This is a genomic window from Virgibacillus sp. JSM 102003, assembly GCF_041949995.1.
Taxonomy (GTDB): Bacteria; Bacillota; Bacilli; order Bacillales; family Amphibacillaceae; genus Lentibacillus.
Map to the genome: position 1 here is coordinate 115,343 of NZ_JBHFQH010000005.1, position 57,671 is coordinate 173,013.

58 protein-coding genes and 1 riboswitch (2 of these 59 running past the window's edge) are annotated in these 57,671 nt (G+C 38.1%); of the genes, 45 read left to right on the forward strand and 13 right to left on the reverse strand.

Translation table 11 applies throughout. The features are described from left to right. Positions 1 to 1,530, reverse strand: the 5' portion of a protein-coding gene (locus tag ACE1TG_RS07270) for a serine hydrolase domain-containing protein (RefSeq protein ID WP_375051704.1). Its footprint begins 162 nt before the window's first position; only the first 1,530 of its 1,692 coding nucleotides appear in the window; the start codon lies at positions 1,528 to 1,530; its stop codon lies off the left edge, out of view. 219 nt (positions 1,531 to 1,749) lie between these two features. On the opposite strand from ACE1TG_RS07270, the gene ACE1TG_RS07275 reads away from it, so the two are divergent. Beyond that, positions 1,750 to 2,640 (forward strand): DMT family transporter, encoded by an 891-nt coding sequence (locus ACE1TG_RS07275; protein ID WP_375051705.1) that lies wholly within the window; start codon positions 1,750 to 1,752, stop codon positions 2,638 to 2,640. 41 nt (positions 2,641 to 2,681) lie between these two features. Here ACE1TG_RS07275 and ACE1TG_RS07280 read toward each other — a convergent pair whose 3' ends face one another. Further along, the gene (locus ACE1TG_RS07280; RefSeq protein ID WP_375051706.1) at positions 2,682 to 3,695 is read right to left on the reverse strand and encodes a potassium channel family protein; all 1,014 of its coding nucleotides are present in this window, start codon (positions 3,693 to 3,695) and stop codon (positions 2,682 to 2,684) included. Positions 3,696 to 3,855: 160 nt separating this feature from the next. On the opposite strand from ACE1TG_RS07280, the gene ACE1TG_RS07285 reads away from it, so the two are divergent. Both ACE1TG_RS07285 and ACE1TG_RS07290 read left to right on the forward strand, forming a co-directional pair. Continuing rightward, positions 3,856 to 4,758 (forward strand): PAS domain-containing protein, encoded by a 903-nt coding sequence (locus tag ACE1TG_RS07285; protein ID WP_375051707.1) that lies wholly within the window; start codon positions 3,856 to 3,858, stop codon positions 4,756 to 4,758. 21 nt (positions 4,759 to 4,779) lie between these two features. Continuing rightward, positions 4,780 to 5,505: a diguanylate cyclase domain-containing protein gene (locus ACE1TG_RS07290; RefSeq protein WP_375051708.1), complete on the forward strand. Its 726-nt coding sequence runs from the start codon at positions 4,780 to 4,782 to the stop codon at positions 5,503 to 5,505. A 359-nt stretch (positions 5,506 to 5,864) separates the two neighbouring features. Here the strand turns inward: ACE1TG_RS07290 and ACE1TG_RS07295 are convergent, their stop codons facing one another. Beyond that, the gene (locus ACE1TG_RS07295; RefSeq protein WP_375051709.1) at positions 5,865 to 7,193 is read right to left on the reverse strand and encodes a short-chain fatty acid transporter; all 1,329 of its coding nucleotides are present in this window, start codon (positions 7,191 to 7,193) and stop codon (positions 5,865 to 5,867) included. A 293-nt stretch (positions 7,194 to 7,486) separates the two neighbouring features. On the opposite strand from ACE1TG_RS07295, the gene hag reads away from it, so the two are divergent. From hag to pseG, 4 genes are all read left to right on the forward strand, one after another. Beyond that, complete coding sequence (gene hag / locus ACE1TG_RS07300) at positions 7,487 to 8,389, forward strand: flagellin Hag (RefSeq protein ID WP_375051711.1); 903 nt, start codon at positions 7,487 to 7,489, stop codon at positions 8,387 to 8,389. A gap of 157 nt (positions 8,390 to 8,546) precedes the next feature. Beyond that, positions 8,547 to 9,155 carry a hypothetical protein gene (locus ACE1TG_RS07305; RefSeq protein ID WP_375051712.1) on the forward strand — a complete coding sequence of 203 codons (609 nt, stop codon included), beginning with the start codon at positions 8,547 to 8,549 and terminating at the stop codon, positions 9,153 to 9,155. Then, positions 9,145 to 10,992 carry a motility associated factor glycosyltransferase family protein gene (locus ACE1TG_RS07310; protein ID WP_375051713.1) on the forward strand — a complete coding sequence of 616 codons (1,848 nt, stop codon included), beginning with the start codon at positions 9,145 to 9,147 and terminating at the stop codon, positions 10,990 to 10,992. The genes ACE1TG_RS07305 and ACE1TG_RS07310 overlap by 11 nt, the downstream gene beginning before the upstream one ends. Before the next feature lies 1 nt (position 10,993). Next, positions 10,994 to 12,082, forward strand: a complete 1,089-nt coding sequence (gene pseG, locus ACE1TG_RS07315) for a UDP-2,4-diacetamido-2,4,6-trideoxy-beta-L-altropyranose hydrolase (protein ID WP_375051714.1) — start codon at positions 10,994 to 10,996, stop codon at positions 12,080 to 12,082. A 50-nt stretch (positions 12,083 to 12,132) separates the two neighbouring features. Here the strand turns inward: pseG and pseI are convergent, their stop codons facing one another. From pseI to pseB, 5 genes are read right to left on the reverse strand one after another with little or no spacing between them, the layout of a single operon-like run. Beyond that, entirely contained in the window at positions 12,133 to 13,173 is a 1,041-nt protein-coding gene (gene pseI / locus ACE1TG_RS07320) for a pseudaminic acid synthase (RefSeq protein ID WP_375051715.1), read from the reverse strand. Next, positions 13,160 to 13,780: a formyl transferase gene (locus ACE1TG_RS07325; protein WP_375051716.1), complete on the reverse strand. Its 621-nt coding sequence runs from the start codon at positions 13,778 to 13,780 to the stop codon at positions 13,160 to 13,162. The genes pseI and ACE1TG_RS07325 overlap by 14 nt, the downstream gene beginning before the upstream one ends. Positions 13,781 to 13,794: 14 nt before the next feature. Next, positions 13,795 to 14,526, reverse strand: coding sequence for a cytidylyltransferase domain-containing protein (locus tag ACE1TG_RS07330; RefSeq protein ID WP_375051718.1), 732 nt, complete (start codon positions 14,524 to 14,526; stop codon positions 13,795 to 13,797). Positions 14,527 to 14,534: 8 nt separating this feature from the next. Continuing rightward, on the reverse strand, positions 14,535 to 15,701 hold the full coding sequence (gene pseC / locus ACE1TG_RS07335; protein WP_375051719.1) for a UDP-4-amino-4,6-dideoxy-N-acetyl-beta-L-altrosamine transaminase: 1,167 nt from the start codon (positions 15,699 to 15,701) through the stop codon (positions 14,535 to 14,537). A gap of 4 nt (positions 15,702 to 15,705) precedes the next feature. Then, positions 15,706 to 16,689, reverse strand: coding sequence for a UDP-N-acetylglucosamine 4,6-dehydratase (inverting) (pseB, locus tag ACE1TG_RS07340; RefSeq protein WP_375051720.1), 984 nt, complete (start codon positions 16,687 to 16,689; stop codon positions 15,706 to 15,708). Between the two features lie 247 nt (positions 16,690 to 16,936). Between pseB and ACE1TG_RS07345 the strand changes: the two genes are divergently transcribed. From ACE1TG_RS07345 to ACE1TG_RS07380, 8 genes are all read left to right on the forward strand, one after another. Continuing rightward, complete coding sequence (locus ACE1TG_RS07345) at positions 16,937 to 17,614, forward strand: hypothetical protein (protein ID WP_375051721.1); 678 nt, start codon at positions 16,937 to 16,939, stop codon at positions 17,612 to 17,614. A gap of 290 nt (positions 17,615 to 17,904) precedes the next feature. Further along, complete coding sequence (locus ACE1TG_RS07350) at positions 17,905 to 18,990, forward strand: DUF2920 family protein (protein ID WP_375051722.1); 1,086 nt, start codon at positions 17,905 to 17,907, stop codon at positions 18,988 to 18,990. A gap of 331 nt (positions 18,991 to 19,321) precedes the next feature. Then, positions 19,322 to 19,477 (forward strand): hypothetical protein, encoded by a 156-nt coding sequence (locus tag ACE1TG_RS07355; RefSeq protein WP_375051723.1) that lies wholly within the window; start codon positions 19,322 to 19,324, stop codon positions 19,475 to 19,477. Between the two features lie 670 nt (positions 19,478 to 20,147). Continuing rightward, complete coding sequence (locus ACE1TG_RS07360) at positions 20,148 to 22,424, forward strand: TOTE conflict system archaeo-eukaryotic primase domain-containing protein (RefSeq protein WP_375051724.1); 2,277 nt, start codon at positions 20,148 to 20,150, stop codon at positions 22,422 to 22,424. 109 nt (positions 22,425 to 22,533) lie between these two features. Further along, positions 22,534 to 22,707 (forward strand): hypothetical protein, encoded by a 174-nt coding sequence (locus ACE1TG_RS07365; RefSeq protein WP_375051725.1) that lies wholly within the window; start codon positions 22,534 to 22,536, stop codon positions 22,705 to 22,707. Positions 22,708 to 22,754: 47 nt separating this feature from the next. Beyond that, a complete protein-coding gene (locus tag ACE1TG_RS07370; protein WP_375051851.1) occupies positions 22,755 to 23,027 on the forward strand; it encodes a type II toxin-antitoxin system PemK/MazF family toxin in 273 nt (90 codons plus the stop codon). Between the two features lie 139 nt (positions 23,028 to 23,166). Next, on the forward strand, positions 23,167 to 23,946 hold the full coding sequence (fabI, locus tag ACE1TG_RS07375) for an enoyl-ACP reductase FabI (protein ID WP_375051726.1): 780 nt from the start codon (positions 23,167 to 23,169) through the stop codon (positions 23,944 to 23,946). 290 nt (positions 23,947 to 24,236) lie between these two features. Beyond that, positions 24,237 to 24,332, forward strand: a complete 96-nt coding sequence (locus tag ACE1TG_RS07380) for a putative holin-like toxin (RefSeq protein WP_209479611.1) — start codon at positions 24,237 to 24,239, stop codon at positions 24,330 to 24,332. 321 nt (positions 24,333 to 24,653) lie between these two features. Here the strand turns inward: ACE1TG_RS07380 and ACE1TG_RS07385 are convergent, their stop codons facing one another. Next, on the reverse strand, positions 24,654 to 26,705 hold the full coding sequence (locus ACE1TG_RS07385) for a methyl-accepting chemotaxis protein (RefSeq protein WP_375051727.1): 2,052 nt from the start codon (positions 26,703 to 26,705) through the stop codon (positions 24,654 to 24,656). 248 nt (positions 26,706 to 26,953) lie between these two features. Here ACE1TG_RS07385 and ACE1TG_RS07390 point away from each other — a divergent pair, with 248 nt between their 5' ends. The 6 genes from ACE1TG_RS07390 to ACE1TG_RS07415 all read left to right on the forward strand — a co-directional run bounded on the left by ACE1TG_RS07390 (position 26,954) and on the right by ACE1TG_RS07415 (position 32,112). Beyond that, positions 26,954 to 28,153, forward strand: a complete 1,200-nt coding sequence (locus tag ACE1TG_RS07390) for a CynX/NimT family MFS transporter (RefSeq protein ID WP_375051728.1) — start codon at positions 26,954 to 26,956, stop codon at positions 28,151 to 28,153. A 50-nt stretch (positions 28,154 to 28,203) separates the two neighbouring features. Further along, entirely contained in the window at positions 28,204 to 28,926 is a 723-nt protein-coding gene (gene pxpB / locus ACE1TG_RS07395) for a 5-oxoprolinase subunit PxpB (protein WP_375051729.1), read from the forward strand. After that, complete coding sequence (locus ACE1TG_RS07400) at positions 28,910 to 29,671, forward strand: LamB/YcsF family protein (RefSeq protein WP_375051730.1); 762 nt, start codon at positions 28,910 to 28,912, stop codon at positions 29,669 to 29,671. The genes pxpB and ACE1TG_RS07400 overlap by 17 nt, the downstream gene beginning before the upstream one ends. Before the next feature lie 208 nt (positions 29,672 to 29,879). After that, the gene (locus ACE1TG_RS07405; protein ID WP_375051731.1) at positions 29,880 to 30,818 is read left to right on the forward strand and encodes a 5-oxoprolinase subunit C family protein; all 939 of its coding nucleotides are present in this window, start codon (positions 29,880 to 29,882) and stop codon (positions 30,816 to 30,818) included. A 19-nt stretch (positions 30,819 to 30,837) separates the two neighbouring features. Then, a complete protein-coding gene (locus ACE1TG_RS07410) occupies positions 30,838 to 31,332 on the forward strand; it encodes a DUF1648 domain-containing protein (protein WP_375051732.1) in 495 nt (164 codons plus the stop codon). 48 nt (positions 31,333 to 31,380) lie between these two features. Then, a complete protein-coding gene (locus tag ACE1TG_RS07415; RefSeq protein WP_375051733.1) occupies positions 31,381 to 32,112 on the forward strand; it encodes a Cof-type HAD-IIB family hydrolase in 732 nt (243 codons plus the stop codon). A 28-nt stretch (positions 32,113 to 32,140) separates the two neighbouring features. Here the strand turns inward: ACE1TG_RS07415 and ACE1TG_RS07420 are convergent, their stop codons facing one another. Continuing rightward, entirely contained in the window at positions 32,141 to 33,142 is a 1,002-nt protein-coding gene (locus tag ACE1TG_RS07420) for a YeiH family protein (protein ID WP_375051734.1), read from the reverse strand. 185 nt (positions 33,143 to 33,327) lie between these two features. Here ACE1TG_RS07420 and ACE1TG_RS07425 point away from each other — a divergent pair, with 185 nt between their 5' ends. From ACE1TG_RS07425 to ACE1TG_RS07495, 15 genes are all read left to right on the forward strand, one after another. Next, positions 33,328 to 33,510: a cold-shock protein gene (locus ACE1TG_RS07425; protein ID WP_375051735.1), complete on the forward strand. Its 183-nt coding sequence runs from the start codon at positions 33,328 to 33,330 to the stop codon at positions 33,508 to 33,510. A 575-nt stretch (positions 33,511 to 34,085) separates the two neighbouring features. Beyond that, positions 34,086 to 35,606 (forward strand): aldehyde dehydrogenase, encoded by a 1,521-nt coding sequence (adh, locus tag ACE1TG_RS07430; protein ID WP_375051736.1) that lies wholly within the window; start codon positions 34,086 to 34,088, stop codon positions 35,604 to 35,606. 224 nt (positions 35,607 to 35,830) lie between these two features. Then, the gene (locus ACE1TG_RS07435; RefSeq protein ID WP_375051737.1) at positions 35,831 to 36,181 is read left to right on the forward strand and encodes a DUF779 domain-containing protein; all 351 of its coding nucleotides are present in this window, start codon (positions 35,831 to 35,833) and stop codon (positions 36,179 to 36,181) included. A 215-nt stretch (positions 36,182 to 36,396) separates the two neighbouring features. Further along, complete coding sequence (locus ACE1TG_RS07440; protein WP_375051738.1) at positions 36,397 to 37,350, forward strand: ABC transporter ATP-binding protein; 954 nt, start codon at positions 36,397 to 36,399, stop codon at positions 37,348 to 37,350. Next, positions 37,347 to 38,123, forward strand: coding sequence for an ABC transporter permease (locus ACE1TG_RS07445; RefSeq protein WP_375051739.1), 777 nt, complete (start codon positions 37,347 to 37,349; stop codon positions 38,121 to 38,123). Before ACE1TG_RS07440 ends, ACE1TG_RS07445 begins: the two co-directional genes overlap by 4 nt. Before the next feature lie 66 nt (positions 38,124 to 38,189). Further along, complete coding sequence (locus ACE1TG_RS07450) at positions 38,190 to 38,972, forward strand: carbon-nitrogen family hydrolase (protein WP_375051740.1); 783 nt, start codon at positions 38,190 to 38,192, stop codon at positions 38,970 to 38,972. Positions 38,973 to 39,061: 89 nt separating this feature from the next. Then, positions 39,062 to 40,069: a hypothetical protein gene (locus ACE1TG_RS07455; protein ID WP_375051741.1), complete on the forward strand. Its 1,008-nt coding sequence runs from the start codon at positions 39,062 to 39,064 to the stop codon at positions 40,067 to 40,069. 158 nt (positions 40,070 to 40,227) lie between these two features. Beyond that, positions 40,228 to 40,665, forward strand: coding sequence for an IDEAL domain-containing protein (locus tag ACE1TG_RS07460; protein WP_375051742.1), 438 nt, complete (start codon positions 40,228 to 40,230; stop codon positions 40,663 to 40,665). A gap of 336 nt (positions 40,666 to 41,001) precedes the next feature. Beyond that, positions 41,002 to 42,876 (forward strand): OPT family oligopeptide transporter, encoded by a 1,875-nt coding sequence (locus tag ACE1TG_RS07465; RefSeq protein WP_375051743.1) that lies wholly within the window; start codon positions 41,002 to 41,004, stop codon positions 42,874 to 42,876. 164 nt (positions 42,877 to 43,040) lie between these two features. Beyond that, positions 43,041 to 43,604 (forward strand): chromate transporter, encoded by a 564-nt coding sequence (locus ACE1TG_RS07470; RefSeq protein ID WP_375051744.1) that lies wholly within the window; start codon positions 43,041 to 43,043, stop codon positions 43,602 to 43,604. Next, a complete protein-coding gene (locus ACE1TG_RS07475) occupies positions 43,601 to 44,128 on the forward strand; it encodes a chromate transporter (RefSeq protein WP_375051745.1) in 528 nt (175 codons plus the stop codon). The genes ACE1TG_RS07470 and ACE1TG_RS07475 overlap by 4 nt, the downstream gene beginning before the upstream one ends. Positions 44,129 to 44,328: 200 nt before the next feature. Next, complete coding sequence (locus ACE1TG_RS07480; RefSeq protein ID WP_375051746.1) at positions 44,329 to 44,460, forward strand: hypothetical protein; 132 nt, start codon at positions 44,329 to 44,331, stop codon at positions 44,458 to 44,460. Next, complete coding sequence (locus ACE1TG_RS07485) at positions 44,460 to 44,801, forward strand: hypothetical protein (protein ID WP_375051747.1); 342 nt, start codon at positions 44,460 to 44,462, stop codon at positions 44,799 to 44,801. Before ACE1TG_RS07480 ends, ACE1TG_RS07485 begins: the two co-directional genes overlap by 1 nt. 373 nt (positions 44,802 to 45,174) lie before the next feature. Next, the gene (locus ACE1TG_RS07490) at positions 45,175 to 46,608 is read left to right on the forward strand and encodes a hypothetical protein (RefSeq protein WP_375051748.1); all 1,434 of its coding nucleotides are present in this window, start codon (positions 45,175 to 45,177) and stop codon (positions 46,606 to 46,608) included. A gap of 12 nt (positions 46,609 to 46,620) precedes the next feature. After that, positions 46,621 to 47,007, forward strand: a complete 387-nt coding sequence (locus ACE1TG_RS07495) for a zinc ribbon domain-containing protein (RefSeq protein WP_375051749.1) — start codon at positions 46,621 to 46,623, stop codon at positions 47,005 to 47,007. Positions 47,008 to 47,048: 41 nt separating this feature from the next. On the opposite strand, the gene ACE1TG_RS07500 is transcribed toward ACE1TG_RS07495, so the two are convergent. Both ACE1TG_RS07500 and ACE1TG_RS07505 read right to left on the reverse strand, forming a co-directional pair. Next, on the reverse strand, positions 47,049 to 49,070 hold the full coding sequence (locus ACE1TG_RS07500; protein ID WP_375051750.1) for a penicillin-binding transpeptidase domain-containing protein: 2,022 nt from the start codon (positions 49,068 to 49,070) through the stop codon (positions 47,049 to 47,051). Between the two features lie 96 nt (positions 49,071 to 49,166). Further along, positions 49,167 to 50,111 (reverse strand): LCP family glycopolymer transferase, encoded by a 945-nt coding sequence (locus ACE1TG_RS07505; protein ID WP_375051751.1) that lies wholly within the window; start codon positions 50,109 to 50,111, stop codon positions 49,167 to 49,169. 910 nt (positions 50,112 to 51,021) lie between these two features. Then, positions 51,022 to 51,106: riboswitch (cyclic di-GMP riboswitch) on the forward strand. A 24-nt stretch (positions 51,107 to 51,130) separates the two neighbouring features. Here ACE1TG_RS07505 and sinI point away from each other — a divergent pair. From sinI to nagB, 8 genes are all read left to right on the forward strand, one after another. Further along, positions 51,131 to 51,253 carry a DNA-binding anti-repressor SinI gene (gene sinI / locus ACE1TG_RS07510; RefSeq protein WP_375051752.1) on the forward strand — a complete coding sequence of 41 codons (123 nt, stop codon included), beginning with the start codon at positions 51,131 to 51,133 and terminating at the stop codon, positions 51,251 to 51,253. Between the two features lie 175 nt (positions 51,254 to 51,428). Beyond that, entirely contained in the window at positions 51,429 to 51,761 is a 333-nt protein-coding gene (locus ACE1TG_RS07515) for a helix-turn-helix domain-containing protein (RefSeq protein WP_375051753.1), read from the forward strand. A gap of 122 nt (positions 51,762 to 51,883) precedes the next feature. Beyond that, positions 51,884 to 52,408, forward strand: coding sequence for an RNA polymerase sigma factor (locus tag ACE1TG_RS07520; RefSeq protein WP_375051754.1), 525 nt, complete (start codon positions 51,884 to 51,886; stop codon positions 52,406 to 52,408). Then, positions 52,398 to 53,438 carry an anti sigma factor C-terminal domain-containing protein gene (locus ACE1TG_RS07525; RefSeq protein ID WP_375051755.1) on the forward strand — a complete coding sequence of 347 codons (1,041 nt, stop codon included), beginning with the start codon at positions 52,398 to 52,400 and terminating at the stop codon, positions 53,436 to 53,438. The genes ACE1TG_RS07520 and ACE1TG_RS07525 overlap by 11 nt, the downstream gene beginning before the upstream one ends. Positions 53,439 to 53,450: 12 nt before the next feature. Continuing rightward, positions 53,451 to 53,936, forward strand: coding sequence for a VanZ family protein (locus ACE1TG_RS07530; RefSeq protein ID WP_375051756.1), 486 nt, complete (start codon positions 53,451 to 53,453; stop codon positions 53,934 to 53,936). A 111-nt stretch (positions 53,937 to 54,047) separates the two neighbouring features. Beyond that, the gene (locus ACE1TG_RS07535; protein ID WP_375051757.1) at positions 54,048 to 54,197 is read left to right on the forward strand and encodes a hypothetical protein; all 150 of its coding nucleotides are present in this window, start codon (positions 54,048 to 54,050) and stop codon (positions 54,195 to 54,197) included. A gap of 121 nt (positions 54,198 to 54,318) precedes the next feature. Further along, positions 54,319 to 55,485, forward strand: coding sequence for an N-acetylglucosamine-6-phosphate deacetylase (gene nagA / locus ACE1TG_RS07540; RefSeq protein WP_375051758.1), 1,167 nt, complete (start codon positions 54,319 to 54,321; stop codon positions 55,483 to 55,485). Positions 55,486 to 55,491: 6 nt separating this feature from the next. Then, the gene (gene nagB, locus ACE1TG_RS07545; protein WP_375051759.1) at positions 55,492 to 56,217 is read left to right on the forward strand and encodes a glucosamine-6-phosphate deaminase; all 726 of its coding nucleotides are present in this window, start codon (positions 55,492 to 55,494) and stop codon (positions 56,215 to 56,217) included. Between the two features lie 129 nt (positions 56,218 to 56,346). On the opposite strand, the gene ACE1TG_RS07550 is transcribed toward nagB, so the two are convergent. After that, positions 56,347 to 56,988, reverse strand: coding sequence for a YigZ family protein (locus ACE1TG_RS07550; protein ID WP_375051760.1), 642 nt, complete (start codon positions 56,986 to 56,988; stop codon positions 56,347 to 56,349). A 152-nt stretch (positions 56,989 to 57,140) separates the two neighbouring features. Here ACE1TG_RS07550 and ACE1TG_RS07555 point away from each other — a divergent pair, with 152 nt between their 5' ends. Beyond that, a protein-coding gene (locus tag ACE1TG_RS07555) for a sensor histidine kinase (protein WP_375051761.1) crosses the window boundary here: on the forward strand, positions 57,141 to 57,671 show its 5' end (the start). Its footprint extends 609 nt past the window's final position; the window shows 531 of its 1,140 coding nt (coding positions 1-531); the start codon lies at positions 57,141 to 57,143; its stop codon lies off the right edge, out of view.

Genomic DNA, 57,671 nt, shown 5'->3' on the forward strand with positions numbered 1-57,671 from the left:
CTGCCAATTGATACTACTGCCAGTGAAGGGTTCCCCTATACTTGTCCAGTTTTGGCCATCTTCTGAGATTCCCACAACTCCAAAGTCATAACCTTGTTCGATTCTGTACCAAGTATCAAATGAAAGTGACGTGTCATTTTCCACATCCACTTCAGCGGTTAGTGTATGGTCAGCTTTGTCACCATAACCAGAAAACCATGTATCTTTTTTGCTTGGTGTTGTAACAGGAATTGCATCCGCAACTTTACGGGCAAATTGACGTCTGGCTGGGTTAGTAGATACTGTTTCACGTGTTGGATGTACACGGTTTGTTAACAAAATAGCAATCGTATCGTTGTTCTGATTTACGACAAATGACGTTCCTGTATATCCAGTATGTCCAATAGTTGATGATTCAGATAAGGCATCCATGTACCAGCCTTGTGCAAGTTCAAATCCTAAACCATGTTCATCTCCTGGAAATTGTGGGATTTGATTTTCGACAAGCAGTTCGACGGTTTCAGGCTGAAGAATTTGTTTACCTCCATAACGTCCTTCATTGATCATCATATGGCCTAACTTTGCTAAATCATTTGCTGTTGAAAATACTCCGGCATGTCCTGCAACTCCGCCAAGTGACCATGCGTTTTCATCGTGTACCTCGCCCCAGACAAGACCCCTATCTGTCCACGGCTGGTATTCAGTGGCCGCAATTTGATCCTTTAATTTTTCAGGTGGATTATACATGGTGTCAGTCATATTGAGGGGTTCCGTGATGTTTTCTTTTACAAATTGATCCAAACCCTTCCCAGATATCCGTTCAACAATAACGGCCAACGTAATCATGTTTAAATCACTATACGTATATGTCGTTCCAGGTTGATTGTCCAATGGGTATTCGAAAACATATTGCAGGCGATCCTGTTTATTTTCGCCAATGCTATAAAGGGGAACCCACGGCTTAAATCCTGATGTGTGTGTCATTAGCTGACGGATTGTAACGTTTTCCTTACCATTCTGAGCAAACTCGGGAATGTAATCCGCTACAGGATCATCCAGGTTAAAATGCCCTTGTTCATGTAATTTCATTGCTGCAATAGTCGTGAATATTTTACTAAGAGAAGCAACGTCAAAAATAGTATCCTTGCTCATTGCAACAGGGTCTTCAAGCTGATTTCCGCTATCATCCTTATATATCGCTGCATCGCCATATGCTTCATGCTGAACAATGTGGCCACGTCGGGCAACAAATGTAACAGCGCCTGGCATCACGTTATCATCAATCATTGATTTCATGACAGAATCAATCTCATTTAACGGTTCTGCAACCATACCAGCACCTTTTATTGAGCCAGGATGCAAAATAGGTGATGTTGGACCCGGGGTGCTCCATCCAAATTTGGGATGAGCCTTTTCTTGAACATTCTTCTTATCCTTCTTTTCAATAGTCGGATTAGGTGCCTTGTCAGCACTTATGGGCAATCCAGTTGTCGCAAAAAATGATGTCGAAACAATTACGGATAATGTAATATACGACAATTTTCTCCTCATCTCTCTCCTCCTTATGACAATTAATGTAAGGGCTTACATTAAGCTTAAAACTTAATATGACTAACGTCCATGCGACGTTGGTATTAATAAACTTGGGAAAGTTACTAAACGTGAGATTAATGGAATAGGCGGAAAGTTTCATGAAGGCTAGTTGATTGCTAGACTTATGGGAAATTACTATACTGGTTCTATTATGGTTTAAAAAGAGGTTTGTCGAATATGGGGTATTCTATACTAAGAAATAAATGGATTGTTTGGGCATTGATTTTGCTCATTACAGTTATCTGGGGTTATGCATGGGTCTTTATGAAGGCATCACTTGGGTTTATGGGGCCATTTACATTCTCAGCATTTCGATTTGGAACAGGGGCGGTCACACTGCTTCTTGTCGTATGGCTGTGGAAAGCCGGTAAGACACCTCGAAATATGTGGAAGCATCTGATTATTGTTGGGATACTACAAACATCGATTGTGTTTCTGCTTGTGATGTATGGGATGCAATTTGTCGATGCAGGAAAATCATCGGTATTATTGTATTCCATGCCACTTTGGAGCAGTATTTTTGCTGTAAAGCTATTGGGTGAAAAAATATCTGCCGGAAAAGTTATAGGACTTGGGATTGGTATGGTGGGACTGCTAACGATTCTGGGCTGGGATATCTTCATGGTGCAGGATCCTGAGGTGATTTTTGGTGAGGTTCTTATAATTGTTGCCGCGATAGCCTGGGCTTCATCCAATGTCTACTATCGGATAAATTTACAAGGGATGAATAAAATTCAGGTCACAGCGTATCAAATGCTGTTTGGGACAATCGGAATTATCATAGCAAGCTTATTTGCAGAATGGGGCGACCCTGTTCAGCTAACAGAGGAGAGCATATTTTACATATTGTTTACTGGTGTATTGGCATCAGCACTGTGCTTTTCCGTTTGGTTCCTGCTGCTGAGTACGATTGATATGGTCACTGCAACCCTATCAACATTGCTCGTGCCGGTGTTCGGTTTGTTCTTCGGCTGGCTGATATTAGGAGAGACATTGACAAGTGGGATTATTGTCGGGTCTGTGCTTATATTAGTTGGGATTGTGGTTGCGCAAACTTCACGAAAATAAATACGAGAGGATGCCTCGATTGGAGGCATCCTCTCGTTAGTTTAAACAATCTTTTCATATGTTTCATTATCACAAATTACATACAGTTCCGCGTCATCTGGTATTTTTTCATCCAGTCGTCTGTTAATATCCAGGTCTTCGCGGTCTGCGATGAGTGTTGCGCCTTGCTTTAATAAATCCTTGAAAGCGTCATGATAGGTTGTCCAATTGTCCTTCTTGGTAATCTTAAAGAGGTCTTCACCATGCTGTCTGCTGATTAACTGTGAATATACTTTACTCACACCCTTATACATTGCAGAACGGACAGCTAAGCTTGAGATGGTCTCCTGGGATAAAATAAATTCGTCTACCTTAACATGTGAGAAGTTCGCGGTGTGTTTTTCCGTTAGGATTTCGACGGTTGTATGTACAGCAGGTGCTAATCGTTCCACGACAATCGCAACAGTTAACGTCTTTGCATCACGTAAGGATGGATCATGGATTTTGTCATCCGAAAATATAATGACTGACTTGGCTTTGGAAATGCTGGCTTTATTAAATGTTTCTTCTTCTGTTGTGTCCCCTTGAATATAGTGAACTCTGTCCTGTGTTACATCAAATGGTGATTTTGGCAATGTATCAATGATCACGACTTCAGCAGTTTCATTTGAATTTAATATTTCATGTACAGCAGATTCCGTTTTCTTTCCCCATCCGATAATAATGATGTGATTTTCCTGTGTATATTCCACTTTACCTTCCTCCCTTTTCTTTCTAAAGATTGAAAATACATCAACAACTTTTCCAATAACGACCCCTAACAGGCCAATTCCTACCATATACATAAGTACGGCGAACAATTTTCCAGCTGCGGTAATCGGCGAGTAATCACCATAACCAACTGTGGAGAAGGTTGTCATGACATAATAGAAAGTATTTAACAAACTCTCAAAGTTATCAGGCTCCAGGAAGTACATTACAAAGGTGCACAGAACAATAAAAATAACGGTGGAGAGCAACAACGTCAGGTTTCTCATCTTTATTAAGTTTAATCCGAGTTTTACAAAAAAATGCAATGACTTGTCCTCCTTGTCTTACTCAGTAAATATATTTACCATTTTATCACAAAAAATTTTAAACTTCCTTAACGGATTGTACTTGTCATTGCAGGCTTAAGTCTGTTATATAAGTTGTGTAGGGTATTTTTGAAAATATTTAAATAATAAAGGGGGCAATGTGCATATTTTTGATAAGGTATTAATGGAAGGATTAAGTGACATGGTTTTTGTGATGAAAGCAGAAGCTGGATTTGAATTTAGATATGATTTTGTGAATCGTGCAGCAATGGAAGGAACGGAAATCACTCAGGCTGCATTAGGCAAAACAATTCGGGAAGTATGTGAGCGGGAGCATTCAGATTTTTTATACGTGCAATATAAAAGGGCAGTTGTCAGTCAAGAAAAAGTAATCTTTGAGGATTCATACATATATCATACAGGAAAAAAATATTACTCGAAAACTGTATTAACTCCTTTATTTAATGAAATGAAGCAATGTGACCATATTGTTGGAGTAGTCAAGGATATCACCAATGAAAAAGTAGCTGAGACTGAAAGAAAAGAAGCATGGGATAAGCTTCATGAAAATAAAGAAAGGTATCATTCTTTATTCCACCATAATTCAGATGCGATTATTTCTCTGGATTTAAATGGTTATATTACAAATGGAAATGTTGCTGTTGAGGCAATTTCTGGATATTCACCTTCCGAATATATTGATTCAGCCTGGGACTCATTCGTGGTTGAAAAGGATAAACAATTAGCGAAAAAACTTTTTATGGGAGCCATTAGCGGATCAACTGAAAATTCATACTTTAAAATTCATAACAAAGCAGGCGATAGAATTTGCCTGTCGATAAAGATCACGCCGTTAAAAATACATGAACAAGTAATTGGCGTTTATTGCATTTTAAGGGATATAACGGAGCAAATAGAATCTCAAAAACTATTAGAAGAAAGCCAAAAGAGGTTTCAAGTTATAGCAGAAAATGCAAATGACTTAATAACTTTAATGGATGAGAAAGGGAAAATAATTTATGCATCACCATCTTATAAAAAAATATTAGGACATGATAGCTAGGAATATACCGGGAAGTATTTCTTGCATAATGTGCATCCTGATGACCGAAAGCAGCTGGAAGGAATTTTTATCCAGTCTATTAATAGTGGTGAATCCTTCACAGTAGAAATCAGGCAATATAACTATCAGAACGAAACTGTTTGGTCGCAATCACATGGTACTCCAGTTTTTGATAATCAAAATAATTTTATACATATGCTGGTATTGACCAGAGACATAAGTTTACAAAAAGCACATGAATTGAAGCTGGAGGATTTTGCTCATCATGATCCATTAACGGGACTGCCGAATCGTCGTCTGTTTAATGTAAGGATAGAGCAAAGGCTAGAGGAGTTTAAGGATCATAATGCTTTACTTGCGGTAATCATGTTGGATATAGACCACTTTAAGGAAATTAATGATAGCATGGGTCATGACGTTGGGGACAGGGTTATTAAGGAGTTTGGAAACCGTCTGCGTGAAACGGTTCGTGATGAGGATCTGGTAGCAAGATTGGGTGGCGATGAATTTGTCATTCTTTTGCCGGGAATTGAATCAGCAGAGAATGCTGTTGCCATCGCAGAAAGCATTCAAAATGCTATCCGACAGCCATGGAAGGCGAATGATAGTACAATTTCCATCACAAGCAGTATGGGAATTGCAATGTCAGAGCAGGATATAACGCCATCTTCTATGTTGAAAAATGCTGATATAGCACTGTATGAAGTGAAAAATAAGGGCAGAAACGCATACAAACTATTTGAATGAAAAAATGCTGTCATCCAGGTGGATGACAGCATTTTAATAACTAGGAAATAATAAAATTTAAGTACTGTGGATAACTGGACTTCCGAATCAACGACGTCCAGCTCCGACGTACAGGACGTACTAGTGCCGGTGACGCCACAGGACGTGGCGTTCTCACCGGCCAGCGCCTAGCGCCTAGTGGACTTCCCTCCCCGTGTCTACGATAAGTCAACATCGAATCGCTTACGCTCTTCGTGTATCCTTTATCTCAGGGAATAGGAAGATCGACTAAGACCGCCGCTTTGCGCGGCAACGTCGACCCACCCGCGATGCGCGGGCGCAGTCCATACGGCGCTGAACAGGCGCTTGCGCTTTTGCTCTTAAAAGAATAATAGACCGATAGATATCGGAATAAAGCTATACAATAGAATCATCACACAAAATCCCATGATGTCGCGGACTTTCAAGCCTGCAATCGCAAGGAGGGGCAATGCCCAGAATGGTTGGATCATATTTGTCCACGCGTCACCCCATGCAACGGCCATGGCGGTTTTTGCGGTGTCTGCACCAATTTCCAATGCTGCCGGTATCATAATTGGCCCCTGAACAGCCCACTGTCCGCCACCAGATGGGACGAAGAAGTTGACGATACCTGCACTGATGAAGGTGAATAATGGTAATGTATATTCAGTTGAGATGCTCACAAACCACATAGACATTTCCTGTGAAAGACCAGATGCGACCATCATACCCATAATGCCGGCATAAAATGGGAACTGAATGATGATGCCGCCAACATTTTTAACTGCACCTGTCACACTGGTGAGGAAGCGACGCGGTGTTTTATGGAAAATAATGCCTAGGAATAGGAAAATAAAGTTGACGATATTTATGTTCAGGTCGAAACCATTTTGCGTAAAGTGATAAACAATAAAAGCAAGACCCAAAATTCCAATTAACATTGAGATGATCTGGCTGTTTTCCAGTCGCTCAGCCGGTGTCATGTTTTCCTTAGCTGGTGTTTTCTCCTCTGGTTCAGCATCCTCCGTTTTCCATGTTGAAGCGTCCGTATTTTTTAGCGGGTCACGTGAATTCATTAAGAACCTGTTTAAAAGTGGAAGTGTAATTAGCAATGTAACGACTATGAAAATATTAAATCCGCTAAATAGCGTTTCAGTTACCGGAACTGTACCAAGTGTATCCTGCAGAAAGTGATCGGGTGTTGCAATTAATAATGGAATAGAGCCCGAAAAACCACCATGCCACAGCAGGAAACCACTATATGCACTTGCCATTAGCAAACGGTAATCTACCGATGGGACCCGTTTTGCCACATGGATTGCCAGTAACGCTCCAACAACCAGACCGAAACCATAGTTTATAAGACATGTGATTGCAGCAATAAACGTAACAAGAATTATTGCCTGGCCAGGTGAATTTGCAAGCGTACTGATTTTTGCTAACAATCGTTTAACAAGCGGCGTATTTGCAAGTATGTAGCCAGTTATTACGATAAGCGACATCTGCATAGCAAAAGCCAGTAAGTTCCAGAAACCGTCTCCCCAATATTGCGTCATCTCAATGGCTGTACTGCCCGTGACACCCATCCCTAAAATGAAAACGATAAACGTTAAAATAATTGCAAAAAGAAATGCATCAGGTAAATATCGTTGAACCATTCGATCAAAAAAAGATGTTAATGCTTTCAATTATTATTCCCCCTTTGTTTTTGTAAGCGCTTTTTCAAAGTATCAGAAAATCGGACATGGAGTCAATTGGCTTGTTTTAGTGTATGAATTGGTGGATTGAATAATGTGTAATAAGGGAAGAGTAAATATATTTTAAAATTTTATCAAAAAAGATTAAAACATTATCGAACCTTGCCGATATAAGTAATATATCATCATGGTGAATGAATGTTATGGCCATAACTTCAGAAGGACATGCGAGACATAAGGATGTGACTCGCAAAAAAAATACACTTACATGGAGGTAAGGAAAAATGCAAATTAATCACAATATTGCAGCACTAAACACGTACAATCAACTATCAAGTAATAACAAGGCAGTACAAGGGTCTTTAGAAAAACTTTCTTCAGGTCTTCGTATCAACAGCGCGGCTGATGATGCAGCTGGACTAGCAATTTCCGAAAAAATGCGTGGACAAATTCGTGGTTTGGAAATGGCACAGAAAAATGCACAGGATGGTATTTCTTTAATTCAAACTGCTGAGGGTGCATTAAATGAATCACACTCAATTTTACAACGTGTTCGTGAATTAACTGTTCAAGCAGGAAACACCGGTACTCAGGGAGGAGAAGAACTAAAGGCAATCCAAGAAGAAATTGATTCTTTGGTTGAGGAATTAGGCGGAACAGGTGATAGTAAAGGTATTTCTGATCGAACAGAATTTAATGGAAAGTCTTTACTTGATGGTAGTTTTTCTGGTGGAACAACTGGATTGACATTCCAAATAGGAGCTAACGGTGGTCAGCAATTAAGTGTTAATATTGAGAGTATGGGAGCGAAAGATTTGGGATCTACTGATGCATCTGGAAATGTTACAGTAGCTATAAATGATATATCAGTAACAGACTTTGACACAGTTTCAGGTGGTGGATCCGGTGGATTTGATGAGACACTAAAGGCAGTCGACGATGCGATTTCACAGGTTTCAACTCAACGTTCTTCGTTAGGTGCTGTTCAAAACCGTTTAGAACACACAATTAATAACCTAAGTGCATCTTCTGAAAACCTAACTGCTGCTGAATCACGTATTAGAGACGTTGACATGGCAAAAGAGATGATGAACTTTACTAAGAATAACATCCTTACACAGGCGGCACAATCAATGTTAGCTCAAGCGAATCAAATGCCTCAAGGGGTTTTACAGCTTTTACGTTAATAAGTTTTTAGGGAAAGGCTCTTTTATTGAGAGTCTTTCTTTTTTTATAAAACTTAATTTTAGCGAATATTAGTTGCTATACCCTCTTGATACTTTGTCGAATCTTGCCGATAATATAAGAAACGATATACAATTTACAGGATTGATGGGGGTTACTATGAAATTATTATATAAGAGTGAACAATTCAACCTAAAAAATAACGTGGCTTCTATAACTACCATATTTGAAAAGGTCAATGATTCCATTGAAGGTAATGATTTTGTCTTTAGTCACTTGATTGTGGATGATATTGAAGTTTATGATAAACATGAAGACTATTTAAAAGAGCATATTGGTGAAATTATTAATGTGGAGATAGTTACTCGAAGAACTAAAGAAATGATTTGGGAAACGATGACTTCAGTTAACTCCTATTTAGAACGAGCAATTCCAGCATTAAGGACATTAGTAGATGAGAGCTATGAAAAATTTACTGATAAAACCTGGAATGGTATTAATCAATTAGCAGAAGGAATGCAATGGATTCTACAATTCACATCATTTACAAAAAATGCACACCAACAACCATCTAATTGGGATTCCATCGAAGAAAGTGTGAAAAAATGTGAGGAGAGTTTTTCTGAATTGATCGAAGGTATAGAAGTACAGGATACTGTATTGATTTCAGATATTTTGTCCTATGAAGTAACCCCTGCATATGAGGAACTTCGAAAGAACTTGGTAATATCGCTTAAAGATGAGAGGTTTTTGAAAAATGTTAATTGATAACACATTATTTTTGCGAGAACACTTTCCGGAGGTTCGCAAATACTTTTTAGAAAATGAGGAGAATATTGACTTGGATCTCTTGGATGTATTGGATTCAAAGACTGGACAAAAAACTCTTCGATACAAAGCCGACATGGATAAAGGATTGATGGTACATAGTAAATATGACCCGATACGTGAAGCAGAACGTATCTTAGCTTCACATCAAGAAAGGATAGGTGATGAAACACATGTCTTTTTTTTCGGGGTTGGTATGGGGTATCACATCGAAAAATTCAAAGAACTGTTTCCAAACAATAGTTATTCTATATATGAACCATTACCTGAAATTTTTTCCTCGATGGCACAGAATAAATTACTCAATTCAATTATGACAAGAAACATGAAACATCTTTATCTTGATACGCATGAAACAGAATCGGATGACTTTTTGGAAGAATTTAGTACAAATAATAAAGATATGCATTTAATTATCTTACCGAGCTACGAGAATATTGTTAAAGAGAAAGTCACAAATTTTCGTGAGAAGATAAAGAAAGTAATTCAAAACCGTCGAACGGGTTTGCACACGAATACAAAATTTCAGAAGCTATGGGTAACTAATAGTTTAATGAATTTTAATGAGGTACTGAAAACTCCCAACATGATGAAGGACATTGAACGCACACAGTTTGAAGGAAAACCTGCGCTGATAGTCTCAGCGGGTCCTTCCTTAGCTGAGGATTTGGGCCACATAAGGTATATAAAAGAGAATGATTTAGCATATATTTTTGCTGTAGGTTCTGCTATTAACAGTTTGATTACTCATGATGTTTTGCCGGATGCTGTATGTACTTATGATCCTGGGGAGTTAAATCATGAAGTATATAAAAAAATGATTGAAAATAAGATTGATCATATCCCAATGGTTTTTGGTTCTAGTGTAGGATATGAAACATTAACAAGATATCAAGGCCCAAAAGTACATTTCATAACCACGCAGGATCGAACTTCGATTTATTTTTTAGGACAGCAATTGAATACAAAACAAGATCTTATTCATGATTCGCCGTCAATTGCCGTAATGACATTTCAGCTTTTAAATAAATTGGGAGCAAATCCTATTATTTTTGCTGGTCAAAACCTAGGTTATTTATATGATCAACTTTATTCAGAAGGAATTGAATATGAAAATTTACGATCTTCAGTTGATGAGAAACAACTAGAAAATGCAATTAATACTGAAGACGTTTATGGTAATGCAATCAAAACTAATCTAGGCTTTAATAACATGCGTGTGAATTTAGAGGGTTTTGCTAAAATGTATAAAGGTAGAACATTTATTAATACGACAAAAGGTGGGGCAGCAATTCAAGGAGTACCGTTTCAACCAATTGAAGAAGTTATACAAAATTTTTTAACTCAATCGATAGCAAAAGAAAAGTGGTGGATTGATCATAATTCTTATAATCAAAGTAAACTCTTTAATCAAAAGGAAATCTTAGAGAATAGTATTAGTGAATTCCATGGATTAATTATCCGATATAAAAAATTATTAGATACTATTTCAATACATACCAAATTAAAGAATAAACAACAGCTAGAAAATTCTCTAATTCAATTTGATAAATTGTACGAGCAGTTAATGCAAAATGTTTTTTATACAAATTTCTTATCTTTTTATATTCGTGTACATGTAGAGTTTATGAGTAATGAGATAAAACGTTTGAATCAGGTGAGAGACATTTATAAAAAAGGAGAAGAGATTGTACAATCGTTTTCTATTTTTTTAGTACGTTGTGATACTGAAAGTAGAGAATTGGAAAGAATAATAGCTGATAAAATAGGAGAGTAATATGAAAATATGCTTTCGAGTGGATGCTTCAATCGAAATAGGTACTGGACATGTGATGAGATGTCTAACTCTGGCAGAATTCTTTAAGAGAAAAGGTCATTTTTGTGTTTTTATAAGTAGATTACGTGAAGGGCATTTGAATAAACTTATAACTGCTAAAGGATTTGAAATTTTAGAACTTCAAACGATTGATAGACAAAGTGAAATTTATAGTATTAAACATTCGAATTGGTTAGGGGTTACTAAAAATTCAGATATTGTAGAAACAAAGAATCTAATTACTAATAGAAACTTGCAATTCGATTGGATAATCATCGACCACTATGGCATTGATAGAGTATGGGAAGACGAAATTAGGGAATGTATTCCTAAAATAATGGTTGTTGATGACTTGGCGGACCGAGAACATAGCTGTGAGATTTTATTAGACCAGAATTATTATAGGAATCGAAACCAACGTTATCTAAATTTAGTACCTGATAAATGTACTTTATTATTAGGACCCAGATATGGACTACTCAGAGATGAATTCATTCACTTATGTGACTTGCCAAAGCCAATAAGGGATAATAAAGCCATTTTGGTATTTTATGGCGGAAGCGACCCAACAAATGAGACACTAAAAGCACTAAATTCAATTAAAGAAATAGAAAAGGATAATCTTATTATACATGTAGTGGTAGGCACAACCAATCCAAATAGACATCTAATAGAGAAGGAATGTAATAAATATAATTATAACTATCACTATAATATTGCTTATATGGCTAAATTACTACATGAGGTCGATGTCGCAATTTGTGCTGGTGGCAGTTTCACATGGGAAAGATATTGCATTGGTGTTCCAGCTATTACAACAGCCATTGCCTATAATCAAATAGAACTTTGTGAAAATGTGCAGTATTTAGGCATTGATAATTACATTGGAGTTTCTGAACGGATAAAACAAGAAGATATTAAAAATGAGCTTATGTCTTTTTTAAAAAATGATAATTTATATGATTTGGGTGAAACGGCAAAGAGTATTACGGATGGACTTGGCAAAAATAGAGTTTTGGAAGTACTTGAATCAACTACAAATAATAATTAAAAAAGCTCTGTTGAAAACATTTGTTTTTGACAGAGCTTTGTTCAAAATTATTAAAATCTGATAGGTTCCCCAAAGGTAAAGTCTTTTTCAGCATTCTTTCCTAAAAGATTTTTATAATATTTTGGTTTCATACCATACCCTGGTCTAACTATTCGAATATTTTCACGTGTATATAACTCACCTTTTTTAATATCTTGTGCAGCATATATTGAACGCCTGAATTTCAAAGAATTTTGTTCTGCTTTAGTTGGACCGTATTTCACTGCACCTATTGCTTTCCAAGCCCTCTCCGTTTCTTCTACAAGTGCTTTCATTTCACGAGGTTCCATAGAAAATGCAGCATCAACTCCACCTTCAGAACGATCAAGAACGAAATGTTTTTCAATTACTGTGGCACCTAAGGCAACACTTGCTACTGCTACTCCAGTTCCCATCGTATGATCTGATAGACCAACCTGGCAGTCAAAAAGTTCTTTCATATGTGGAATCGTTGAAATATTCGTATTTTCAGGTGTTGCAGGGTATGTGCTTGTGCATTTTAAAAGAATAATATCATCGCACCCAGCTGCTCTTGCAGCACGAACAGTTTCATCTAATTCTGAAACAGTAGCCAACCCAGTAGAAATAATCATGGGCTTTCCTGTTGATGCAACTTTTTCAATTAAGGGTATATCATTATTCTCAAATGAGGCAATCTTATAAAAAGGAACATCCAAATCTTCCAAGAAATCAACTGCGGTTTCATCAAATGGTGTACTGAAGGGGACTAATCCTAATTCCCTTGCTCTTTTAAATATTGTTTCATGCCACTCCCAAGGTGTGTAGGCTTTATTGTAAAGATCATATAAAGTATCACCATTCCATAGGCTATCTAGATCATCTATGACAAAATCACTCGAATTTGCATTTAAAGTTAATGTGTCCGCTGTGTACGTCTGTAATTTTAAGGCATCTGCACCAGTTTGTGCAGCAACTTCAACAATTTCTAATGCTTTGTCTAATGATTGGTTGTGGTTTCCAGACATCTCTGCGATAATAAATGGTTTATGCTCTTCTCCTATCATTTTGTTTGCAAGTCTAATGTCTTTCATTGGAACAATCCTCTCTTTTATTCGCTACACCAATAATATTATTAACTGGAGTATCCCAGGCCTTGGTTAAAAGGTATGTATATTTTTGCTTATCATTCTTCTTATGAAAACTTCCTAAATTTTTGTTCTGGGGTCTAGGTGTTATATTACCAATTCTTATATTATTCCAATTTTCAATCAACAGATCTTCAATTGCGTTAGATAAACGATTGTAAGTAGTTTTAAGTGTATCATGATTATATATTTCAATTTTTTTCTGAAGAATTATGTCACCTGTATCAATATCTGAATCTATATAATGTATGGTAACACCTTTTGGGGTATCTTTTAAAAAACTCCATAAATTTGGGTCAGCGCCTCTATTCCAGGGTAGATAGGAAATGTGCAGGTTTAAAATTCGATTTTGAAATTTATTTATTAATTCTTCTTTAATTATATAACGATAACCATAACTTATAATGACATCAATTGAATTTAGAAATTCGGACTCTGGATCTAATTTCCCTTCAAAATAGGAAATTTTTTCTCCACTATTTTTAAAATAGTCATTAAATTTTTTTCTTTCAGGACCTAAAATTAATAAATTGATAGAAATCATCCCTTCCATGTAGGGTTAAATCATTATAACTTCTTTTGTTTAATATCTGAATTAATGTTCATCATTTCTTTATTATTATTTAGTACTTCCAAAATATCATGATATGAGAATATGGGATTAGTTTCGTATAAAGACTCTATTATTTTCTTTATTAACAAATAGTCTTCTTTTGTATCAACGGTCCATCGGTGGTTGCTAGTATCTATATCATTGACTACTGATAATAACCCAAATAACTCAGGATGTTGGTAAATAAATGGTGTTACATGTTCTTTTTCAGCATTACTGCCTGCATTTACATAAGTGTTTTCTAATGTTTGGAATGAAAACACTTCCGTATCCATTCCTCTAGGGTATGTTCGAACCAAAGTATTCGATGTATAATTAATCGAATCATTGTATTCTAAATATTCTCGGATAACTTTATCTATAATTGAAGCGTCAATAATTGGACAATCTGATGTTAGTCTAACAACCACATCTGCATTATGTTCTTTAGCCGCCTCGTAATATCTCGACAAAACATTCTTTTCGGAGCCACGGTAAAAAGAAAGTGAATGTTTGTTACAAAAATCAATTATAGGTTGCTCGTCTTTATTTAAAGTTGTTGCAATAACAATTTCGTCAATTAGTTCAGAACGTCTTACTCGTTCGATTTGATATTCCAATAGTGGTTTATCTAGCACTTTTTTTAATATCTTTCCTGGCAGTCTTGTTGACCCCATACGGGCCTGTATAATTGCTACAACCTTCACGGAATCACCTACTTTATTTGGTATTCTTGAACTATTTTTTTTACTGTATTGATTACATAATGCACATTTTCATCTGTCATAGCAGGGAATAATGGAAGTGTTATAATATGGTCATATAATTCTTCTGCGATTGGGTAATCACCTTTATTGTAACCCATTTTCTGATAATAAGGTTGTAAATGTACTGGTATATAGTGAACATTAACACCAATATTTGCTTCGTTTAATTCTTTAAAGAACCGTTTACGAGTAATAGATAATAAATCTTGCTTTAGCTTTATGACATATAAGTGCCAACTAGAATTCCCATGGGAATGTTGAAAAGGCGTAATTATTTGTTCCATAGTGTTGAATTCATTATTATATTGTTGAACTATTTTTCTTCGTTTTTGAACAAACCTATCAAGTTTCTCCAATTGACTAAACCCTAATGCAGCTTGTATATCTGTCATTCGATAATTATATCCTAGGAACTGCATCTCATAATACCATGGTCCATGGTTTTCATTTAATAGTGAATGATTTCTTGTAATTCCGTGTGTACGAAACTGGAGTAATTTTTCATAAAGAGTTTTATTATTGGTAGTAATAATACCACCCTCACCAGATGTAATATGTTTTACTGGGTGGAAACTAAACATTGTCATATCAGCAATAGATCCCACTTTAATTCCCTTATATGTGGCACCTATCGCATGTGCGGCATCTTCAATTACAGTTAAATTATGCTTTTTTGCAATTTCCATAATTTCATCCAAATCTGCGGGTTGTCCTGTAAAATCAACTGGAATAATTGCTTTGGTATTTGGTGTGATTTTTTTACGTATTTTATCGGGATCAATATTATATGTTTCTGGATCTATATCAGCAAAAATTGGTTTTCCATCTTGATATAATACACAGTTTGCGCTAGCTGCAAATGTCATAGGAGTTGTAATTACTTCATCATCTTCACCAATTCCTGTGGCAAAGCACGCACCATGTAATGCTGCCGTTCCGCTAGAAAACGCAACTGCATACTTTGCATCTACATATTCTGCAACTTTTTTTTCAAAGTTTTCTACAGCTGGGCCTGTTGTCAAATAATCACTCTTTAGAACATTGACAACTGCCTGGATGTCATCTTCGTCGATTGTTTGGCGACCGTATGGAATAAAAGGATGTCGAGGTTGCATACGTTTAATTCACAACCTTATTTTTGTTTACTAGTTCACGCAATTCCTCAACAGATAACCAGTCTTCATTAAAGTTACTCACATAACTAAAACCATCAACTATATTTTTTCCACCATGCGCATATTCGTTTTTCCACCAAGGGAACTCTGGCTGAATAACATAGTAACTTCCCATGTCCAATGTTCGGTGTGCATCATCTTCGGTTATCATTGCTTCATGCAATTTTTCACCAGGTCTAATTCCTATAAATTCAATATCACAATCTGGCGCAATCGCTTTGGCTAAATCAGTTACTTTCATACTTGGGATTTTAGGAACAAATATTTCTCCACCATGCATCCTATCGAAATTATCGATAACAAATTGAACTCCCTGGTCTAACGTAATCCAAAAACGGGTCATACGCTCGTCTGTAATTGGTATAGTTCCTGTGTCTTTTATCTTCTCAAAAAATGGAACTACACTTCCACGACTGCCGACAACATTTCCATAGCGAACGACTGCAAAAGAAGTATTTTTATCTCCGACATAAGAATTTGCTGCAACAAATAATTTATCAGATGCTAACTTAGTAGCCCCATACAAATTTATAGGGCTACATGCTTTATCAGTACTTAACGCTATTACTTTAGTAACGCCTCGATCAATAGCTGCTTCCACAATATTTTGAGCTCCATTGATATTTGTTTTAACAGCTTCAAATGGATTATATTCACATGCGCCTACATGTTTTAAGGCAGCAGCATGTACGACGTAATCAACACCATCAAACGCTCTGTACAATCTATCTTTATCCCTAACATCGCCTATAAAGAAGCGCATTCGATTGTCAGTAAATTCCTGCCTCATTTCATATTGTTTCAATTCATCACGGCTGAATACGATGACTTTATCTACGTTTGTCTGTAGTATTTTTTTTATAAACTTTTTACCGAATGAGCCAGTACCACCTGTAACAAGGATAGTTTTATTATTTAAATTGTGCATATTAATTCCTCTTTTCTTGATAGTAAAAATGAAAAGTCGTATACGATTATATCAAACTTATAATGATATATATCTATTATTATCGACAAAATATATGATTTTTGAAATCATATTTTGCTATTTCAATATACAATTTATAGCAATCCTTCAAGAAAAATGTTTTTTCGCCGATACTAAAGTGTATGTTTTTTCAAAGCCTAGAGGAGAAAAGCAGAAAGTTAAACTTAATGTAAGGGGAGATTCCATTATGGGGATGTTAAGAAAAGTAGGAAAAGGAGCCGGTAGTGTATTTGGTACTGTAGTAGGTGGTACTGTTGGAATAGTAGGAGAAGCAACAGGAAGTAAATTTATAAAAGATGTAGGTGAAGGGGTTAAAAGTGCCTCAAAGTTTACGGGAGATTCAGTGGGACAGGCTGCTGACGGAGTTTGGAATACAGCTTCAGGTATGGTCCAAAACCACAGTAAAAAGATTGATAGTGGTACTAAGGATTTAAGTGATTCAGTTGGAAGGACTGCAAAGGGGATTGGAACCACAATTAAAAATACAGCTCAAGATGGCTATGATACATATAATGGATTTAAAACAGGGGATACCGAAAGAGCTAAAGAGAGTTTGAAAAATATTGGGAAGACTGCTGCCGTTGGAGTACTTGCAGTGGGCATTGTTGATTTGGCAGACGGGGCTGATGGGACTCAAGGAGTAGAAAATACCCAAGTGAAAACGGAGGGGATTACATCCGATGATTCTGGTACTCACAATGTTAATCCTCATTATGTAGAAGGTTACACCCGTGCTGATGGAACATATATTGAAGGCTATTATAGAGATGGTGATGGAGACACAGCAACAAATCGCTCTTTTGATGATGGCGGAGGTTACGAGAGAACTAACCCTGATGGTTCAATTTCAAATAATCTAGGCTAGGGTAGAATATAACTGAACCAGCAATCACAAGAAGTTCTTAAGAATTAGCAAGTGCCTGTCACCCAAGACAATTCTGAATAGTTTAAAGTGACAGGCTCCCTTTTTATTGAAGGTACTATGCTAAAAGAGATGGATGGAAAGGATAGATAAGATGTTTATACCATATTTGGTTTCTTAAATAGTTTTTTATTGTATCAGAGCTCATAACCCATAACCTAAGAGAACTTCGTTTTAACTCGACCGAACTGAACATAAATAAATGGTTTTTACAATAAGGAGACAAAATAATAATGTCTGAACAGCACAGTATTAATATTCCAGCTCATCCTAATGTATACCTAGGTAATACTGGTAGAGAATTGAGAATTGACTTTTCAACGCCTCAGGATGGAGTGAATACCCATACTGGCCTATTAATTCTAGTTGCCGGTTTTGGAGGGGGTATTGACTCTAAGGTGTATAAAAAGATGCGGAAAGTATTTGCGGACAAGTACAATATGATAACTATCCAGTGTAATTATTTCGGTAGTAATTATATGCAGGGAACAAACAAGTTTACATTAAATGATAGTAAAATTCTCCAAACTATTTTTACCATGGAAGAAAAAGAAAAGATTAATAAAGAATCTTCTGTATTATTCAATTTATTAAGAGAAAAAGATGTGGTATTACCTGTCCAAGCTAAAATTAATGAAAGTTTAGAAGAATTTAATGATATGAGTTACATGCAGGCTATAGATATCATATCTGCAATTGAAGCTGTACGAATTACATTGAATGAGAATAATTTAATATTTGACTCGAATAGAATGATTGGATATGGACATTCTCATGGTGCATACCTTCTTCACTTAAGTAATATATTAGCACCCAATATTTTTTCATATATAGTAGACAATTCATCTTGGTTAGAGCCAGTGTATTTATCAAGTAATAGATATCTTTATCAAAAAGTAGGTAATGCAACTCTTGCTGTTGAGTTTGATTACTTGGCAAAAAATATCATAAAAAATAAACATGATTTAAATTTAAAAAATTTGTATAAAAACTATTCTGGAACTACTCAAATTTTATCTTTTCAGGGCAATAATGATAATCTAGTAAACCATTCTGAAAAGAAAAATATTATGGACACAATAAGTAATTGTAAATGCATTCTTGTTACTGAAGAAGATATTGATAATAAGAAATATAAAACAAATAACCACGGGCTAAATGCAGACTTCTTGGAATTGTTTTCATACGCATTAAATTTTGAGAGTCCTAAGAAGGAAATGACTGAGTTAAATATGAAGTATGTGGTGGATTTTATGGGTGTACGAATCGATGTTGATTATACTGGTGGCTTGCCGTTATTTAACGTTGTATTTAAGTAAAGTTAAAACATAAGCTAGCTTTATTGCCGTGAAATAGAACGAATGCCAACTTATTAACTTTAGAAATTTCCTGGCAACATCGTTTAACAGCGATTTTAGCAATATTTGCATTATTATCAACAATAAGACAAAAAGGTAACCTCCTTCCTAGTCCACTTGATATGTACCCTTTGTAAAGGAATTATAAAAAAATAACTAAAAGAATATGCTACACGAAGAAGATGATTTCTGTATTTTGAAAATAATAACCTACCTTATGATGATACAACGGATAACCCTATGGAAGAAACTCAATCTAATACCGATGAACCTAATAGTATAATAGCAGATATTGAAAAAAGGTGGAATAACAGAAAAAACGAAAGCTGCAATTCCAGGACAAGTCGCTCTAGATCGTCTTTTGAACGAAAAGAAGAAGGAGAAGGAAAAAGAGACGGAACCGGAATCAGATACCAAGGGGACACGCAGCGATAAACATGCAAAGTAAGAAAGGCTATCAATATTGTGGTCAGTTCATACGAAGTAATTTGTCTTTAGTTGTATCTGAGGGATGGATTTTTAATAGTATCTCAATTTATAATTTGTTATAGTATGAATGAATTGAAACCCTTTCATTAATAGATCTATTAAACTTCTTAACTAATTTTCGTTACTGTGTTTTTTATCGGCGTCACTATAGCCCATTCCTCTAAAGTCACACCGTATGGAGCACCACACCACCTGACGTATATCCTGCGATATATGCAAATGTCTCATCACTTTCATCACACCAGGATTCCTCTGTTTCTTGTTTTTTCTTTTATTCCGCCTTGTATTGGAGTGCATTTGCATGGTCTTGTAGATTTTTCTTATACGTTAGATCGACAGGGTAATCCAACATTTCAAGCTCTTTAATAGCACAAAGTTTATCGACGGCGAAATGCTTGCTATAGCCACGCACCAGATTCTTGCCATCATATTTGGGTATCCAGTGATTCGCTGCATTTAGCCTTGAGGTGCTGTTAAACCGTTTATGGCGTGGTGTGTTGATTTCTTCTTTCGTTTTCCCATATTGGATTCCTTTTTACTGTTCACAGTTAGACTAAAATCGTTTATACCGCATACTTATTGGAAATTTTGTATAATAGCAGTATAACATTTTTAAAATGAGGGTTACTATGGGCTACGAGATGGAAAATAAACATCAAAAGGCGTTGAATGAAATTGAATGGTTGAAAAAGGAAAATTCCAGACTGCGACAGCTTTTACAGCACCATCAAATACATGATCCACTAAATGAATTGGAAGACAGTACGAAAGCTGAGAAATTAAAAAAGCGGGTTAATTTGTTTAGAAGTCTTTTCAAAGGAAGAGAAGATGTTTTTGCCTATCGGTGGGAAGTGGATAATGGAAAAGCAGGATACTCTCCCGCACGTAGCAATGACAGTTTTCAGCCCTTCACAGATAAGGTGATATACAATCATCTCACTGGTGAAAAGACAATAGGGCTTTATCCTGTATTACTGGATAATTCGTGCTGGTTTTTGGCCATTGATTTTGACAAGAAAAGTTGGCGAGAAGATGTTCACGTTTTTATGCAAACGTGCAGTACCTTTGGTGTGCCAGCAAGTGTTGAAAGATCGCGCTCAGGAAACGGGTGTCATGTCTGGATCTTTTTTCAGGAACCTATCCAGGCAGATGTCGCACGAAACCTTGGTACAATTCTTTTGTCAAAAGCAATGGAAAAGAGTAGCCAAAACGGGTTGAATTCTTATGACAGAATGTTTCCGAATCAGGACAGTGTGCCAAAAGGAAAGTTTGGCAACCTGATCGCTCTACCACTACAAGGCGGTCCGAGAAAAAATGGGAACAGCGTATTTGTTGATGAAAAATTTAATCCCTATAAAGACCAATGGCTATATTTGTCTAAGGTGAAAAGATTAAGTAAAAAAGATGTTGAATCCATTGTTGCGCGTAGTCATAATTCTTTTGTAGTGAAAGAAAGTCCTATTTCAGTTGAAAGCAGCCCTGAAAAAATTAATGTGCTGTACAAAAACGGTATCTATATTTCAAAACAGAATTTACCTCAAAGTCTAATTAAAGAAATCGCCCAGCTTGCAAAATTTAGTAACCCTGCGTTTTATCAAGCGGAGAAAAAACGTTTATCCACAAAAGAGATCCCACGTGTGATCGATTGCTCAGAAGAGGCCCATGAATATTTGTTTCTGCCTAGAGGGTGTATAGAAGAACTTAAAATTTTGATGGAAAAGAAATCAATTGAAATAGTATTAAACGATGAGGCGATTTTGGGGAAGTCTATTAATGTTCAATTCTACGGGAAGTTATCACTGCAGCAAGAAGAGGTAGTCCAAGCGATGCTGGAAAATAAAACAGGTATATTGTCAGCGGCGACGGGCTTCGGAAAGACTGTTGTTGCGGCGTCCATCATAGCCAAACGACAGGTGAATACGCTTGTAATTGTTCATCGAAAGCAACTGATAGATCAATGGAAGGAACGTCTTGCTTCATTCTTTAAAATTGATCCTAAATCAATCGGACAAATCGGAGGTGGGAAAAATACTGCTATAGGCTTTGTGGATATTGCTACGATTCAGAGCTTGAATCATGGAGGGATCGTGAAGGACAGTATTAAAAAATATGGCCAGATTATTGTTGATGAGTGCCATCACCTGTCAGCATTTACGTTTGAAAAGGTGTTAAAAGAAGCAGATGCAGCATATGTCCATGGATTAACAGCGACACCCAAACGTAAAGATGGGCTTGATCCCATCATGCGGATGCAGCTCGGTCCGATTCGTTATAAAATAAGTGCCAAGGATCAAGCAAAAGTGCGACCATTCAAGCATATTTTGTTACCGAGGTATACTGGATTCAAAAGTGCAGAAAGCGATATCCAAGCACTTTACTCCGAACTTGTTTCAAATGAGTCCCGTAATGAATTAATTTTTAATGATGTTTTAAGCGAACTAGAACAAGGTGCTGCTCCAATTATACTGACGGAGCGGATTGAACATGTTAAGAAACTGGAAGCAATGTTTGAAGGGTTTACCAAAAATTTGATTGTTTTAACCGGAGAGATGACGAAGAGGGAAGAAAGAATGCGGTTAACTAAACTGGAAAAATTGTCAGATGATCAGGAGCGTCTAGTAATTGCAACAGGAAAGTATATAGGTGAAGGCTTTGATAATGCACGGCTTGATACGATGTTTCTGACTATCCCCATATCGTGGAAGGGAACATTACAACAATATGTTGGCAGGCTGCACCGGCTGCATGAACGGAAAACGACAGTAAAAGTATATGATTATGTTGATCATAACGTACAAATGTTTCAAAAGATGTTCAAGAACAGGAAAAAAGGGTATAAAACGTTGGGATATGTGAACAAGGAGTCGTCGTCTGAAGTAGTTACGCAGCAGATGAACTTGTTTTGACTATATATTGCATCTAATAGTCACTGATGTTAATTTTCACTTTTCAATCGAAATGCATTACAATATGTAATATGTAATACATTACAAAATTCCATTGGGAGGGTTTAAAATGTCAGCTGAAGAAAGAATCATTCAAGAGATTGAATCGTTGTCAAAACAAGAAAAGCTTAATGTATTAAAAAAAATAAGAAATAAATATTTTGGCAATCAAAATGGGGTCTTTGTTGTAGGTGAAAACTATGATTTTTGGCTAAATGAAAAGGACGAAGACTATGACAAATAAATTAAGGCAAGGTGATGTATGGTTAGCTAAGGTATATTTCAAGAAAAATAACTTTTTATAAAAAGCGTCCAGTAGTTGTTGTAGGTAGGGATATAACAATTGATATTGATGTAATAATTTCACCTGTTACAAGTAGTAGACCCAGGAGTGAGTATGATGTCAAAATAGAACACTGGGCGTACGCTGGTTTAATACACCTAATTGTAGCACGTACTGCTAAAATACATGCAATTCCACAATCGTCTTTAATAAATAAACTGGGAAACCTGCATGAAAATGATCTTCAGAAGGTACTTCGTAAGTGTAAAGAGTTATTTTAATATTTGCTTCAAATAATATGTCCTCCAATTACTCTACAGTAAGTTTTTCACATCAATTATTCCTTCTTCCCATTTAACACCTGGTCCTAATTATGCTACATTATAAGTAAGACATATCCAATCAATCGGGGGTACATAAATGAACACATTATTGAAAAATAAAAACATAGTCGTAATGGGTGTTGCGAACAACCGCAGTATTGCGTGGGGGATTACAAAATCGCTTCACAATGCTGGGGCTAACTTGATTTTTACAAACCGCCAGGAACGTTCGAAACAAAAGCTGGAAAAACTCCTCGCGCAAAATGATATTGATCCTACACTAATCGTATCCTGTGATGTTGCGAATGATGAGAGTATCGTCTCAGCATTTCAGGAAATTGGTGAGAAAGTAGGCACGATTCATGGGCTTGTCCATTCGGTTGCTTTTGCGAACCGTGACGAGCTGAATGGTGAATATGCCGATACTTCTCGTGAGGGTTATCTTTTGGCACAAAATATTAGTTCGTATTCGCTCGTTGCTGTGACGAGAGAAGCGAAAAAGCTGATGACAGAGGGTGGTGGTATCGTTACGCAAACCTATCTTGGTGCTGAGCGTGTTGTGCCTAATTATAATGTGATGGGCGTTGCTAAGGCCGCGCTTGAAGCGAGTGTGCGTTATTTGGCTGAAGACGTTGGTAAGTATGGTATTCGTGTGAATGCTGTTTCAGCTGGCCCAATCCGCACGCTGTCAGCTAAAGGTGTTTCAGGCTTTAATGACAAAATGTCTGTTATTGAAGAAAAGGCGCCGCTCCGTCGTCAGATTGATCAGGACCAGGTTGGTGATGCTACTGCATTTTTATTGAGTGACATGGCACGTGGTGTTACTGGTGATGTACTGCATGTTGATTCCGGTTTTCATATTATCGCTGGATCTTAATAATAGGCGAGCATCCTGCTACTGGATGCTCGTTTTTCAATTTCATCCCCGTATATAAACACACTATAATTCCTTCTATTACCACTATCGAACCCATACTGCAAAAAGTGGCATATCTTCAAAATAATTCAAAATACCTACAGCCTAAAGGCTTAGCAATAATTTGTACTAAGATAGTTAACCAAACATTTGTTCGTATTTTTGCCGATTTTTATGCTATACTATCTAGTAGATAAAGTTCTATTTAGGGTTAGGTCAGCTACCCCAGCATTATAAAGGGGGTGAGGCGATTGGGTGTTTTTGAAGTATTTTTCTTGCTGATCGGGTTTGGAACATTTATGACCGGTTTTCTGACGCTGATTGTGCACATGATTAATAAAAAATAGACCTCCCTGTAAAGCCGCAAAGCGTTAATGGGAAAGTCTATTTGTGGATAGCTGATCCCCTATGGGAACCGCTTATCGTTGGGCCACAGCTGCAACTGTGGTCTTTTTAGTATATGCATATTTCTACCTATAGTATACCACAAAGTTGGGGGATGAAAAGGAATATAATTGAGGTATTAATTACCAAAATGGTGTGGGGAACCTTAACTATATTGCTGGGAAAGGAGTTAAAAATCCAAAAGTCGACATGATTCGATAAATATTTCCTGGGCAATAATACCCTTAAAAAAGAGGGACGGATTAAACCGTCCCTCTACAACATTAATTATTTTCGTCTATTTTAAATTTGTTCACTTGCTGTTGCATTTCTGATGCGTATGTTTCCAGTTCTTCTGCCAGGTGGTTTAATTGTTCCATTGATGCTGTTTGTTCTTCGATTGATGCTGAGGTTTCTTCTGTTCCTGCTGCAGTTTCCTCACTTATCGATGCGATACTTTGTGTATTGTTGGAAATAATCTGTTCCTGACTTATGATTGTTTCCATTATATCCATTACCTTATTAATTAATTGATTATTGGTATGAATTGTTTGCTGTATACTTGTGAATGCTTGTTCTGTTTCACTAACTGATTGTGATTGTGTCTGGATGACTTCATTCGTTTTTCCAATCAATGTTACCGAATGCTTTGTTTCGGATTGCATTTCTTCGATTAACGTGGATATATCTCCTAATGCACTTTCTGATTGTTCGGCAAGCTTTCTTACTTCATCGGCTACAACTGCAAATCCGCGTCCATTTTCTCCTGCACGGGCAGCTTCGATTGCTGCGTTTAAAGCAAGAAGATTTGTTTGACTGGCGATATCCGCAATTTTAGTAACGATTTCGTTAATGTTTGTTGATTTGTCATCAAGTGATTGGATTGCTCTGACAACCTCACTGGTAATTTGTCCTGTTTCTTCGGACTGTTTACGGAGACCGCTTACTGTTTCTGCTCCTTTTTCAGAGACTTCATCCATGACACGCGCCTCATCATATACTTTTTTATTATATTCTTCTATTTGTTTAATTAACGTTGACAGTTTTTCGGTTGCAGCAGCATTCTGTTCCATAATTTCTGATTGCTCTCCAGCACCAGTTGCAATTTGTTCCATGGTTGTTGCGACTTCATTTGATGATGCAGTATTTTCCTCTGCACTTGCAACAAGTGTTTGTGATGCTTCGGACACGTTGAATGAAACATCTTTAATTTTGATCATCATCATCCGCATTTGCTGGAGCATATTATCAAAACTTTCGGAAAGCTGACCGATTTCATTATGTGTTTTGACATTTGTTTTGGCTAAAAGATTCCCATTCTCTACTTCCTTCATCGTTTCTTGCAGGTTCTTAATAGGTTTTGTGATTCTTCGTGTTGTAAAAAAGGAAATGACGATTGCCAGTAGCAAAATAATTAGCAAGGTAGCAATGATCGGAATTAAAATACTGCTTGCTTGATCACTAAAATCACTTTTAAATACTGTTTCTCCAAGAACCCATCCAGTAGTGCTGTTCGTGGTGAATCCAAGGATTTTTCCCTCACCGTTTTCGGTATATTCGATAACACCGTTTTTACCATTGCTGCTTAGTTTACTATAGAATGCAGATCCTTCAGCACTTTTTCCAACAAGTTCATCATTCGGATGAGCAATAAATGTTCCTTTCTGGTCAATAATCATTGCATACCCTGAATCACCGGTCTGGATGTTAGCTGTCATGGAAATTAGTGTATCAACTAGAACATCTGCGCCAATTACACCAACGACTTGTCCGTGTTTGCTATAGGATTGTGCAGCGGTAACAATTGTTTTACCTGATGCAGCATCTGAATAAGGCTGTGTCCAAATAACTTCTCCATCTGCTTCAAGAGCGGCTTTATACCAGTCGCGTTCTCGCGGATCAAAATCATCTGGCAAGTCAGTTTCTGGATAAATGGTTGTTTCACTGGAAAGTTCAACACCGGTATAGATGTTCGCAATAGTGGGATTCGCTTCTACAGTCTCTCCCAAGTAATCGACAATAGCTTGTCGGTTGTTTTTATCATAATTAACAAATAATTCGTTTTGAGTAAGCCGATTTAAAATACTTGTTGTATTGTCAAAAAACACATTAAATGTATCGTTAAGGTTACCCATTTGTGTTTCAACACTTTGTGCTTTTTCATCAATTATCATGTTTTTACTTAATGTGTAGTTGGTGAAAGCTATCACTGCTCCGGCAATAATAATTAATGATAAAAACGGTATGAGTATTTGTCGCTGCAGTGATTTACTTAGAAAGCCTCCTTTATTGTCTAGTTTTTGTTTTGCTTGTTTCTTTTTCTTATTTTCCCCCATATATGTATCTCCTTCTGCTTTTGCTATAGATATTATTTATATCGGAAAATATTGTCGAAAGTTGTAATTAATTATGGCGTTTAACCAATTTAAATTAGTAGGCATATAGTGATAGCGGGGAAGTTTATCTGCCAAACGTGTAGGAGGAAGAGGTTTTTCTGTTTCGGCAGGGAAGCTTCTTTTTTAACTATCAATTCGCGTGTGCTATATTGAAAGGAAGAGCTTTTTAGAAGGGATTTGTACATTTAATGACAGAAGCAGATGATCGAAGAAAGATATATCAAATTTTACTTATAGCAGGAATTGTCATCGTAGCGTTTAATTTGCGGCCAGCTATTACGTCTGTCGGTCCATTAATTGGGACCATTCGTGATGATGTGGGGCTATCTAATTGGAGTGTGGGAATTTTGACTAGCCTGCCTCTTGTTGCATTTGCGGTGATGTCACCGGTTGCGCCTAAGCTTGGCAACCGTTTTTCGAATGAACGAACATTAATTGCCGGACTTATTCTTCTTTTATTTGGTATTACAGTCCGTTCGTTTCCTTTTGCAGCATTACTATTTATTGGAACATTATTTGTTGGACTTGGAATAGCTATATGTAATGTACTTTTGCCTGGTGTTGTAAAAGAAAAGTTTCCATCAAAGGTAGCATTAATGACAAGTGTTTATTCAACGTCTATGGGAGTTTTTGCTGCGACAGCTTCCGGGTTAAGTATCCCCTTTGCACGCGGATTGGATATGGGCTGGCAATTTGCTCTAATCATTTGGACTGTTCCTGCAATTATTGGGATTATCATCTGGATTTATCTTTCCAAAAAGAATAAGACAGATAATGACGTGGAAATGCAATATGTTAATGTGAGTGATAACAGAATGTGGAAGTCGCCACTCGCATGGCAGGTGGCGAGTTTTATGGGACTGCAGTCGTTTATGTTTTATGTAACGATTTCATGGCTGCCGGAAATTTTGCATGACTATGGTGTCAGTATGGCGACGGCTGGTTGGATGCTTTCCTTTATGCAATTTATCGGATTGCCGGCGAGTTTTTTTGTCCCGATGATTGCAGGACGTTTCAAGTCACAGCGTGGGATTGTACTTGTCATGACAACTTGTGCGTTGGGTGGTTACGGAGGCCTATTAATTGGAAGTTCATATACTGTTATGGTTATTAGCACGATTTTAATTGGAATTACGTTGAGTGGCTCGTTTGCTCTGGCCCTGGCTTTTTTGGGAATGCGGGCACGCAATTCCAGGCAGGCTGCGGAACTTTCAGGTATGGCGCAATCGTTCGGCTACACACTTGCCGCAGTTGGGCCCGTGTTTATTGGCTATTTATATGATGTAACACATGTCTGGACGGTTCCATTACTTACATTAATTGGGGTAGCTTTATTGGTCATGATATTTGGAATGGGTGCTGGACGCAATCGTTATGTGTTGGATTAGGCTTGAATATGCTATTATGCTAGTAATAGAAATTCCGGGAGGCGTTCGGTATGCATTTTACCTTGTACGCGATGGGTGATTCGGCAGTTAAGGTTGATTTTAGTGGTGATGTTTCGCCTGAGTTAAATAGGGAGATCCAGCTTTTCAGCGAAAAGTTAAGTCGTGCCAATATTCCAGGTGTCTTGGAATGGGTACCGGCATTTGACTCGGTAACGATCTACTATCAGCCTCATAGGTTAAGTTACGCGGATGTTTGTAACAAAATTTATCAGATTAATGGAATGAATGGTAATAGAATTGAGCGTGAATCAAGGCTTGTCTTGGTTCCAGTTGTCTACGGAGGACAGTATGGTCCAGATTTAGGTCGTGTTGCTGAAATAAATGGACTTTCAGAGGAAGAGGTTATTCATATTCATTGTGGGCAGGAATACCTTGTTTACATGTTGGGTTTCCTGCCAGGGTTTCCATACTTAGGTGGCCTTGATAAGCGGATTGCAACGCCACGACTGGAAGAACCTCGGGCAAAGACTTTTGCAGGCTCTGTAGGAATTGCCCACGAACAGACAGGAATTTATCCAATAGAATCACCGGGAGGCTGGAACATTATTGGAAAAACTCCTCTTACGTTATTTAATAGGGAAAAAGAAGATGCTTTTCTGTTCCGGGCAGGTGATCGTGTGAAGTTTTACGAAGTTTCGGAAAGTGAATTTGAAAAACAGACAGCTATCGAGGAGTTTGTAGTAGAGGAGGCTTACGATGGCAAAGCGGATTGATTTAAATTGTGATATGGGTGAAAGTTTTGGGGCTTATAAAATTGGCTCGGATGAAAAATTGCTGGAATTTGTTACATCAGCGAATATTGCCTGTGGTGCGCATGCTGGTGAACCAAACGTGATGGACAGGACAGTTCGCCTGGCAAAAGAACATCACGTTAGTGTCGGCGCACATCCGGGATTTCCGGATATAGCTGGATTTGGTCGTCGTATGATCGACTTTTCACCTGATGAAATATATCGGATGGTAGTTCATCAGATTGGTGGATTACAAGCCTTTTGCACGGTTCATGGTGTTCAAATGCAACATGTGAAGCCGCACGGTGCGATGTACAATTTGGCAGCCAAAAATCGTGATGTAGCAGATGCTGTCGCTCGTGCTGTATATGATGTCGACTCCAGATTGGTATTGTTCGGTTTAGCCGGCAGTGAACTGCTTGCGGCTGGCCGTGAAGTCGGACTACGTGTTGCATCTGAAGTTTTCGCTGATCGGACATATCAAGCAGACGGCAGCTTAACTCCCCGGGGAAGAACTGACGCATTGATTCGTGATGTAGACGCGGCAGTTCTGCAGGTAGAGCACATGGTGGAGGAAGGCGTTGTGCGTGCAGTAACTGATGAGATGGTGGATATCGAGGCAGATACGATTTGTGTGCATGGTGATGGCGAACATGCTGTTACATTTGTCGAGAAATTACGCGCGATGTTGGAGCGTGCTGGAATTGTGGTTCGTGGGGTAGGCTAGTGGTCCTGCTTGGTGGATAGTGTCAACTCGGGCGACAGAGGGGTAAACTCGAGCGACAGAGGGCGAAACTCGAGCGACAGAGGGCGAAACTCGAGCGACGGAGGCTCAAACTCGAGCGACAGAGACCACAGCTCGAGCGACACCTCACCGCCGCAATCGTCCAGCAGCACATCTCCAATCAAAATACATAAGAGAAGTGGTGAATAGGATGCAGCGTGAGAAAATATTCCATGTGATAAAGCCTGGTGTGCTTACAACTTTTCAGGATCTTGGCCGGACTGGCTATCAGAAATATGGTGTCCCTGTTTCTGGTGCGATGGATACGTTTGCACTGCAAATAGCTAATATTCTGGTTGGGAATCAGCGTTCTCTAGCATGTCTTGAGGTGACGCTTGTTGGACCTCATCTTGAAATGACTGCACCTGATCCAATTACGGTTGCACTCACAGGTGCGGGACTTGAGCCTAAAATTAATGATAAGCCGATTGAGATGTGGAAAACATTCAGAATGGAAAAAGGGGATCGTTTAAGATTTGGCAAGCATCAGTCCGGAGTGCGTGCATACATCGCGGTAGCCGGGGGATTTGATGCACCGGTGTTTTTTGGCAGTCAGTCAACGGATGTGAAGAGTGGTTTTGGTCGCTCGTTAGTTAATGATGATTCTATTTATGGGTACCCGTCTAAAGCGAAAAGTGGCATCGGGATAACCAATCCGCCAATCTATCTAAAGTCGGTAGAGGTATCTGTGATCGAAGGGCCACATACGGATTTTTTTACAAAACAAGGTTTATACAACTTTTTCAACTCTTCTCATACTATAAATGCGAATTCGAATAGAATGGGATATCGTCTAAAATCAGAGCCGATAACACATGAAAATTATACGGAAATGTGGTCTGATGCCGTTCCTTTCGGTGGAATTCAGGTTCCGAGTAATGGTTCGCCAATTATTCTAATGGCAGACAGGCAAACGACGGGAGGATATCCGCGGATAGGTACCGTTATATCAACAGATCTGCCAAAGATTGCCCAGCTTGTACCTCAAGGAGAAATCCGCTTTACTCCAATAACAATTGAAGAGGCTCAACGGCGGGCAATTCAAATGGAAAAGTACTTATTTAAATTAGAAAAATTTAAACTAAACTAAGGGTGGAGGGGGAGAATTCTTGAAGAGTCATCCAAAAATAAAAGTACCTGCAACAAAATGGGAGAAGTTTTTAAACATATTATCAGTAATCATTCTAATTTGTTCAATTGTGTATGTTGTACAGGCGTATAATAGTTTGCCGGAGCAAGTCCCTACTCATTTTAATGCAAAAGGGCAAGCGGATGCGTGGGGGAACAAGGCTACAGTTCTGCTGATGCCGGCAATTGCTCTTGTTTCATTCATTATTATGTATTTTGTAACGAAAGCACCACACACATTCAATTATATGGTAAAAGTGACTGAAGAAAATGCACCACGATTATACGCGTTGGCACGCACATTTATGGCAGCAATTAATTTCGAAATGGTCGTAATTTTTTCCTATATTGCCTGGGCTATGGTACAATCTGCAAATAGTGGAACAGGGCTAGGGGTAAGCTTTATTTTTTTCGTAATAATAGTCCCTATCGCAACAATTATTTCTTTCATGATTAAAATGAATCGAGTAAAATGACTTTATACAAGAATGGATCATGACATGACAGAGTGGAGGAGTGTATTAATGGATGAACTAAAATTAGTAGCATTAGATATGGATGGAACATTATTAAATAGTGATGAAGAGGTTTCCGAATATACAAAAGAAGTGATCGCAAAAGCCTTGGTGAAAGATGTGCATGTTGTATTGAGTACAGGTCGCTGGCTTGATTCTTGCTATCCGTATGCAGAATTACTTGAATTGCCATCCTATCTGATTACGAGTAATGGCGGCGAAATTTGGACGGTAAATAAAGAGCTAAGAGATCAGCACTTACTTGACCCGGCGCGGGTTCAGATGATGTGGGAACTAGGTGATCAGTTGAATTTACATAGCTGGATGGTGGCAACGGATGGCGTATGGCACGGAAATCGTCCAGATGATTTTTTTGCCCATGAATGGTTAAAATATGGTTGTGATTCACTTGATACGAAAAAGCTTGATAAGGTTGTTGAGGAGCTTTCCTATTATGATGAATTGGAGCTTACCAATTCACTGCCGACAAACGTTGAAGTGAATCCTAAAGGGGTTAATAAGGCAAGTGCCCTTAAAAAGGTTTGTGATGAAATTGGCATTACGATGAATAACGTCATGGCTGTTGGTGACAGTTTGAATGATATTAAAATGATTCAGCAGTCTGGACTTGGGGTTGCGATGGGTAATGCACAAGAGGCAATTAAAAAAGTTGCGGATCATGTAACAGATACAAATAATAATGAAGGTGTCGCTAAAGCAATTGAAAAATTCGTATTATAAAGAAGCTCCCTAACTGTAGGGAGCTTCCTTAGATACCTGCAATCCAGTACATGACTATTGACAGTAATATGGAAGCAGTCACCATGGCGATCAGTGGTCGCATTGCTTTATTTTTTACATCTTTCAAGCTGACATTTAATCCTAATCCTACCATCGCGGCTGTTAAAATAAACGTCGTAATCTGACTGACAGCGTTCATTGCACCATCAGATACTGGAATAATATCCCCTAGAATATAGCTCCCGAAAAGACTCATTCCAATAAACCCAATCAGAAACCAGGGAAAGCTGACTTTTGCATTACTGTCAGCATTCCGGTTCCGCATCCAGAAAATCAGGATGAAACAAAGTGGAACAAGCAGGAAAACACGGCCGAGTTTAGCCAGTAAAGCAATTGCCAGCGCATCCTCTCCAGCTGGTTCTGCTGCTAGTGCGACATGGGCAAGTTCATGTAAGGAAATGCCTGACCAGATTCCATACTGCAATTCCGTAATAGGCAGAAGTGGCTGTACAATGGTATAAATAATGGAAAAAATAGTTCCAACTAGAGCAATGATTCCTACACCAATTGCAGTGTCCTCGTCTTTTGCCTTGATAATCGGGGATACAGCGGCAATCGCTGCAGCACCACAAACACCTGTGCCAACGCCAAGCAATAAGGCAAGCTGTGTGTTAGCTTTTAATTTTTTTCCGATATAAACGGTAAGTAATATGGCAAAAATAATTGCTACAGCACCTTTAGCCAGCAGTCCAAGACCATCCTGCAAAATAATATCAACATTAAGTTTTAAACCATATAAAATGATGGCAAACCGCAGTAAATATTTTGATGAAAACTGTATTCCTGAACGGAAAAATTCAGGATAGCCGAAAAATTGTCTATATATGATTGCGATAATGATTGCACTGGCTAACTGACCAACACGGCTAAACCCTGGGACAAGCGCAAGTATGTATCCGATAAGTGCAATGAGGAAAGTGAACCCGATTCCGGAAATCATTTTTGTGAATGGGTGTGTCTTTGATGTCATAGCAGTTTCCCTTTCTACTGTAGAAGTTTCAGAATAAATTCAAGTATAATCGTTATAGCTTATGGTTGTCCAATAGGTATATTTTAACTAATTTGTGGTTATAATGAATTAATGTTGCTTGTTCCCTTACTTTTTTTGCTATAAAGGAGTATAATGAAAGTAGTACCATGAAAGGGGTTGCTGTCATGTCATTTTCTCGCGGGCCAAAAGAGCCAGTGCCAGAAGTGGACACAAATGTATGGTCTTGTACTAGTGAGGACTGTTCAGGATGGATGAGAGAATCATACAGTTTTAATGAAGAACCAGAATGCCCACTCTGTAAATCATCAATGAAACAGGAAGTACGTGTACTTCCGGAATTGAAGTAGTTAATATGGTATTGAAGCTATAGTAAAAGCAATTTATATTAAATATTCACTAGGATGTCATTGCAGGCATCTTTTATACTTTCTTAAAGTATAGGAAAAATACAGGTATTAAACCTGGATTTTCTGTTATTGGCGCTGGGAGACCAGCGTCTTTTACTATATATGCTTCAGCAAGATTAAAACCAACTCTCTTAATGGGTTGGTTTATTTTTTTGAATGACTGTTTACTGAGAAATTCAAACGCAGTTGATATAAAATGCGACGTACATTTTAATAAGCCTGAGTGCTATTATGCCGATCCAGAAATGCACTTCATGTATCTTAGTGTGGCTGATAAGCCTCCTTGCTCCTACGTCAACTGCGTAGTCCCATTTAGGCACAAGTTCCCACAGGAGTCTACCTGTATTTCCTCCGCTGTTGACTGGAGCAGCAATAATAACCGGAAGAGTCTTTAAAAAGTTTAATAGTTGTCATAATTGCGAATTTATTGGTATAATCTGATATAGAGGCTTCAACAGGGGTTCTTCATCAAATTATTTGTAAGCGGTTACAATATTTAGAGGAGGAATGGTTGAATGAAGTATGCAAATCCAAACACAGATGGGTCCAAGGTCACCTTTAAGGATCGTTATGACAATTTTATTGGAGGGGAGTATCGGGCACCTGCAAGTGGAAAATATTTTGAGAATGTGAGTCCTGTTACAGGTAAGGTATTTTGTGAAATGTCCAGATCGACGAAAGAAGATGTGGAGGCAGCTATTGATGCGGGAGAAGCTGCCAAAGACGCTTGGGGGAAAACAGCTGTAGCAGAGCGAGCAAATATTTTAAATAAGATTGCAGATCGCATGGAAGAAAACCTCGAAATGCTTGCGGTTGCAGAAACTTGGGACAACGGTAAAGCTGTTCGTGAAACCTTAAATGCTGACATACCACTGGCAATAGATCACTTTCGTTATTTTGCTGGAGCAATACGTGCGCAAGAGGGTGGCTTAAGTCAAATTGATAATGATACTGTAGCATATCATTTCCATGAACCATTGGGAGTCGTTGGACAAATTATTCCGTGGAATTTCCCGCTATTAATGGCAACTTGGAAGCTGGCTCCGGCACTTGCAGCTGGCAACTGTGTTGTACTGAAACCAGCGGAGCAAACACCAGCTTCAATCCATGTTTTTCTTGATTTGATTAAGGATTTATTACCAAACGGTGTATTAAACATTGTGAATGGCTTTGGCTTGGAAGCAGGGAAGCCACTTGCATCCAATAGCCGTATTTCCAAAATTGCCTTTACAGGTGAAACTACGACAGGGCGTTTGATCATGCAATACGCTTCAGAAAATATCATTCCGGTTACACTTGAGCTTGGGGGAAAATCACCAAACATCTTCTTCCCCGACGTAATGGATGAGGATGATGGGTTTCTGGATAAAGCAATTGAAGGGCTTGTTATGTTTGCCTTGAACCAAGGTGAAGTTTGTACATGTCCATCAAGAGCGTTAGTTCATGAATCGATATATGATGAATTTATGGAAAGGGCAGTTGCACGGGTAAACGAAATTAAAATTGGTCACCCACTTGATACCGATACGATGATGGGTGCACAGGCATCTGAAGAACAAATGGAAAAAATCAAATCGTATCTGGATATTGGTAAACAGGAAGGTGCAGAAGTACTTGTTGGCGGCGAAGTCAACAAACTTGATGACGAAATGACTGATGGTTACTATGTTCAACCAACCATTTTTAAAGGTAACAATAAAATGCGTATTTTCCAGGAAGAAATTTTTGGACCGGTACTTTCAGTAACAACGTTCAAAGATAAAGAGGAAGCAATGGAAATCGCTAATGATACATTATATGGTTTAGGTGCTGGAGTCTGGACACGAAATATCAATACTGCATATCGCTTTGGACGCGGAATTGAAGCTGGTCGAGTATGGACGAATTGCTACCATCAGTATCCTGCTCATGCTGCTTTCGGCGGTTACAAAAAATCAGGTATCGGACGTGAAAATCACCTGATGATGCTTGATCATTATCAACAGACGAAGAATCTGCTGATTAGCTACAGTGAAGGTGCTGCTGGATTCTTTTAATCAGTTAAGAAGCTTACTGTATAAGTGGCAACTAAGGCATGGACTCCAAAGTTTAGGGGGCTCTAGAAAAGCAAACAACGCATTCTAAGAATACCTTGAACTTTATCCATGTTTACTTTATCTAGTTATGCTTACAGGGGGTTTTGGGAAAAGGGGGGCCGATGCTCCTTTTCCGCATATAATAATTGAGACGAAAAATTTTAAAAATAGAAGGGGTGTGAAAAATGGCTGATCGTGTAACAGCAACAGAAGAAGCGCTAAGTCTGATTAACACATTAGCTGACACACATGGGCCACTCATGTTTCATCAATCAGGTGGCTGCTGTGACGGAAGTTCGCCAATGTGCTATCCACGGGATGAGTTTCGCGTTGGGGATTCAGACTTGCTGCTAGGTGAAATTGGTGAGACACCTTTCTATATATCAAAGGATCAATATGAATACTGGAAACATACCCAGCTGATCATAGATGCTGTTAAAGGTCGCGGAGGAATGTTTTCATTGGAAGGACCTGAGGGGAAACGGTTCCTGACAAGATCCAGGGTGTTTACGGAGGAAGAACGAGCGGAATTATAGTAAAGATTAAAGTCATGTGGAGAACGAGTCTCCGCATGACTTTTTTTGATGAAATGAGTTGAACTGAACAAATCCTATATGCGAGAACATCAACAGAAGGGCAAAGAACATTAACTCAGCCCCTAGACTGAGGATGAAAACATCTTTACGGCTGATGTATTTCTCTGACAAATCGGTATAATGAAGTTAACAAAGTTTGGAAGGGGTTTGGGAACATGGGGAGTATCGTTACAGTAGATGGAATTAAAAAGAGCTATAAAAAACGGAAGTCTAAGGAAGAGTTTGTTGCGGTTAAAGGTGTTTCTTTTGAAGTCGGGAAGGGGGAAATTGTCGGCTTGCTTGGGCCAAATGGTGCAGGTAAAACAACAACAATTAAAACAATTTGTGGACTGCTTGTTCCTGACGAAGGGTCGGTCACAATAAATGGCTTCGATAGTGTGAAGGACCGCAACAAAGCATTGGGCCATATAAGCGCGGTTCTTGAAGGGAATCGAAATCTTTACTGGCGTTTGAATGTGCTTGAAAATATGGAGTATTTTGCAGGCAATCGGGGTGTCCCGAAAAAGGAAACTAAAAAACAGGTAGATGAGTTATTGAACCTCTTTCAGCTTCAGGATAAAAAATATGAATTGGTAAATAACTTATCACGAGGCATGCAGCAGAAGCTGGCTATTTGTGTGGCAATGCTTGCAGACACAGATGTGATCCTGCTGGATGAACCAACACTTGGCCTTGATGTGGAGACAGGATATGAAGTTCGTGAATTACTTCGAAAAATTGCTCGTGACCAAGGAAAGACGGTTATCATTAGTACGCATGATATGCCAGTTGTTCAGGACCTATGTCAACGGACAATCATTATTAATGATGGAAGAGTAATTGCAGATGAACGTGTAGACCAGTTGCTGCGATTGTTTGAAACAAGTGCATATCAAGTGAACCTGAAGGAAGAATTGACTGCAGAACAGTGGGAGGTTCTTGAATTGAAGTTCCCGATCCACCGGTGGGAAGGGTTGAAGCTTGAAGTCAGTTTTGAGCAGGAACAGGACATTTATGATTTGATGGAAATTTTTAAAAAGAATCAGACGCCAATTGAAACAATTAATCGTACCGAAATTAATTTTGAACAAGTATTTCGAAAGCTTGTTAAAGAGGAGGTGGCATCATGACATCTTTTTGGAATGTGCTGCGCGTTAATACGAAGATGGAGTATCTCGAATTAGTAAGGTACAAAGCTAATACGATAAGCCTTCTTTTGACATTTTACATTATTTTTATTGCGATGATGTTTGGAATTCAGGTTATTGGTGATCCAGCTCAGGCTGGTACAAATACGCAGTTTGTTATTGTGAACTATATTTTTTGGTATTTTGCTATGATGGTTCTGCAGTCAATTGGGTGGACGATATCTGATGAAGCAATGAAAGGTACGCTGGAGCAGCTTTTCATGTCGCCAGTAAGCCCGTGGAAAATATTCTTGTCCAGAATGTTTGGGATGATTTTTAATCATTTTATCCTGGTGATTTTTCTGTTATTCGTATCAATGGCGACGGCTGGCCAATGGTTAAATCTGAACCCGTTTGCCATCATTCCTATCCTTCTGTTGACATTGGCCAGTATGATAGGTACCAGTTTTGTCATAGCAGGAATGGCGCTTATTTTTAAACAAATTAGTGCATTCCTGCAAATCCTTCAGTTCATCATTGCTGGACTGACATTTGTTCCATTGTCAGTTGCACCGTTTATGGTTGCTGCACCATTTGTAAAAGGAGTTGATATGACAAGACAAGTGATGATTCATGGTTACACATTAGCAGATTTTACAATGGGTGATTACTTCTGGCTGATTGGGAATGCCGTCGTTTATGGAATTATTGGAGTCGGTATTTACTTGGCGTGTGAAAAATATGCTATGAAAAAAGGCTTGCTTGGACATTATTAAGAAAAAAATCGTTATCCCTAGGGTGACGATTTTTTAAATGGTAAAGTAGAAGCAGGAGGTGTTCTTTTGAAGAAAAAAATTGCGATGATTCAGATGGATATTGTATATGGTGAACCTAAAGCGAACATTAAACGAGCTAAAAGTGAAATTGCAAATGCAGTGAAAACAGGTGCAGAAATTATTTTGTTACCTGAACTGTGGACGACTGGCTATGACTTAACCCGATTAGATGAAATAGCAGATAAAGATGCTCAAGTGTCGATTGCGTTTTTAAGTGAATTGGCAAAAGAATCCAATGTAACATTAATTGGTGGGTCTGTTGCTGAACAGTGTGATGATGGTGTGCGCAATACATTACTGGTAATAGATCAGAAAGGAAAGCTGATACACAAATACAGTAAGTTACATTTATTTCAATTAATGGATGAACATCTGTACCTGGAACGTGGAGAGGACGAAGCAGAGTTTACTTTGGATGGAGAGCCCGCTGCGGGATATATTTGTTATGATATACGCTTTCCGGAGTGGATGCGCAAGTCAGCAGTCAACGGAGCCAAAGTAATGTACGTTGTAGCGGAATGGCCAAAGCCAAGAATCGATCATTGGCGTACCCTTCTACAGGCACGTGCTATTGAGAATCAATGTTATGTTGTCGCTTGTAACCGGATTGGTGCTGATCCAAAAAATGAATTTGGCGGTATGTCGCTTGTAGTTGATCCATGGGGAAAGATCGTAGCTGAAGGTGGAAGCGGCGAGGAGATTGTCACTGCAACAGTAGATTATGAACTAGTGGATGAAGTTAGAGGGCGAATACCAGTGTTCCAGGATCGGATTGTGGAGAAGTACTAGGAAATTAAAAATCTTAATCACCAAACCCCAACAGAAATCATAAAATGAATAGGCTATACTTATACTTTTAAAAAAGGAAGTGATCAATATTGCCTAATCTACATTATTATGTCACTGGGAACACAGCCCGCGGCTTGGTTAATCTCCTGGATAGTAATTTAAATGGAATCAATCAGGTTATTAAGCTCAGGCATCCTTCAGCAGTACTTAAAACGAAAGTAATACAGAATTTGCTTAGGCATTATCAGGAGAGTATGATTGAGGTTCTTCATAGTCCTTTAGGGAGTACGTACCTTAACGGAATCATTATCCGTGAAAAATCACTGGCAATTTTAGATGAGTCAATTGTAAACGGAGAATCGGCTGCAATTAACCTGGAAGAAGCAGTCCCTACAAAAAAACATCCAGATCTAACAGATTTCAATGTTTTAACCCAATCTGCATATGACAGTTTTGCCAAAGGGTTAAGTATTCACGATGAATTGGAAGAAGTCTATATTAATCAAATGGACTTTAATCGTGCAGATCAATTTACAGAAGAGTTTATCTATACACTTTTAACAGGTATTTCGAAAAAAGCCCGCACAGCTCATACCTTTCATAGGCTTTTTGGGACCAATACGGTGGATGGCGTTGTCAATGTTGTTCCACATCTTAAAGAGAATATCGCAAACGTTTTTTTTATCAAGGGGCGTGCCGGGACAGGTAAATCGACCTTTATGAAAAAAATTACGAAAGCATGCGTAGAACATGGGTACGATGTTGAGATGTATCATTGCAGTTTTGATCCGAATAGTATTGATATGGTGCTTGTTCGTGAATTGGATGTATGTATTTTTGACAGCACGGATCCACATGAATTTTTCCCGGAACGTGAAGGGGAGGAAGTTGTGGATTTGTATGAGGAACTTGTTGCACCAGGAACCGATGAACGGTTTGAAGTGGAAATTAATGAACTGAATAATACCTATAAATCCTATATGAAACAAGGTATCCAATATTTACAGCAGGCCGGAATCAACTTTGACAAAAATGAACAAAATTTTTCGAACACCGATGTTCAGAAGGCTGTTGATTATACGCTGAACAGCTTATAAAATCCTGACAAACAGGCAAGCTATCTTTAGCCTGCAGCAATTGAGTGGTATATTGCAGCTTGCAATTTTCCAAAAATTTCACTTGTGTTTTTGTGCGTTATATAGTAGAATGAATTTACAGAAAATTAAGAGTATATTATGCTCTGGGAGGTGCAAGAGTGGTTACAGTGAAGATGTTGAAGCCTTATTATATCAAAGCAGATGATAATTATGTTCGCGTAATTTTGGCATATCAATATTTTGCAGTATTCATTAATAATAAGGTTTACCAATTTGTGCCGATTGAATCAAAGGAAATCCGTATAAATCGCAGAACAAAAAAAGTCGAAAATCTTGGTGCCAGGTTTGCTTTTCAAAAAGGTAAAGACATCATTTACATGGCTATGAGCGAGCTTATATCACTTCCTGATTTCTTAGTTCAATTACACTCGATTGCTGATCCGTATTATTTAAATAAAGAGATAAAAAGTGAACCAGATTATGAAAGTGAAGCTATTATTGATGAATTAGAGCAATTAAACATGAAACGATTGATTGATAAAGCATTGGATGATCGCGATTACGAGGCATTTCAATCATTAGTGAAATTACTTTAAGACACTTCCTGCAATGTTAGGGAGTGTTTTTTTGGGCAGTCTTACTGCATGATTTAACTAAGTCCTGGCGACAAGATCAATTTTTTCTACTAACATATTTTTACATAGGTTTTCTTAAAATTAAAAGTATGATATTATATTAAGGGCTATAATTACTTGGAATGCCAAGTGTTAAATTTTAGAAAAATGAATCGGTTCTCTCCTTGCTATAATTTTATAGTAAGGTTTTTCTATTTATGTGGATATTTATCATTATATTGATAATTATCATACATTTTTGAGAATTAAAGCCGACTCATTTTTACAGCTAGAATATACGTAAGGAAGGTGTTTATTTTGTCAAAGCAGGATCCAAATCCAGATTTTAAGCCGTACGTACCTGCATCCAAAAACCCGCCTGAGTTCACATGGGTTGCAATGGTGATTGGTGCAGTATTGGCTATCGTATTTGGTGCAGCAAATGCATATTTAGGACTTATCGTTGGGATGACTGTTTCTGCGTCAATTCCAGCAGCAGTAATTTCAATGGCAGTGCTTCGAATTATTATGAAGCGAACTTCTATATTAGAAAATAATATTGTACAGACGATCACATCAACTGGTGAGTCGCTTGCTGCAGGTGTTATTTTTACTTTACCTGCCTTATTCATTTGGCAGCTTGAGCCAAGTTTGACGACAATCGCTATTATTGCTTTAGCTGGTGGTATTTTAGGTGTTGTTCTAATGATACCGCTGCGCCGGGCATTGATTGTTAATGAACACAAAACACTGCCTTATCCGGAAGGAACAGCATGTGCTGAAGTACTTCATGCCGGTGAAGAGGGTGGAAAAGGCGCGAAACTAGTATTCAAAGGGCTTGGTATTGGTGCTGGTTTTAAACTGTTAACAGATGCCGTTAAAGCATTCCCATCTTCAGTAGAGTGGGAAATTTATAAATTTAAGAATGCTGCAGTTGGTATGGATACACTGCCTGCATTGCTCGGTGTTGGCTACATTATCGGACCTCGCATCGCAGGAATAATGTTTGCCGGTGGTGTATTGGGGTGGTTAGGGATCATTCCTTTAATCAGCTATATTGGTGGTTTTGCGACCGAGCCAATTTACCCTGCTGAAGTTCCTATATCGGAAATGAATTTCCATGCTATCTGGGATAATTATTTACGTTATATTGGTGCTGGTGCGGTAGCATTCGGTGGTATTGTAGGGCTTCTTAAAACATTACCAACTATTGCATCATCATTTAGTGGAGCAATTAAAGGATTTTCATCAGCAGGTGATGGTCAGGACCTGCGTACAGATAGAGATATACCAATCACGTTAATTGCTGTCTTAACAGTAGTATTTATGGGCATTCTTATGTTCTATCCAACAATTGATTTAGGATTTATAGGAGCGATTCTGCTCTTTATCTTTGGGTTCTTCTTTGTAACAGTATCATCTAGAATTGTTGGTATTGTCGGAAGTTCCTCAAACCCTGTATCCGGAATGACTATTGGAGCATTGATTTTCATTTCGCTTGTATTATCTGCTGTTGGTCAAACTGGACAAGCAGGTATGGTTACAGCAATTATTATTGGTTCTGTAGTTTGTATTGCAGCTGCTATTGCCGGGGATACGTCACAGGATTTGAAAACTGGTTATATTGTTGGTGCAACACCAAAATGGCAGCAAATTGCACAGCTTTACGGAGTGCTGATTACAAGTGTTGTAATTGGTTTCATCCTGATTTTGCTTGATAATGCATATGGATTTGGGTCTGCTGAACTACCTGCACCACAAGCGGTTCTTATGTCAATGGTTGTTGAGGGCATTATGAGCGGTGACCTTCCATGGAACTTAATTTTCATTGGTGCCGCAGCTGCAGCAACTGTTGAGCTGTTTGGTATAGGATCATTGCCATTTGCTGTTGGACTGTATTTGCCGATCCATTTGACGTCTCCAATAATGGTTGGTGGACTTATCAATGCGATCATTAAACGCAGCACAAAAGATGAAGACGAGTTGAAGGATAAGAATGAACGCGGAATTTTACTTGCTTCAGGTTACATTGCCGGTGAAGCATTGATGGGAGTTATTGTTGCATTAGCTGTAACTGCTGGTGTCGTATTCCCTAGCGAAGCATTCTTCGGTCCGCTTGCATCGATTATTGCTTTTGCACTTGTAGCATGGTATCTGTTCCATACTGCAAATAAAAAATCGCTAAATAAATAATCTCACTATATAGAGCCAGTCCTTTTAAAAGGGCTGGCTCTTACTAAATATAAATGCGATATCCAAATTTTCTAATCTAAGGCAACTTCTGTTATGATTGTTTTTATAATGAATGAAATCTGCTACATATACATAAAATCCAATCCAGGACAGGAGGTATTCCATTGCAGCAGTGGAATTTATTTATTGCCTTTTTTCGAGTGGGGATGCTGGGGTATGGTGGTGGCCCTGGATCGATACCGTTAATACATAAAGAGGTCGTCGATAAATATGAGTGGATGAGTGATGAGGATTTTGGTGACCTCCTTGCGTTAGCGAACACACTCCCAGGACCAATTGCTACCAAACTAGCTGGCTATATTGGGCATCGTGTTTCTGGATTAGTTGGTATGATAAGTGCTGTTCTCGCAACAATTATACCCACAATTATACTGATGATTATTCTGTTGTCGTCATTATCCAGCATCAAGGACGTTGACTGGGTTCAGGGTATGACTGCAGCAGTAATTCCTGTAGTGGCAATGATGCTGGCGGTTCTTACGTGGCAATTTTTTGATAAAGCCAGAAAAGGCATGGGATGGACGCAAACAATTGTTATGTCAGCGATCATATTTATTTTGTTTCAATTTCTGAATTTACATCCTGGGATTATCATTGGTGTGTTAATTTTAATAGCCCTTCTCAAAAAAGATACCACATCTGCAGATAAAGGCGGTGCTTACAAATGAAATATTGGCACATCTTTCTGGCTTTTTTTATACCTGGAATTCTCGGCTATGGTGGGGGTCCTGCTTCAATCCCGCTTGTTGAAAATGAGGTTGTACGGCGATATGAATGGATGTCAGTTCAGGAGTTTAGTGAAATGCTAGCACTCGCCAATTCACTTCCTGGTCCAATTGCAACTAAACTTGCTGGCTACATCGGCTATGCAGAAGGAGGACCACTTGGTGCTGTCATCGGAGTATTCGCGGCAGTGGCGCCGTCACTTATTATCATGATATTACTGTTAGGCGTATTGTATAAATACAAAGATTCACCAAAAGTACAACGGTTAACATTATATGTGCGTCCGGTTATTGCAATTTTACTAGGTGTCATGGCATGGCGATTCTTTCAGACATCGTTTGAAGGAATTGGGTTGTGGCAGGTTCTGCTGATAACCATATCAAGCTTTCTTTTAATTGAACGAATGCGCATCCATCCCGCAATTGTAATTGGAATCACATTAGTATATGGAGCATTTATATTATAAAGGAGCATTCCTTAGCTGAGAATGCTTCTTTTTAGTTTTTTGGTAGGTAAGAAAGTATAAATACTTTCTTACTGCATAAGCGCAACTAAGGCTTATCTATATTAGACCTTGCGATAAGCCAAGTTTTCTAAAAAAATTTGACCTGTATCAAGGAAATACTGACTGAATCATATAATAATAGAAACAAAGGAGGAGTTGGGATGGAATTTAACAGAAATTACAATTACACAGACATAGATCGAATGATTAATGAAGGGCTGGCAGGCGGGTATTTAAATGAAAGGTATGGCGATACACAACTTGAACTTCTGGATAACGAAAAGGATAGGTGATGACCATGAACATATTAGATTTACTCATGCAGGAATATATGGTGGTTTTCATTATGGCAGTTATTACAACAGTTTTTACAATTATGATGCGGTCCTTCCTGGTAACTTTAATACAAGTGCTGCTTTTATTAAGTTTGATTGTACTTTCGGAGAGTGCTGGGACAATCCAGTTCATATTCATAGCAGCCCAAATAGTGCTAAGCGGAATAGTTATCTATAAGATCATCATGGCTATAGATATGAACTACCGGCTTGTGCTAGAAAAAACACATCAGACGCGCCCCGACCTAATAAATGATGAGTCTAGGGGAAGCAGATTTTCATTCTGGAGGACGAACTAGTTTTTGCTACCTTTTAATAGGTAGTATTTTTTTGCAGTAATATAAATACCTTCTTACTGTATAAGCGTTACTTACGCTTGACCAATAGGTTGGTTTTCTAGCGTTGCGTTGTACCCGGCTGGGCAGTTTGGTTAGCAGAAATATGAACCAGTACATTTTAATAGAATTGTGAACTTGAGCGAGAAGATTGTGAACTTGAGCCGAATTTGTGTCTATTTGAGCCGGTTTACTGTGAACTTGAGCCGAATGTGTGACAGTTTGAGCCAATTCACAAATTATCCACATTCATGCTTTTTCAAAAGAATACAACAATTCTACACAAATGTTTGGTATTATAAGGCTATATTACTTTTTACCTAAAGGGGGGGATTAGTTGTATTGCAGTGAATGTGGAACAAAGAATGATACATATGCATTATATTGTGTGGAGGATGGTTATCCACTTCAGACACTAGATGTAAGTGGAAATTTGCTCGTTGATCAGACTTCATATTGCAGGTCATGCGGTACAAGTAATAGTGATTTAGCGAGATATTGTACAGAGTGCGGGAATTCATTTGACACGTATGAAATAGCGAACCATCATAAAAGCCATACAAATTTTGATAAGGATCTTGGCAAAAAAGTTCTGCCGGGATTTCTATTGTCGATAGGTATCTTATTTTTACTTAATATCGTATTAGAGTCGTTAAAAGGCAGCAGTTTAAGTGATTTATTCATGAAAATTATTATACCTTTCAATGAGGAAGTATTGGATCAGCTTAGTGTTTTGGATTTTGCGTTACTTACTAACCTTACCAGTTTCTCAACTGAAATCGGTGATGCGGAGTTCTCGCAGCAGCTTGCATTTTCTTCCGCCGGATTAGCTTACCTTGGCATAATCGCAGCAGTTCCTTTAATTGCCGGGGGATTATTTTTGAAGTTCCGGAATCCAGCCATTAACGAATGGAAGGCAGCGGTATTTTTTGCTATAGGATATGGCAGTTTGTTGGGAGCTATTTCACTTATTACAGGAAATAAAACGATTGTTAGTGAGTTCTACACTATAACGCTTGATTTCCACTTTATTAGTGCAGTGATAAATGGGCTATTTATGGGGTTCTTTTTTAGTTATCTTGGAATGGTTATGATCAGAGGGCCATTAAAGGAAAAGGCACACTATATTCCGTATCAGTGGCCTCTTTATTACAGCTCCCTTGCCTTTGTGGGTGTAATTGTTACAGTTGTGGTTTTAAGTGTATTTCAGTTTAGTCAATACACTTCAGTTATTGCTGAAAACCGAATGTTTCAGGATGTTATAGGTGATTCAATATTTGCTGATATAACTTTTGTTGGAAGGGTTGCAATTTATTTGCTGAACCTTGCAATGTTTAATACATTTATTTTCCAGCGTACACAAATGGAAGAAGTGCAGTACTCGTTTCATGCAGGAATTTCTCATACGATGAATACTTTGGATGAAAATATGGGTGGAATAACTGATTTTATTATTCCTAACAAGTTATTTGAATCCTATGAGATTATATCAATTGTAATTGTGGCTTTATTCTTTATTACGGTTGGGCGTTTAATAAGAAAATCGCAGAATAACTTTTCAAGCAAGATTATCATGTACAGTATATTCTTTGCTGTTATTTCCTCATTTTTTACATACCATGCAACGCTAAACTTTTCTATCCAACATGAAGAAATGGGTGATTCACAGGCGTTCTTTGCAGGTTTTAAATTAATTCAAACGTTTTTCATTAGTTTGTTATACGCCGGATTGACAGGGTTTATTGGTGCATATTCAAGAAAGCTTTTCTAAAAGGAGGATCACATGAATAATACGATGGAAGATAAACGAACGGTTCAGGATTTGACGGCTGCCAAAACCAAAGTTCTGACTGAATTAGGGCAGGAAGTCTATTTAGCCTATCGGCGTGGTGAAAAATTTGCTTCAGTCTTAGATGAAAAAGGTGAGGTATTAAAAGATTTAGATAAAAAAATCCACGCTGCTATAGGTCAAAAGGAACCAGAAGCAGGCGACATGATGGAGTGCACGTGTGGTGCTTTACTTACAGAGGATGATTTATTTTGCCAGCAATGCGGTAAAAAGGTAGATGTGCCAGATACCGAATATCAAAAAACTACCTTATGCTACCGTTGTGATCATGAAGTGCCAGCCGCGGCTAATTATTGTAATGTGTGTGGCGTAAGAATGTAATGTTAAAGCCTGCTCCATAAATGGAGCAGGCTTTAATTGAGTTATTTAATGGCTTTTAATAATTCGGTAACTGTTTCCACAGTATATGCGCTGCCACCTTTATCTTCTGTGTTTTCAATCATCATGGAAATTAGAATGTCCTGGTCTTTAGTTGGATAGCCAACAAACCAGCCATTTTCTGCACCTGATTCCTCACCGGATTTTTTAAGCTCGGCTGTTCCGGTTTTCCCAGAGATGGCCAAGTCGTCAATGTCTGCCCCTTTTGCTGTTCCGTTTGGTGCTGCAACCACTTTACGAAGTGCTTCCTGTATAAGTGTGGCTTGCTCACCAGTTATTAATTGTTCCTGCCAAACCTGGCCTTTTTCTGCATCGGCAAGGATTGTAGGCTTAAGCAGGTTACCTTCATTTAAAAATGGGGTATAAGCCATAGCCAAATGGAGTGCGCTCATCTGGACTTCTCCTTGTCCGTAACTTGTATCGGCAAGTAAAACCTCATCATTAAGTTTTCCACTGGATGAGATTGTGGATTTTTCAATCGGGTATTCGAATGGAAAATCTTTAGCGAAACCAAATTGCTTTAATCCTTTCACATACTTATCACTGCCCATTTCTACTGCTTTCATAGCAAAATAGATATTATCCGAGCGAACCAATGCATTCGTAACGTCTACCGGCCCGTTTGACTTTGATACACGGCGAACCTGGTAATTTCCCCAATTTTCACCGTTACTCCATGTTAAGCCATTAATTTCTACACCTTCACCAGGAACGATGGTCCCGTTATTCAGGCCAATAGCCGCAGTTATTGGTTTAAATGTTGATCCAGGTGCATAGGTAGAATTGAAGCGATTTAATAATGGTTGTTTCGGTTTATTTTGCAATTCTTTCCGTCTTGATTGTGAAATACCAAATCCCATTTCGTTCGAATTAAAGGAAGGGCTGCTCACAAGTGCTAATGTTTCACCTGTTTTTGGATGAATTGCAGCTGCTGTCCCGGATTCACCATCATAGCTTTCATATATTTTCTTTTGCAAATCGGCATCTATCGTGGTTACGACATCTTCACCATGTTTAACCGGCTTCTCGGCTAGGACAATTTCTTCTTGGTTTTCTTTGGAAACAGTTATTTTTACGCCTGCTTCACCACGAAGTTTTTCCTCAAATAGTAGTTCAAGCCCTCGTTTACCAATTATGTCGTTTGCACTGTATTCGCCAGAATCCATATCCTCTAACTCTTCGGCAGTTACTGGTCCTGTGAAGCCGACAAGATGACCTAATGATTCTCCATATGGATAAACACGACCGGTTACTTCACGCTCCGTCACGCCACTTATTTCCCATAATTGATTTAGCGTTTTCTTTTCTGATTTCGGCACTTTTTTAAGTGGGACAAATAAATCAGGCTCAACCCATCCGGCATCTAGCTTAGAATTGATCGCTTCAACCGACATGCCCAATAAGTCAGATATCTTCTGTTTCGCCTGTTCTGGATTAGAACCTATTTTTCCAGGAACGATGCCAACATTATGAACGGTGTCATTTAAAGCTATGGGTAAATTATTCCGATCTAGTATTTCGCCTCGTTCAGGTTTTATCGTGGATAGACCGATTTCACCGCCATCTTGAATTGCTGGAAAGATAAAGCCTGGATCCCATTTTACGAACCAGTTGGCATCCTCTTCTTCACCTTCTTTAATAAGTGTTGCTTTATAGTCAAATGCGATTGGACCTGCAATTGTTTCCATTTCGACTGAGAATGGAAACTGAGCTGTTCCTTTTTCCATGGCAGTTTTCATTTTTTCTTCGGATAATTTTTCATAGGTAATCTTTAAATTGTTAACGTTTAGGTCGCCATAAATATTTTTATATCGTTCAACATAGTCTTCTTTTGCATATTTTTCAGTTGAAGCAGTAGTACTCATACTGTACATCTCGTTAAATTCCTGTTCATTCCAATGCTTTACATATTGATCGAAGCGTTCCTGTGGTGTAACTTCATCATTAGAACATGCAGTAACAATCAGAAGTAATAAAAGTGGAAGCAAAGCAATTATTCTTTTCATAATGACCCCCTCAATCTTTTAGAAAATATAATCTAATCATATCACCTTTTATATGCAAAAACATGTATGTAAAAGCAAAAAGCCATCTTTAGATGACTATTTCGCTTTCATATGCTCTTTTATTTCGGTTTGAACCCGATTCATTTCTTCATCGGGTACAACATAGTACCAAATTCCGTCAATCATTTGACCATTGCCGCTTATTTCCATTGTATCGATGTTATTTCGAGTTTGACGATAATCGGAAAATAATGTTTGCATCTGTTCCATTTTGAGATCAGTTTTTACATTCCCGCCAAGAATACCTAGAATATCGGTGATTTTGGTAATGCTTGAGAAACTTGCTGCTTCGCCAATAGCTGCTCTAATTACATTACGCTGACGCTCATTACGTCCAATGTCTCCTCTTGGGTCACCTTTACGCATACGAATGTACTTTAGTGCTTCTTCACCATTCAGATTAATTTCACCTGTAGGGAAATCTACTCCTCCCTGTGAAAATGCACGGTCATTTGTAACTGTTACGCCACCTAAAGCATCAATTCCTTGCTGAAATCCTTCCATATTTACTTTTACATAAAAGTGTACCGGAACATCAAAATTCTCCTCCACAGTCTGCACGGATAATCCAACACCACCAAATGCATAAGCATGATTGATTTTATCCATCCCTCGACCTGGAATATTTACGTACGTGTCACGAGGTATACTCAACATTTTCATTGAATTTGTTTGTGGGTTCAGTGACATCAATATCATGGTATCTGAACGTCCTTTGTCATTTTTCCGTTCATCGACTCCAAGTAAAAGAATATTAATGGTATCATTTTCACTAAAAAGCGAGTCCAGTTCTTTTTGACGATCAGGATTTTCATCCCGTGCCAGTGGTTCATGCATGACTTCGACGGTATCGCCGACTTTATCATAAATATAAAATAAGTAAATGCCAATTATTAATACTAAACCAAGCGTAATTCCCCCAACCCAGTAGGGCCATTTGCGTTTCTTTTTCTCATTTCGTTTTTCAATTCTCGAATCCACAATTTATTCTCCTCTGTCGTTTCAGAAATAATCAATAATTAGATAAATTATATCGAAACTAGTCATTTTAGTCTATTATTCTTTTAGAATTGGTGGAACTGAATGATGCAGTGAACAGGTTCGTGCCAAGATAACTTGTTTCGAGTACATCTTTGCGTTCCCTTTCACAATAGGCAAATCTCATCATCTTAAGGTATGTAAATAGAAGAAGAAAAATCACCTAGCACATTAGTAGACGTTTTTGCGGAGTCAAATGTTTCATGATTTTGTAGTAAGATTTGTTGCTTTTATCTACGCAGTTGATATTAACTGCGAACTACTTTTTAAAAAGTTTGAGTGTTCCTATACCGCTCCGGAAATACACTCCGCGCACCTAGGGCGGCTGATGAACCTCCTTGCTCCTACGTCGCTGCGTAGTCTCATCTAGGCGCAAGCTCCCACAGGAGTCTACGTGTATTTCCTTCGCTAGGTTTTACTCACTTTATCCTGTAAATTAATCAATGCTTATTGTGATATTGCTTCTTAGCCTTGGGAACACTTTAGGCTCTAATCAGAAATCTCTATCAGTGGAGGCAGAATACGCAGACTCCTATGGGAACAGCACGTTCCGAAGCCCCCGGAAGAAGCGTTCTGAATGCGTATAAAATTCATTGCTTTGTAAAAGGTAACAAATGTGAGAATACAGGCTGGTTTTTAGAGATGAGAACTTGCGCAATATTTTTGCCCATAAAGTAATACGTATATCGAATGTATGTCTTTGTTAGAAGGGTTTTTAATGTGCTAAATGGTTCGAATGACCTATATCGTCAAAATAATTTTTGAAAATTACAAAACTAGTTCGATTTTGACAAAAGAAGACACCCAATAACCCCCATAAATATAGTATAGTAGTCTTATAAAACGATGGTTCCTCAGAAAATAGCAAACTTATTGAAAAATGGGGGCGCAAAGTCACGGGTCTAAAGCTTTATAGCTATGACGGCCGGACTGCCTGGGAATTTAAATGGGGGACGATAGAAATGATTAATGCAAGAAAGAACAAAGAAATAGATTATGAGTGGTTGGAACTGATGAAAGAGGCAAAAACCATCGGGTTAACTTTGGAAGAAGTTAGGTTGTTTTTGGCAGATAAGAAAGAATAAAGCCTTTATTACTACATATGCCTAACGAAGACTTTCACCATTTAGACTTGGTGTAATGTCATGTTTTATAAGCATAAGTTAAATAAAATAAATAAATATTTTAAAAAGTCTTGTGCTTTATATAGAACCATACACCTTTTTATGTTATAATTTTTTTTGAAAGAAGGTGTATTACTTGATCGGTGAAAAAATAAAGCAACTACGTCAAGAAAAAAAGATGTCGATTTCTGAACTCGCAGATAAAGCTGGTGTAGCCAAATCCTATTTAAGCTCTATTGAACGAAGCCTTCAAACGAACCCATCGATCCAGTTTATTGAAAAAATTAGTTCTGTACTGGGAGTCCCAGTGAATGAGTTGATATTAGAAGATAAATGGAAAGAGACAGAGGAACAATTAGATGGTGAGTGGTTGAAAATTGTTCAGGAAGCTATGGAATCGGGTGTATCAAAAGAGCAATTTAAAGAATACCTTGAATTTACTAAGTGGCGAAAAGAACAGGATAAATAAGTGCTGACCGTAAAGCTAATGGCTTGCGGTTTTTTATTTTGCACTTAAAAAAATAATATAAATATTTCATGTAACAAATGGATTGTTCAATCGTTTAAATATATAGAGGGGGTGGGAGTTGATTGAAAAGATCCATATTTACAGATTTATTTGAGGCGTATCAACTTCCACTTTACCGCTATTTATTGCAGATGAGCCGAAATAAACAGGTTGCTGAAGAACTATTGCAGGAGACGTTTTATCGGGCGATGATTTCGTTAGAGGTGAAAAACATGGCACAGGCAAAAGCGTGGCTTTTTAAGGTAGCTCGTAACCTTTTCATCGATTGGACTAGAAAGTCTAAGTCTGAACAGCTTATGGTGGAACGAATTCAATTGGAACGTGCCGACAATAACAATATCGGAAACCCTGAAGAGCAGTTAGAGAACCTTACGAAGCAGGTACATATTGAAGAAGTTCTTAGCCGATTACCTGAACGAATGCGCACCATTCTTTACATACGTGAAATTCAAGGTTTTACATATCAGGAAGTCGCGACCGCTATGAATCTATCAGTTAGCCAGGTTAAAACTACGCTGTTCCGTGCAAGGAAAAAATTTCGATATTATGATCAGCTGCTGAAAGGAGAATATTCAGATGAAAGATGATAATGTCTTAGATGAATGGGAAGAGAAAGACCAAGCTGAATTAGATAAAAAGAGTGCGAGAAAGATGGTATGGCGAACGAGACTATCAATTGGATTTACTGTCATTAGAACACTCCTGTTAATTTTTCTTATTTACATTGTATATATGATTCCTGTGAGCATTTATTATGATATGTCAGGAAAAAAAGCGGAGTTTGACAGACTAATAACAACACTTGTTGAAACAAGGTATTCTGGTTTTGAGGTACATGAATCGCATGGGACTAATGCAGAAATCAATGCGCTTCTGACTCAGTCTACTACATTAAAGTTGTACCGTAGTGTCGGCGAATGGGACGTGGTTATTGGAGAAGTTACCGCGCAAAAACATTTAATTGGCAAAATTGGGTTTGAATTTAATTTTAACGAAAAGTATCTAAACACACAGGATAAGATGTTTAACTTTGCTATTGCCCCGGATTTACTAGGAAAAGATAGTGCCTCGTCAAATGGCAAAGAAGGCAATCCTAAATTGTGGGCTCAGTTTAATAAAATAGGAGATGGGCATGTCGCACAGATTCATTTCTCTGCAAAAAAAGGTATGACTCCACGAGAGATGATGAATTTATTAAACCCATATGATTTAAAAGTTCTCCAAATGCCGGTATATGGTGGAGAGATTAAAGAGTATGATATAAGTCATTCAAGAGCTGGACAATTTACATTTGTGAACGCGCTGCTGTTAAGGCCGCAAGCTAAATATGACGAGAAAAACAGACTATCTTTTTCGAGTTATTATTTGCACCATGATAGTATAGGACAATCAATCGATCAATTTTATAAAGATATTGAGTGGTTAATCGAAAATGGAAGTTATAATGGCAAAGATATTGACCGGAAGCGTTTGAACTACCTACGTGAAAATGGCATGAAAGTTTATGGCGCTACGGTAACAGGTCCTGTTCGTGAAATTGAAAAATTACAGAGCGAAGAACTGCTTCATCAGTTTTACTTAGGTGGAATTGAAGTGTGGAACTGGGATGAGAATTAGGGTGAATTTACTATGAAAAAATATATCTATTGGCTGCTGCCTATTGGCTGGATGGGGATAATTTACTATTCCTCAGCACAGCCTTATGAAGATCAGGATGTTAAGCCACTTTTGAAAAGTTCATTTGATTTATCCTTTTTAACACCTTTGGTTGATTGGATATCTTTTACTTACCATCATTCAGAGGTAAGTGTAGCAGAATTGGGGACTGCGGGTATCGTTGAGTTCTTCCTGCGTAAAGGCGCACATGTTGGAGTATTTTTTGTGCTAATGTGTTTATTTTATATTGCTTTAAGAAGTACATGTGATATGAAGTTCCTTCCACTAATTATCATATCGTATTCACTTACAATTGCATATGCTGGATTAGATGAATTCCATCAAGGTTTCACTGCTAATCGAACACCTTATATAGGTGATGTTGTTCTGGATGGAGTCGGTGCTGCAATAGCCGCCCTATGTTTATTGTTGATTAAATGGAAAACAGTCACAAAATAAATCCTGATACGAATTATTTTAGAAAAATTTCAGTGGTCGACATTATTCGACAACATCACTGTTTTAAACATGGTATAATAGTCATGCATTTTGACAAAAGGCGGTATGAAAATGGTAGAGCAGGAACGATATAAAAATATGCTGAAAAAGATGATTGACGAAACAGAGAACTCAAAATTCCAATCTTCCGAGGAACTGATCCAGGCGTTAATCCAAGAGTTAACAAATGGAAAAACAATCTATAAAAATATTTCAAATTGATTTTATAAACTACATTGCTGTTTAGGCGAATGTAGTTTTTCTTTTTGGGGTTGGTTTCTAGACATGTGTGTTGCGGATGTGCTACCTTAAAGATTAGCAAATACAAAGGGCTGATAAAGAAATGAAACGTTCGTTATTTATAAAAAATGCCACTATATTTACTGAATCAGAAGGCGTAGTTAATGGTTCAATCGTTTTAGAGGATAGTATGATAAAAGAAATACATAATAACGTAGATACAACACCTCCGGAAACTGCACAAATCATCGATGGGCAAGGCTTAAATCTTATACCCGGATTCATCGATGGACATATTCATGGTGCAGCAGGCGCAGACGTGATGGATTCAACTGAGGAAGCATTGGATACGATGGCAGAAGTTTTACCAAAAGAAGGTACGACCAGTTTTTTAGCAACAACTATTACACAATCATCTGAAAGTATTGAGGCTGCATTACAAAATGTGGCGGAATATAAATCTAAGCGTGGACAAGCGGAAGTTATGGGTGTTCATCTTGAAGGCCCCTTTATTGAAAAAAGTAAAAAAGGTGCCCAGCCACTGGAATATATAATGAAGCCAGATATTGGGCAGTTTAAGAAATGGCAGCAGTTGTCAGGGAATAAAATTAAAACCATTACCCTTGCCCCTGAACATGATGAAGATGGCACATTTATTAGGTCTTTATTCGAGTCAGGTGTAAACGTTTCTGCGGGTCATACGGGGACAGGATTTGACGGGATGAAAACAGCGGTTGATCATGGGGTTCGTCAGGTCACACACATCTGTAATGCGATGACTGGCATACATCATCGTGACATAGGTGTCGTGGGTGCTGCATTTCGACTGGAAGAATTACGTGCTGAATTAATTGCAGATGGAATTCATGTATCCCCCGAAATGCTTCAATTAATTTATTCAAATATGGGAAGCGAACGGTTAATTCTGATTACGGATGCGATGCGAGCTAAGTGCCTCCATTCTGGTGCATACGAGTTAGGGGGACAGCCTGTTAACGTAACAGAAGACCGTGCTGTTCTTGATGATGGGACACTTGCCGGAAGTATTCTGAAGATGTATCAAGGTGCACAGCAAATGCTTCAATTAAAGGATGTATCAATCAGAAATGTAATTGAAATGGCTTCTTCCAATCCGGCGAAGCAACTGAGTGTTTTTGACAAAAAAGGGAGTATTAAAGTTGGGAAGGATGCAGACCTTTTACTCGTAGATGATGATTTGCACATTAAATACACAATTTGCCGTGGAGAAATTGCGCACGAGGAGGATTAAGACTGAATGGAAATTGTTAAAGTAAAAAATTATAAAGAAATGAGCGAGAGAGCATGTGATTTAATCGTTGAAAAAGTAAATAGCCTCGATAATCCTGTATTGGGCCTCGCCACTGGTTCCACTCCAGAAGGAATGTATCAGCAGATGATTAATTCCTATCAAAGGAATGAGGTTTCATTTACAAAAACGACAACGTTTAATTTAGATGAGTATGTTGGCCTCTCAGGAAACAATTTTAACAGTTACCGCTTTTACATGAATGATAAATTGTTTAAGCATATTGACTTGCCTGACAATCGTGCCTTTTTGCCTAATGGTGATGCCGAGGATCTGAAAAAGGAATGTCGAGATTATGAAACATTAATGTATAAAGCTGAGTACATCGATGTGCAGGTTTTGGGATTAGGCCTGAATGGACATATTGGATTTAATGAGCCTGGCACAGCTTTTGACAGCCGTACACATATTGTCGATTTGGATGAGACTACCCGTAAGGCTAATGCGCGATTTTTTGATTCATTGAATGATGTGCCAGAAAAAGCCATCACGATGGGCATCGAAACAATTATGGAGAGTAAAAAAATCCTTCTGCTTGTCTCCGGTGAAAAAAAGGCTGAGGCTGTTAACAGAATGATAAATGGAGAAACTTCTGAGGAATTCCCAGCATCCATACTCCAGAAGCATGGAAACGTCACGCTGATTGCAGATGAAGAGGCACTGTCGAAACTTTGAGACAGTGCTCTTTTTTTACCCAGAAATGGGAGATATCAACTTGAAAGCTGGGATATCGACCTGAAAGCGAGGATATCAACTCGAGACCGGAAACTCCAACCAGGAAACTTCAACTAGATCCGGAGAACTTCAACTGAACTGAACATCAATCTCCACATATGCTGTGCCTTTGGTTTCAAAAGTGACTTGATCACTTGTGATATCTGTAATCCATTCGCGGAAATTCGCTTCTTCGCCATCTCTTACATAAACTATGAACTCCACTTGTTCCAGATAATTAATGGAATCCAAAACATGATCAGAGTTACGTAATACATTCTCTACTTTGCCTAGTAGTGAGTAGCTGACAACAATAGATATACCTTGCATTAGCTGACGTTCCACAACACCAGCAGCCGCTATTGCTTGTGATGTCGCACTGCCATAAGCCCGAATTAAGCCGCCAGCCCCTAGCTTTACGCCACCAAAATATCTGGTCACTACGATTACAGTGTCCTTTAGATCCTGTTTCTTTAATACCTCCAGCATCGGTACACCGGCCGTACCACTTGGTTCACCATCATCATTAGCTTTTTGTATCTGATTATTCTCGCCAATCATATATGCTGAACTGTTATGATTTGCGTCATGGTGCTTTTTCTTAACTTCGCTAATAAAGGATTGAGCAGCTTCTTCTGTTTCTACCCGTTTTACGTAGCCAATAAATCGTGACTTTTGTATGATTAGTTGAATAATTCCTTCATTTTTTACGGTAAAATAATTCGATAACATCTTGCTTTTAACCTCCTGACAATCCATTATTATAGATAGGGCTATATTTTGACCTATAATAAAAGGATAAACTTTCCTAAAAGTATGCTAAAAGACCCTATTAAAAAAATACTTTATTTCGAATAATTATATCATAGGTTGGTGGGAACAAGATGGTTCAAAAAATGGAAGAAAAAGCATTAGATTATGTGATCGATGATATGATTGATGTTGTTCAAAACAGTAAAGATGAAATTTTTAACATAAGTGAAGAAGCACGAGGCGAATATGAAAATCTACTTAGAGAATTAAAAGAAACCAAAGAAAAAGTCATCGAGCACATTAATGATGGAGATGCATTGGAACAAAAGGTTAAGTATTCCAGACAACGGCTTTCTGAGGTGAGTAAATATTTTGATCGCCATTCAGAGAGTGAAATACGTGAAGTTTATGAAAACACACACATGATGCAAACAAAACTGGCAATGCTGCGTCAGGAAGAGAAAGGGTTACGCGATCGCCGAGATGATCTCGAGCGACGATTGCTTACGTTGGATCAGACCATTGAGCGTGCTGAAGGTTTAGCTAGTAAAATATCAGTTATTCTCACTTATCTAAACGACGATTTTAAACAAGTCAATGAAATGATTGAAGAGGCAAAAGAGAAGCAGGAATTTGGTTTGAAAATTATTGAAGCCCAAGAG

Coding starts and splice junctions, on each gene's coding strand:
- pseI (WP_375051715.1), bottom strand. CDS start 13,173: ATGAAAGACATTAGACTTGCAAACAAAATGATAGGAGAAGAGCATAAA.
- nagB (WP_375051759.1), top strand. CDS start 55,492: ATGGAAATTGTTAAAGTAAAAAATTATAAAGAAATGAGCGAGAGAGCA.
- pseB (WP_375051720.1), bottom strand. CDS start 16,689: ATGCACAATTTAAATAATAAAACTATCCTTGTTACAGGTGGTACTGGC.
- ACE1TG_RS07445 (WP_375051739.1), top strand. CDS start 37,347: ATGACATCTTTTTGGAATGTGCTGCGCGTTAATACGAAGATGGAGTAT.
- adh (WP_375051736.1), top strand. CDS start 34,086: ATGAAGTATGCAAATCCAAACACAGATGGGTCCAAGGTCACCTTTAAG.
- ACE1TG_RS07425 (WP_375051735.1), top strand. CDS start 33,328: ATGTCATTTTCTCGCGGGCCAAAAGAGCCAGTGCCAGAAGTGGACACA.
- ACE1TG_RS07500 (WP_375051750.1), bottom strand. CDS start 49,070: ATGAAAAGAATAATTGCTTTGCTTCCACTTTTATTACTTCTGATTGTT.
- ACE1TG_RS07440 (WP_375051738.1), top strand. CDS start 36,397: ATGGGGAGTATCGTTACAGTAGATGGAATTAAAAAGAGCTATAAAAAA.
- ACE1TG_RS07350 (WP_375051722.1), top strand. CDS start 17,905: ATGTCTGAACAGCACAGTATTAATATTCCAGCTCATCCTAATGTATAC.
- ACE1TG_RS07345 (WP_375051721.1), top strand. CDS start 16,937: ATGGGGATGTTAAGAAAAGTAGGAAAAGGAGCCGGTAGTGTATTTGGT.
- ACE1TG_RS07485 (WP_375051747.1), top strand. CDS start 44,460: ATGACCATGAACATATTAGATTTACTCATGCAGGAATATATGGTGGTT.
- ACE1TG_RS07385 (WP_375051727.1), bottom strand. CDS start 26,705: ATGGGGGAAAATAAGAAAAAGAAACAAGCAAAACAAAAACTAGACAAT.
- ACE1TG_RS07360 (WP_375051724.1), top strand. CDS start 20,148: ATGGGCTACGAGATGGAAAATAAACATCAAAAGGCGTTGAATGAAATT.
- ACE1TG_RS07310 (WP_375051713.1), top strand. CDS start 9,145: ATGTTAATTGATAACACATTATTTTTGCGAGAACACTTTCCGGAGGTT.
- ACE1TG_RS07305 (WP_375051712.1), top strand. CDS start 8,547: ATGAAATTATTATATAAGAGTGAACAATTCAACCTAAAAAATAACGTG.
- ACE1TG_RS07435 (WP_375051737.1), top strand. CDS start 35,831: ATGGCTGATCGTGTAACAGCAACAGAAGAAGCGCTAAGTCTGATTAAC.
- pseG (WP_375051714.1), top strand. CDS start 10,994: ATGAAAATATGCTTTCGAGTGGATGCTTCAATCGAAATAGGTACTGGA.
- ACE1TG_RS07325 (WP_375051716.1), bottom strand. CDS start 13,780: ATGGAAGGGATGATTTCTATCAATTTATTAATTTTAGGTCCTGAAAGA.
- ACE1TG_RS07390 (WP_375051728.1), top strand. CDS start 26,954: ATGACAGAAGCAGATGATCGAAGAAAGATATATCAAATTTTACTTATA.
- ACE1TG_RS07530 (WP_375051756.1), top strand. CDS start 53,451: ATGAAAAAATATATCTATTGGCTGCTGCCTATTGGCTGGATGGGGATA.
- ACE1TG_RS07480 (WP_375051746.1), top strand. CDS start 44,329: ATGGAATTTAACAGAAATTACAATTACACAGACATAGATCGAATGATT.
- ACE1TG_RS07475 (WP_375051745.1), top strand. CDS start 43,601: ATGAAATATTGGCACATCTTTCTGGCTTTTTTTATACCTGGAATTCTC.
- sinI (WP_375051752.1), top strand. CDS start 51,131: ATGATTAATGCAAGAAAGAACAAAGAAATAGATTATGAGTGGTTGGAA.
- ACE1TG_RS07535 (WP_375051757.1), top strand. CDS start 54,048: ATGGTAGAGCAGGAACGATATAAAAATATGCTGAAAAAGATGATTGAC.
- ACE1TG_RS07420 (WP_375051734.1), bottom strand. CDS start 33,142: ATGACATCAAAGACACACCCATTCACAAAAATGATTTCCGGAATCGGG.
- fabI (WP_375051726.1), top strand. CDS start 23,167: ATGAACACATTATTGAAAAATAAAAACATAGTCGTAATGGGTGTTGCG.
- ACE1TG_RS07400 (WP_375051730.1), top strand. CDS start 28,910: ATGGCAAAGCGGATTGATTTAAATTGTGATATGGGTGAAAGTTTTGGG.
- ACE1TG_RS07525 (WP_375051755.1), top strand. CDS start 52,398: ATGAAAGATGATAATGTCTTAGATGAATGGGAAGAGAAAGACCAAGCT.
- hag (WP_375051711.1), top strand. CDS start 7,487: ATGCAAATTAATCACAATATTGCAGCACTAAACACGTACAATCAACTA.
- ACE1TG_RS07415 (WP_375051733.1), top strand. CDS start 31,381: ATGGATGAACTAAAATTAGTAGCATTAGATATGGATGGAACATTATTA.
- ACE1TG_RS07495 (WP_375051749.1), top strand. CDS start 46,621: ATGAATAATACGATGGAAGATAAACGAACGGTTCAGGATTTGACGGCT.
- ACE1TG_RS07275 (WP_375051705.1), top strand. CDS start 1,750: ATGGGGTATTCTATACTAAGAAATAAATGGATTGTTTGGGCATTGATT.
- pxpB (WP_375051729.1), top strand. CDS start 28,204: ATGCATTTTACCTTGTACGCGATGGGTGATTCGGCAGTTAAGGTTGAT.
- nagA (WP_375051758.1), top strand. CDS start 54,319: ATGAAACGTTCGTTATTTATAAAAAATGCCACTATATTTACTGAATCA.
- ACE1TG_RS07405 (WP_375051731.1), top strand. CDS start 29,880: ATGCAGCGTGAGAAAATATTCCATGTGATAAAGCCTGGTGTGCTTACA.
- ACE1TG_RS07365 (WP_375051725.1), top strand. CDS start 22,534: ATGTCAGCTGAAGAAAGAATCATTCAAGAGATTGAATCGTTGTCAAAA.
- pseC (WP_375051719.1), bottom strand. CDS start 15,701: ATGCAACCTCGACATCCTTTTATTCCATACGGTCGCCAAACAATCGAC.
- ACE1TG_RS07550 (WP_375051760.1), bottom strand. CDS start 56,988: ATGTTATCGAATTATTTTACCGTAAAAAATGAAGGAATTATTCAACTA.